Annotated in this window: 71 protein-coding genes, 2 tRNA genes and 3 rRNA genes (2 of these 76 running past the window's edge); 66 read left to right on the forward strand and 10 right to left on the reverse strand. The window is 41.0% G+C overall.

The features are described 5' to 3' along the window. From rplD to ABC361_RS00770, 35 genes are all read left to right on the forward strand, one after another. Positions 1-251: the 3' portion of a 50S ribosomal protein L4 gene (rplD, locus tag ABC361_RS00600; RefSeq protein ID WP_413072213.1), read on the forward strand. The gene continues 373 nt to the left of window position 1, outside the view; 251 of the gene's 624 nt are visible here — the last part of the coding sequence; the start codon falls outside the window, past its left edge; the stop codon is at positions 249-251. Beyond that, positions 251-538: a 50S ribosomal protein L23 gene (gene rplW, locus ABC361_RS00605; protein WP_413072214.1), complete on the forward strand. Its 288-nt coding sequence runs from the start codon at positions 251-253 to the stop codon at positions 536-538. The genes rplD and rplW overlap by 1 nt, the downstream gene beginning before the upstream one ends. Positions 539-564: 26 nt before the next feature. Then, positions 565-1395: a 50S ribosomal protein L2 gene (gene rplB, locus ABC361_RS00610; RefSeq protein ID WP_099305459.1), complete on the forward strand. Its 831-nt coding sequence runs from the start codon at positions 565-567 to the stop codon at positions 1393-1395. A 60-nt stretch (positions 1396-1455) separates the two neighbouring features. After that, positions 1456-1731, forward strand: a complete 276-nt coding sequence (gene rpsS, locus ABC361_RS00615; protein WP_099305457.1) for a 30S ribosomal protein S19 — start codon at positions 1456-1458, stop codon at positions 1729-1731. A gap of 22 nt (positions 1732-1753) precedes the next feature. Further along, positions 1754-2098, forward strand: coding sequence for a 50S ribosomal protein L22 (gene rplV / locus ABC361_RS00620; RefSeq protein ID WP_035395652.1), 345 nt, complete (start codon positions 1754-1756; stop codon positions 2096-2098). 3 nt (positions 2099-2101) lie between these two features. Then, on the forward strand, positions 2102-2764 hold the full coding sequence (rpsC, locus tag ABC361_RS00625; RefSeq protein WP_099305455.1) for a 30S ribosomal protein S3: 663 nt from the start codon (positions 2102-2104) through the stop codon (positions 2762-2764). 2 nt (positions 2765-2766) lie between these two features. Then, positions 2767-3204, forward strand: coding sequence for a 50S ribosomal protein L16 (gene rplP, locus ABC361_RS00630; protein WP_099305453.1), 438 nt, complete (start codon positions 2767-2769; stop codon positions 3202-3204). Further along, positions 3191-3394, forward strand: a complete 204-nt coding sequence (gene rpmC, locus ABC361_RS00635; RefSeq protein WP_035395658.1) for a 50S ribosomal protein L29 — start codon at positions 3191-3193, stop codon at positions 3392-3394. The genes rplP and rpmC overlap by 14 nt, the downstream gene beginning before the upstream one ends. A gap of 17 nt (positions 3395-3411) precedes the next feature. Then, a complete protein-coding gene (rpsQ, locus tag ABC361_RS00640; RefSeq protein ID WP_099305451.1) occupies positions 3412-3672 on the forward strand; it encodes a 30S ribosomal protein S17 in 261 nt (86 codons plus the stop codon). 30 nt (positions 3673-3702) lie between these two features. Continuing rightward, positions 3703-4071 carry a 50S ribosomal protein L14 gene (gene rplN, locus ABC361_RS00645; RefSeq protein ID WP_099305449.1) on the forward strand — a complete coding sequence of 123 codons (369 nt, stop codon included), beginning with the start codon at positions 3703-3705 and terminating at the stop codon, positions 4069-4071. Positions 4072-4126: 55 nt separating this feature from the next. Next, positions 4127-4435 carry a 50S ribosomal protein L24 gene (rplX, locus tag ABC361_RS00650; protein WP_413075692.1) on the forward strand — a complete coding sequence of 103 codons (309 nt, stop codon included), beginning with the start codon at positions 4127-4129 and terminating at the stop codon, positions 4433-4435. A 29-nt stretch (positions 4436-4464) separates the two neighbouring features. Continuing rightward, on the forward strand, positions 4465-5004 hold the full coding sequence (rplE, locus tag ABC361_RS00655; protein ID WP_413072215.1) for a 50S ribosomal protein L5: 540 nt from the start codon (positions 4465-4467) through the stop codon (positions 5002-5004). A gap of 26 nt (positions 5005-5030) precedes the next feature. Further along, on the forward strand, positions 5031-5216 hold the full coding sequence (locus ABC361_RS00660) for a type Z 30S ribosomal protein S14 (protein WP_011245027.1): 186 nt from the start codon (positions 5031-5033) through the stop codon (positions 5214-5216). Between the two features lie 26 nt (positions 5217-5242). After that, the gene (gene rpsH / locus ABC361_RS00665; protein WP_035395667.1) at positions 5243-5641 is read left to right on the forward strand and encodes a 30S ribosomal protein S8; all 399 of its coding nucleotides are present in this window, start codon (positions 5243-5245) and stop codon (positions 5639-5641) included. Between the two features lie 32 nt (positions 5642-5673). Next, positions 5674-6210 carry a 50S ribosomal protein L6 gene (gene rplF, locus ABC361_RS00670; RefSeq protein WP_413072216.1) on the forward strand — a complete coding sequence of 179 codons (537 nt, stop codon included), beginning with the start codon at positions 5674-5676 and terminating at the stop codon, positions 6208-6210. Between the two features lie 31 nt (positions 6211-6241). Next, positions 6242-6604, forward strand: coding sequence for a 50S ribosomal protein L18 (gene rplR / locus ABC361_RS00675; protein ID WP_413072217.1), 363 nt, complete (start codon positions 6242-6244; stop codon positions 6602-6604). A 23-nt stretch (positions 6605-6627) separates the two neighbouring features. Then, the gene (gene rpsE / locus ABC361_RS00680) at positions 6628-7128 is read left to right on the forward strand and encodes a 30S ribosomal protein S5 (protein WP_099305441.1); all 501 of its coding nucleotides are present in this window, start codon (positions 6628-6630) and stop codon (positions 7126-7128) included. A 13-nt stretch (positions 7129-7141) separates the two neighbouring features. Further along, positions 7142-7330 carry a 50S ribosomal protein L30 gene (gene rpmD / locus ABC361_RS00685; protein ID WP_099305439.1) on the forward strand — a complete coding sequence of 63 codons (189 nt, stop codon included), beginning with the start codon at positions 7142-7144 and terminating at the stop codon, positions 7328-7330. 36 nt (positions 7331-7366) lie between these two features. Beyond that, entirely contained in the window at positions 7367-7807 is a 441-nt protein-coding gene (gene rplO / locus ABC361_RS00690) for a 50S ribosomal protein L15 (protein ID WP_413072218.1), read from the forward strand. Next, positions 7807-9117: a preprotein translocase subunit SecY gene (gene secY / locus ABC361_RS00695; protein WP_413072219.1), complete on the forward strand. Its 1311-nt coding sequence runs from the start codon at positions 7807-7809 to the stop codon at positions 9115-9117. The genes rplO and secY overlap by 1 nt, the downstream gene beginning before the upstream one ends. Positions 9118-9185: 68 nt before the next feature. Then, a complete protein-coding gene (locus tag ABC361_RS00700; protein ID WP_413072220.1) occupies positions 9186-9839 on the forward strand; it encodes an adenylate kinase in 654 nt (217 codons plus the stop codon). Beyond that, positions 9836-10582: a type I methionyl aminopeptidase gene (map, locus tag ABC361_RS00705; protein WP_413072221.1), complete on the forward strand. Its 747-nt coding sequence runs from the start codon at positions 9836-9838 to the stop codon at positions 10580-10582. The genes ABC361_RS00700 and map overlap by 4 nt, the downstream gene beginning before the upstream one ends. Positions 10583-10655: 73 nt before the next feature. Continuing rightward, the gene (gene infA / locus ABC361_RS00710; RefSeq protein WP_035395681.1) at positions 10656-10874 is read left to right on the forward strand and encodes a translation initiation factor IF-1; all 219 of its coding nucleotides are present in this window, start codon (positions 10656-10658) and stop codon (positions 10872-10874) included. Positions 10875-10907: 33 nt separating this feature from the next. After that, complete coding sequence (rpmJ, locus tag ABC361_RS00715) at positions 10908-11021, forward strand: 50S ribosomal protein L36 (protein WP_003333770.1); 114 nt, start codon at positions 10908-10910, stop codon at positions 11019-11021. 22 nt (positions 11022-11043) lie between these two features. After that, positions 11044-11409, forward strand: coding sequence for a 30S ribosomal protein S13 (gene rpsM / locus ABC361_RS00720; RefSeq protein ID WP_413072222.1), 366 nt, complete (start codon positions 11044-11046; stop codon positions 11407-11409). A 19-nt stretch (positions 11410-11428) separates the two neighbouring features. Continuing rightward, positions 11429-11821 carry a 30S ribosomal protein S11 gene (gene rpsK / locus ABC361_RS00725; protein ID WP_099305427.1) on the forward strand — a complete coding sequence of 131 codons (393 nt, stop codon included), beginning with the start codon at positions 11429-11431 and terminating at the stop codon, positions 11819-11821. 172 nt (positions 11822-11993) lie between these two features. Beyond that, entirely contained in the window at positions 11994-12938 is a 945-nt protein-coding gene (locus ABC361_RS00730; RefSeq protein WP_099305425.1) for a DNA-directed RNA polymerase subunit alpha, read from the forward strand. Positions 12939-12970: 32 nt separating this feature from the next. After that, complete coding sequence (gene rplQ / locus ABC361_RS00735; protein WP_099305423.1) at positions 12971-13333, forward strand: 50S ribosomal protein L17; 363 nt, start codon at positions 12971-12973, stop codon at positions 13331-13333. A gap of 97 nt (positions 13334-13430) precedes the next feature. Further along, positions 13431-14231 carry an ATP-binding cassette domain-containing protein gene (locus ABC361_RS00740; protein ID WP_413072223.1) on the forward strand — a complete coding sequence of 267 codons (801 nt, stop codon included), beginning with the start codon at positions 13431-13433 and terminating at the stop codon, positions 14229-14231. Then, positions 14207-15055: an ATP-binding cassette domain-containing protein gene (locus tag ABC361_RS00745; RefSeq protein WP_413072224.1), complete on the forward strand. Its 849-nt coding sequence runs from the start codon at positions 14207-14209 to the stop codon at positions 15053-15055. Before ABC361_RS00740 ends, ABC361_RS00745 begins: the two co-directional genes overlap by 25 nt. After that, a complete protein-coding gene (locus tag ABC361_RS00750; protein ID WP_413072225.1) occupies positions 15045-15842 on the forward strand; it encodes an energy-coupling factor transporter transmembrane component T family protein in 798 nt (265 codons plus the stop codon). Before ABC361_RS00745 ends, ABC361_RS00750 begins: the two co-directional genes overlap by 11 nt. Before the next feature lie 17 nt (positions 15843-15859). Further along, a complete protein-coding gene (gene truA / locus ABC361_RS00755; RefSeq protein WP_413072226.1) occupies positions 15860-16633 on the forward strand; it encodes a tRNA pseudouridine(38-40) synthase TruA in 774 nt (257 codons plus the stop codon). Positions 16634-16825: 192 nt separating this feature from the next. Continuing rightward, positions 16826-17263 (forward strand): 50S ribosomal protein L13, encoded by a 438-nt coding sequence (gene rplM / locus ABC361_RS00760; protein ID WP_413072227.1) that lies wholly within the window; start codon positions 16826-16828, stop codon positions 17261-17263. A 20-nt stretch (positions 17264-17283) separates the two neighbouring features. After that, complete coding sequence (gene rpsI, locus ABC361_RS00765; protein WP_413072228.1) at positions 17284-17676, forward strand: 30S ribosomal protein S9; 393 nt, start codon at positions 17284-17286, stop codon at positions 17674-17676. 420 nt (positions 17677-18096) lie between these two features. Continuing rightward, the gene (locus ABC361_RS00770; protein WP_413072229.1) at positions 18097-19389 is read left to right on the forward strand and encodes a PQQ-dependent sugar dehydrogenase; all 1293 of its coding nucleotides are present in this window, start codon (positions 18097-18099) and stop codon (positions 19387-19389) included. Between the two features lie 177 nt (positions 19390-19566). On the opposite strand, the gene ABC361_RS00775 is transcribed toward ABC361_RS00770, so the two are convergent. After that, positions 19567-20547: a hypothetical protein gene (locus tag ABC361_RS00775; protein ID WP_413072230.1), complete on the reverse strand. Its 981-nt coding sequence runs from the start codon at positions 20545-20547 to the stop codon at positions 19567-19569. Between the two features lie 165 nt (positions 20548-20712). Between ABC361_RS00775 and ABC361_RS00780 the strand changes: the two genes are divergently transcribed. The 5 genes from ABC361_RS00780 to ABC361_RS00800 all read left to right on the forward strand — a co-directional run bounded on the left by ABC361_RS00780 (position 20713) and on the right by ABC361_RS00800 (position 26175). Continuing rightward, a complete protein-coding gene (locus ABC361_RS00780; RefSeq protein WP_413072231.1) occupies positions 20713-21144 on the forward strand; it encodes a DUF2521 family protein in 432 nt (143 codons plus the stop codon). A 56-nt stretch (positions 21145-21200) separates the two neighbouring features. After that, positions 21201-21929 (forward strand): N-acetylmuramoyl-L-alanine amidase CwlD, encoded by a 729-nt coding sequence (cwlD, locus tag ABC361_RS00785; RefSeq protein ID WP_413072232.1) that lies wholly within the window; start codon positions 21201-21203, stop codon positions 21927-21929. A 66-nt stretch (positions 21930-21995) separates the two neighbouring features. Beyond that, positions 21996-22835 (forward strand): glucose PTS transporter transcription antiterminator GlcT, encoded by an 840-nt coding sequence (gene glcT / locus ABC361_RS00790; RefSeq protein ID WP_413072233.1) that lies wholly within the window; start codon positions 21996-21998, stop codon positions 22833-22835. A gap of 135 nt (positions 22836-22970) precedes the next feature. Next, the gene (ptsG, locus tag ABC361_RS00795) at positions 22971-25019 is read left to right on the forward strand and encodes a glucose-specific PTS transporter subunit IIBC (protein ID WP_413072234.1); all 2049 of its coding nucleotides are present in this window, start codon (positions 22971-22973) and stop codon (positions 25017-25019) included. Between the two features lie 100 nt (positions 25020-25119). After that, positions 25120-26175 (forward strand): Mrp/NBP35 family ATP-binding protein, encoded by a 1056-nt coding sequence (locus tag ABC361_RS00800; RefSeq protein ID WP_413075693.1) that lies wholly within the window; start codon positions 25120-25122, stop codon positions 26173-26175. Between the two features lie 36 nt (positions 26176-26211). Here ABC361_RS00800 and gerD read toward each other — a convergent pair whose 3' ends face one another. Further along, positions 26212-26799, reverse strand: a complete 588-nt coding sequence (gerD, locus tag ABC361_RS00805; protein WP_099305897.1) for a spore germination lipoprotein GerD — start codon at positions 26797-26799, stop codon at positions 26212-26214. A gap of 133 nt (positions 26800-26932) precedes the next feature. Here gerD and ABC361_RS00810 point away from each other — a divergent pair, with 133 nt between their 5' ends. Next, positions 26933-27517, forward strand: a complete 585-nt coding sequence (locus tag ABC361_RS00810) for a KinB-signaling pathway activation protein (RefSeq protein ID WP_099305896.1) — start codon at positions 26933-26935, stop codon at positions 27515-27517. Between the two features lie 23 nt (positions 27518-27540). On the opposite strand, the gene pdaB is transcribed toward ABC361_RS00810, so the two are convergent. Continuing rightward, positions 27541-28302 (reverse strand): polysaccharide deacetylase family sporulation protein PdaB, encoded by a 762-nt coding sequence (gene pdaB / locus ABC361_RS00815; protein ID WP_413072235.1) that lies wholly within the window; start codon positions 28300-28302, stop codon positions 27541-27543. Positions 28303-28427: 125 nt separating this feature from the next. Between pdaB and ABC361_RS00820 the strand changes: the two genes are divergently transcribed. The 8 genes from ABC361_RS00820 to ABC361_RS00855 all read left to right on the forward strand — a co-directional run bounded on the left by ABC361_RS00820 (position 28428) and on the right by ABC361_RS00855 (position 36585). After that, positions 28428-28667 carry a hypothetical protein gene (locus ABC361_RS00820; RefSeq protein ID WP_413072236.1) on the forward strand — a complete coding sequence of 80 codons (240 nt, stop codon included), beginning with the start codon at positions 28428-28430 and terminating at the stop codon, positions 28665-28667. A 254-nt stretch (positions 28668-28921) separates the two neighbouring features. After that, positions 28922-30469 (forward strand): 16S ribosomal RNA (locus ABC361_RS00825). A gap of 281 nt (positions 30470-30750) precedes the next feature. Next, a 23S ribosomal RNA gene (locus tag ABC361_RS00830) occupies positions 30751-33686 on the forward strand. Positions 33687-33896: 210 nt separating this feature from the next. Beyond that, positions 33897-34012: ribosomal RNA gene (gene rrf / locus ABC361_RS00835) — 5S ribosomal RNA — on the forward strand. Together the 16S, 23S and 5S rRNA genes with 2 tRNA genes alongside form the textbook arrangement of a ribosomal RNA operon. A 19-nt stretch (positions 34013-34031) precedes the next feature. Further along, a tRNA-Asn gene (locus ABC361_RS00840) sits at positions 34032-34106 on the forward strand. 9 nt (positions 34107-34115) lie between these two features. Beyond that, positions 34116-34188: transfer RNA gene (locus tag ABC361_RS00845), tRNA-Thr, on the forward strand. 262 nt (positions 34189-34450) lie between these two features. After that, a complete protein-coding gene (locus tag ABC361_RS00850) occupies positions 34451-35377 on the forward strand; it encodes a serine/threonine protein kinase (protein ID WP_413072237.1) in 927 nt (308 codons plus the stop codon). Beyond that, positions 35377-36585 (forward strand): hypothetical protein, encoded by a 1209-nt coding sequence (locus ABC361_RS00855; protein WP_413072238.1) that lies wholly within the window; start codon positions 35377-35379, stop codon positions 36583-36585. Before ABC361_RS00850 ends, ABC361_RS00855 begins: the two co-directional genes overlap by 1 nt. Here ABC361_RS00855 and ABC361_RS00860 read toward each other — a convergent pair. From ABC361_RS00860 to ABC361_RS00880, 5 genes are all read right to left on the reverse strand, one after another. Next, on the reverse strand, positions 36571-37269 hold the full coding sequence (locus ABC361_RS00860; RefSeq protein WP_413072239.1) for a hypothetical protein: 699 nt from the start codon (positions 37267-37269) through the stop codon (positions 36571-36573). The genes ABC361_RS00855 and ABC361_RS00860 overlap by 15 nt on opposite strands. 197 nt (positions 37270-37466) lie before the next feature. Further along, positions 37467-38582 (reverse strand): tyrosine-type recombinase/integrase, encoded by a 1116-nt coding sequence (locus ABC361_RS00865; RefSeq protein WP_413072240.1) that lies wholly within the window; start codon positions 38580-38582, stop codon positions 37467-37469. A gap of 24 nt (positions 38583-38606) precedes the next feature. After that, a complete protein-coding gene (locus ABC361_RS00870) occupies positions 38607-38951 on the reverse strand; it encodes a hypothetical protein (protein ID WP_055736553.1) in 345 nt (114 codons plus the stop codon). Beyond that, positions 38948-39715 carry an ImmA/IrrE family metallo-endopeptidase gene (locus tag ABC361_RS00875; RefSeq protein WP_413072241.1) on the reverse strand — a complete coding sequence of 256 codons (768 nt, stop codon included), beginning with the start codon at positions 39713-39715 and terminating at the stop codon, positions 38948-38950. Before ABC361_RS00875 ends, ABC361_RS00870 begins: the two co-directional genes overlap by 4 nt. After that, positions 39651-40007, reverse strand: coding sequence for a helix-turn-helix domain-containing protein (locus tag ABC361_RS00880; protein WP_413072242.1), 357 nt, complete (start codon positions 40005-40007; stop codon positions 39651-39653). The genes ABC361_RS00875 and ABC361_RS00880 overlap by 65 nt, the downstream gene beginning before the upstream one ends. A gap of 157 nt (positions 40008-40164) precedes the next feature. Between ABC361_RS00880 and ABC361_RS00885 the strand changes: the two genes are divergently transcribed. From ABC361_RS00885 to ABC361_RS00915, 7 genes are all read left to right on the forward strand, one after another. Next, complete coding sequence (locus ABC361_RS00885) at positions 40165-40398, forward strand: helix-turn-helix transcriptional regulator (RefSeq protein ID WP_413072243.1); 234 nt, start codon at positions 40165-40167, stop codon at positions 40396-40398. Between the two features lie 17 nt (positions 40399-40415). Further along, on the forward strand, positions 40416-40700 hold the full coding sequence (locus tag ABC361_RS00890; RefSeq protein WP_413072244.1) for a helix-turn-helix domain-containing protein: 285 nt from the start codon (positions 40416-40418) through the stop codon (positions 40698-40700). A 13-nt stretch (positions 40701-40713) separates the two neighbouring features. Continuing rightward, positions 40714-40956, forward strand: a complete 243-nt coding sequence (locus ABC361_RS00895; RefSeq protein WP_413072245.1) for a hypothetical protein — start codon at positions 40714-40716, stop codon at positions 40954-40956. A gap of 419 nt (positions 40957-41375) precedes the next feature. Then, positions 41376-41777 carry a DUF961 family protein gene (locus tag ABC361_RS00900; protein WP_413072246.1) on the forward strand — a complete coding sequence of 134 codons (402 nt, stop codon included), beginning with the start codon at positions 41376-41378 and terminating at the stop codon, positions 41775-41777. A gap of 75 nt (positions 41778-41852) precedes the next feature. Then, a complete protein-coding gene (locus tag ABC361_RS00905) occupies positions 41853-43301 on the forward strand; it encodes an FtsK/SpoIIIE domain-containing protein (protein WP_413072247.1) in 1449 nt (482 codons plus the stop codon). Beyond that, on the forward strand, positions 43298-44359 hold the full coding sequence (locus tag ABC361_RS00910; RefSeq protein WP_413072248.1) for a replication initiation factor domain-containing protein: 1062 nt from the start codon (positions 43298-43300) through the stop codon (positions 44357-44359). Before ABC361_RS00905 ends, ABC361_RS00910 begins: the two co-directional genes overlap by 4 nt. Positions 44360-44373: 14 nt before the next feature. After that, positions 44374-44661, forward strand: a complete 288-nt coding sequence (locus tag ABC361_RS00915) for a hypothetical protein (protein WP_413072249.1) — start codon at positions 44374-44376, stop codon at positions 44659-44661. On the opposite strand, the gene ABC361_RS00920 is transcribed toward ABC361_RS00915, so the two are convergent. Then, on the reverse strand, positions 44630-45544 hold the full coding sequence (locus ABC361_RS00920) for a hypothetical protein (RefSeq protein WP_413072250.1): 915 nt from the start codon (positions 45542-45544) through the stop codon (positions 44630-44632). The genes ABC361_RS00915 and ABC361_RS00920 overlap by 32 nt on opposite strands. Before the next feature lie 311 nt (positions 45545-45855). After that, positions 45856-46062, reverse strand: coding sequence for a hypothetical protein (locus ABC361_RS00925; RefSeq protein ID WP_413072251.1), 207 nt, complete (start codon positions 46060-46062; stop codon positions 45856-45858). 129 nt (positions 46063-46191) lie between these two features. Here ABC361_RS00925 and ABC361_RS00930 point away from each other — a divergent pair, with 129 nt between their 5' ends. The 10 genes in view from ABC361_RS00930 to ABC361_RS00975 are tightly spaced (at most 31 nt apart) and all read left to right on the forward strand, a layout consistent with a single transcriptional unit that may run on beyond the window. Then, positions 46192-46449 (forward strand): hypothetical protein, encoded by a 258-nt coding sequence (locus ABC361_RS00930; protein WP_413072252.1) that lies wholly within the window; start codon positions 46192-46194, stop codon positions 46447-46449. Beyond that, on the forward strand, positions 46446-46739 hold the full coding sequence (locus tag ABC361_RS00935) for a hypothetical protein (protein WP_413072253.1): 294 nt from the start codon (positions 46446-46448) through the stop codon (positions 46737-46739). Before ABC361_RS00930 ends, ABC361_RS00935 begins: the two co-directional genes overlap by 4 nt. A 9-nt stretch (positions 46740-46748) precedes the next feature. Further along, positions 46749-47051 carry a hypothetical protein gene (locus ABC361_RS00940; RefSeq protein ID WP_413072254.1) on the forward strand — a complete coding sequence of 101 codons (303 nt, stop codon included), beginning with the start codon at positions 46749-46751 and terminating at the stop codon, positions 47049-47051. Further along, positions 47044-48090 carry a conjugal transfer protein gene (locus tag ABC361_RS00945; protein WP_413072255.1) on the forward strand — a complete coding sequence of 349 codons (1047 nt, stop codon included), beginning with the start codon at positions 47044-47046 and terminating at the stop codon, positions 48088-48090. Before ABC361_RS00940 ends, ABC361_RS00945 begins: the two co-directional genes overlap by 8 nt. Positions 48091-48105: 15 nt before the next feature. Continuing rightward, positions 48106-48363 (forward strand): hypothetical protein, encoded by a 258-nt coding sequence (locus tag ABC361_RS00950; protein ID WP_055736567.1) that lies wholly within the window; start codon positions 48106-48108, stop codon positions 48361-48363. A 13-nt stretch (positions 48364-48376) separates the two neighbouring features. Further along, entirely contained in the window at positions 48377-48901 is a 525-nt protein-coding gene (locus ABC361_RS00955) for a conjugal transfer protein (RefSeq protein ID WP_413072256.1), read from the forward strand. Beyond that, positions 48786-51284, forward strand: coding sequence for an ATP-binding protein (locus tag ABC361_RS00960; RefSeq protein ID WP_459565480.1), 2499 nt, complete (start codon positions 48786-48788; stop codon positions 51282-51284). The genes ABC361_RS00955 and ABC361_RS00960 overlap by 116 nt, the downstream gene beginning before the upstream one ends. Before the next feature lie 14 nt (positions 51285-51298). Next, positions 51299-51625: an STIV orfB116 family protein gene (locus ABC361_RS00965; RefSeq protein WP_413072257.1), complete on the forward strand. Its 327-nt coding sequence runs from the start codon at positions 51299-51301 to the stop codon at positions 51623-51625. 14 nt (positions 51626-51639) lie between these two features. Further along, positions 51640-53784: a CD3337/EF1877 family mobilome membrane protein gene (locus ABC361_RS00970; RefSeq protein ID WP_413072258.1), complete on the forward strand. Its 2145-nt coding sequence runs from the start codon at positions 51640-51642 to the stop codon at positions 53782-53784. A 31-nt stretch (positions 53785-53815) separates the two neighbouring features. Then, on the forward strand, positions 53816-54777 hold the 5' portion of the coding sequence (locus ABC361_RS00975; RefSeq protein ID WP_413072259.1) for a lysozyme family protein. Its footprint extends 73 nt past the window's final position; only the first 962 of its 1035 coding nucleotides appear in the window; its start codon is at positions 53816-53818; its stop codon lies off the right edge, out of view.

Below are 54777 nucleotides of genomic sequence, written 5' to 3' on the forward strand. Positions count from 1 at the left end.
TTCTTGATAATCTTTCATTTGAAGCGATCAAAACAAAATCTATGAAGGAAGTACTTGCGAGTTTATCAGTAGATTCAAAAGCATTGATTGTAACAGCTGATTACAATGAAAATGTAGCTCTATCTGCTCGTAACTTACCAGGTGTTACTTTCCTTACAGCTGACAGCGTCAACGTTTTAGACTTGCTTAAGCATGATAAAGTTGTCATCACTAAAGACGCAGTCGAAAAGGTAGAGGAGGTGCTTGCGTAATGTCGAACGCACGTGATATCATTAAGCGCCCTATTATTACTGAGAAGTCTGCTGACTTAATGGAAAATAAACAGTACACGTTTGACGTAGATGTTCGCGCGAACAAATCTCAAATCAAAGATGCGATTGAAGAAATCTTTGAAGTGAAGGTTAACAGCGTCAATACAGTCAACTATAAAGGAAAGTCTAAGCGATTCGGTCGTTTCACAGGCTTTACGCCAAAACGCAAGAAAGCAGTCGTTCAACTATCAGCAGATAGTAAAGAACTAGACTTCTTTGAAGCGTAAGAATTTAGAGGAGGAGGGAACTGAACATGGCTATTAAAAAGTATAAACCGACCAGTGCCGGACGTCGTCACATGAGTGGATCAGATTTTGCTGAGATTACTACAGACAAACCGGAAAAGTCGTTACTTGCGCCTCTACACAATAAAGGTGGACGTAACAACCAAGGTCGTTTAACTGTTCGTCACCAAGGTGGCGGTCATAAGCGTCAATACCGCGTTATTGACTTTAAGCGTAATAAAGATGGAATTCCAGGTCGCGTTGCTACGATCGAATACGATCCAAACCGTTCTGCGAATATCGCATTAATTAACTATGTTGATGGTGAAAAGCGTTATATCTTGGCACCAAAAGGTTTAAAAGTAGGAGCAATGATTGAGTCTGGTTCTGAAGCGGATATTAAAGTAGGTAACACGTTACCACTTATCAATATTCCTGTAGGTACTGTGATTCATAACATTGAACTTCGCCCTGGAAAAGGCGGTCAGTTAGTTCGTTCTGCTGGTACGGAAGCTCAACTTCTTGGTAAAGAAGGTCAGTACGTATTAGTACGTTTGAACTCTGGTGAAACTCGTTACATCCTTTCAACTTGTCGTGCAACAATTGGTCAAGTTGGAAATGTAGAACACGAGCTTATCAACATTGGTAAAGCTGGACGTTCTCGTTGGAAAGGTATTCGTCCAACAGTTCGTGGTTCTGTAATGAACCCTAACGATCACCCACACGGTGGTGGTGAAGGTAAAGCGCCAATTGGTCGTCCGTCACCAATGTCTCCATGGGGTAAACCAACTCTTGGATACAAAACGCGTCAGAAAAACAAACACTCCGACAAGTACATCGTACGTCGTCGTAAAAAATAACGTGGTTTGTCTACGGTTCTCATTTAGAACCGTGGTCGAATCTCGAAGGGAGGCACTCACATGGGCCGTAGTTTGAAAAAAGGACCTTTCGTTGATGATCACTTGATGAAAAAGGTTGAAGCACTAAACGAAACAAGCGAGAAAAGAGTTGTAAAAACCTGGTCTCGTCGTTCTACTATCTTCCCTGACTTTATTGGACACACTTTCGCTGTCTATGATGGACGTAAGCACGTACCGGTATATGTTTCAGAAGATATGGTTGGACACAAACTTGGTGAATTTGCTCCTACACGTACGTATAAAGGGCATGCCGCAGATAAGAAAACAAGACGTTAAGTAAGAAAGGAGGACCACTCTCATGGAACAAGCTAAAGCTGTTGCTAAACAGGTTCGCATTGCGCCTCGTAAAGTTCGTCTTGTGATCGATCTTATTCGTGGAAAACAAGTCGGCGAAGCGATTGCAATCTTAAAGCATACACCTAAATCTGCTTCTCCAGTAGTTGAAAAGCTTCTTAACTCCGCGATTGCGAATGCAGAGCACAACTACGAAATGGAGCCGAATAATCTCGTTATTTCAGAAGCTTTCGTTGATGAAGGCGTCACGCTTAAACGTTTCCGTCCGCGTGCACAAGGTCGTGCAAGCCGGATTAACAAACGTACGAGCCACATTACATTGGTTGTATCAGAAAAGAAGGAGGGATAACACATGGGTCAAAAAGTAAATCCTATCGGACTTCGCGTTGGCGTTATTCGTGATTGGGACTCAAAGTGGTACGCTAGCAAAAAAGACTATGCTGATCTACTTCATGAAGACATTTCAATCCGTGAGCACGTTGAAGGCCGTTTAAAAGATGCATCAGTATCTAAAGTAGAAATCGAACGCGCTGCGAACCGTGTGAATATCACAATTTCTACTGCCAAGCCAGGAATGGTGATCGGAAAAGGCGGTTCAGAAGTTGAAGCTTTACGTAAATCTTTAAACCAACTTACAGGTAAAAGAGTACACATTAACATTTCAGAAATTAAGCAAGCTGATCTTGATGCGAAATTAGTTGCTGAAAATATTGCTCGTCAATTAGAGAATCGTATTTCTTTCCGTCGTGCAATGAAACAAGCGATCCAACGCACAATGCGTTCAGGCGCTAAAGGAATCAAAACACAAGTATCTGGTCGTCTTGGTGGCGCAGATATCGCTCGTGCTGAGCATTATAGCGAAGGAACAGTTCCACTTCACACACTTCGTGCTGATATTGACTATGGTACAGCTGAAGCTGATACAACATACGGAAAAATCGGTGTGAAAATTTGGGTTTACCGTGGTGAAGTCCTTCCAGCGAAAGGAACGAACAAAGAGGAAGGAGGCAACTAAACATGTTAATGCCTAAACGCGTTAAATATCGTCGTGAACACCGCGGAAAAATGCGTGGTCGTGCGAAAGGCGGTACAGAAGTACATTTCGGTGAATATGGTTTACAAGCGCTTGAAGCGTCTTGGATCACAAACCGTCAAATTGAGTCAGCTCGTATTGCAATGACTCGTTATATGAAACGTGGCGGTAAAGTTTGGATTAAGATTTTCCCATCTAAGCCTTACACTGCTAAGCCACTAGAAGTTCGAATGGGTTCAGGTAAAGGTGCTCCAGAAGGTTGGGTTGCCGTTGTAAAACCTGGTAAGATCATGTTTGAAATCTCAGGCGTACCTGAAGAAGTAGCTCGTGAAGCTTTACGTCTTGCTTCTCATAAGTTGCCTATTAAATGTAAATTCGTAAAACGTGAAGAAGTGGGTGGTGACTCAAATGAAAGCAACTGATATCCGTAACTTAACCACTGCTGAAATCGAACAAAAAACGCAAACTCTAAAAGAAGAGCTTTTCAACCTACGCTTTCAACTAGCAACTGGGCAACTTGAAAACCCAGTTCGCATTCGTGAAGTCCGCAAAGGTATTGCTCGTGCAAAAACTGTTTTGCGTGAACGTGAGCTCGGAATTAACAACGGCTAAAAAAGGAGGTTTGCTGCATGGACCGCAATCAGCGTAAAGTTTACCAAGGTCGTGTCGTTTCTGACAAAATGGAAAAAACGATTAGTGTTCTTGTTGAAACATACAAGGTCGATCGCCTTTATGGTAAACGTGTAAAGTACTCAAAGAAGTTCAAAGCACATGATGAAGAAAATACTGCAAAAGTAGGCGACATCGTACGTATCATGGAAACTCGCCCACTTTCAAAAGATAAACGTTTTCGTTTAGTAGAAATTGTAGAAGAAGCTATTATTATTTAATAGGCTACGGTTGAAGGGAGGTAAAACAGTATGATTCAACAAGAAAGCCGTTTAAAAGTTGCTGATAACTCTGGAGCGCGTGAAGTTCTTTGTATTAAAGTTCTTGGTGGTTCTGGACGTAAGACAGCTAACGTTGGTGATGTAATTGTTTGTTCGGTAAAACAAGCAACACCAGGTGGCGTTGTTAAGAAAGGCGAAGTTGTTCGCGCTGTAATCGTTCGCTCTAAAAGCGGTGTTCGCCGTAACGACGGTTCGTATATTAAGTTTGATGAGAACGCAGCTGTAATCGTACGTGACGATAAGGGTCCTCGTGGTACTCGTATCTTCGGTCCGGTAGCACGTGAACTTCGAGACAAACAGTTTATGAAAATTGTTTCTCTTGCTCCTGAGGTACTATAAGTTTCGTTCGGAATAAAGAGATCAATCGATGTTTACTCAGGGAGGTGCAAAAGTGATGCATGTCAAAAAAGGCGATACAGTAATCGTTATTGCTGGTAAAGACAAAGGGAAGCAAGGGACGATCCTTGAAGCTTACCCGAAAAAAAGCCGTGTGCTTGTTGAAGGAATTAACATGGTGAAGAAACACGCAAAACCTTCACAAGATAATCCACAAGGTGGAATTCTTGATCAAGAAGCACCAATTCATTCTTCTAACGTTATGCTTATTGATCCTAAAACAGGAGAGCGTACGCGTGTAGGTTTTAAAGATGAAGATGGTAAAAAAGTGCGTGTAGCAAAAAAATCTGGCGAAATCATCAAGTAGTCAGTAAGGTGAAAGGAGGACCAACCTAAATGAATCGTTTGAAAGAAAAATATCAAGGCGAGATTGTTTCATCTCTAACAGAGAAGTTTAACTATTCTTCTGTGATGGCTGTGCCAAAGATTGAAAAAATTGTTGTGAACATGGGTGTTGGTGAAGCTGTTCAAAACGCTAAAGTCTTAGACAAAGCGGTTGAAGAACTTCAACAGATCACTGGTCAAAAGCCTGTTATCACGAAAGCGAAAAAATCAATCGCTGGTTTTAAGTTACGTGAAGGTATGCCAATCGGAGCAAAAGTTACACTGCGCGGAGAGCGTATGTATGACTTCTTGGATAAATTGGTTTCCGTTTCACTTCCACGTGTACGTGACTTCCGTGGGATTTCTAAAAAAGCATTCGACGGTCGTGGAAACTACACGCTTGGCGTGAAAGAACAACTAATTTTCCCGGAGATCGACTACGATAAAGTTGATAAAATCCGTGGTATGGATATTGTTATTGTAACAACTGCTCAAACAGATGAAGAAGCGCGTGAATTACTTACACAAGTAGGCATGCCGTTCCAAAAATAATCTCTTAAAGAAGAGGAGGGAACACGTTGGCAAAAAAATCTATGATTGCAAAGCAAAAGCGCACACCTAAGTATAACGTTCAAGCTTATACTCGTTGTGAGCGTTGCGGACGTCCTCATTCAGTGTTGCGTAAATTTAAACTTTGCCGTATTTGCTTCAGAGAACTTGCTTATAAAGGGCAAATTCCTGGTGTGAAAAAAGCAAGCTGGTAAATCGATTGGGAAGGAGGTAATTAACTATGGTCATGACGGATCCAATTGCAGATATGCTAACTCGTATTCGTAACGCGAATCTTGTACGTCACGAGAAACTTGAGCTTCCTGCTTCTATGGTGAAGAAGGAAATCGCTGAAATTCTTAAGCGTGAAGGTTTTGTTCGCGATTATGAGTACATTGAAGATAATAAACAAGGTGTTATTCGTATCTTTTTGAAATACGGAACATCAAACGAACGTGTTATTACTGGTCTAAAACGTATTTCTAAACCAGGACTACGTGTTTATGCAAAATCAACGGAACTACCTCGCGTATTAGGTGGTCTTGGGATTGCAATCGTGTCGACTTCTAAAGGTTTACTAACTGATAAAGAAGCGCGTCAACAACAAATCGGCGGCGAAGTTCTCGCTTACGTTTGGTAATAAAGCTTAATTGAAATGGAGGTGTACTACAAATGTCTCGAGTTGGACTGAAACCTATTACAATTCCTGAGGGAGTTACAGTTTCTTTAGATGGTAACCTTTGTACTGTTAAAGGACCAAAAGGTGAATTAAGCCGTGAGCTTCACCAAGATATTAAAGTAAACTTAGAAAACAATGAAATGACTTTCGAACGTCCATCTGATCATAAGGAGCACCGCGCTCTTCATGGTACGATGCGTGCGAATGTAAACAACATGGTTGAAGGAGTAACAAAAGGATTTGAGCGCGCACTTGAACTGAACGGTGTCGGTTACCGTGCTTCAAAATCTGGCAATAAGCTTGTGCTTAACGTTGGTTATTCTCACCCAGTTGAAATTACACCTGAAGAAGGTCTAGAAATTGAAGTGCCATCTAACACAAAAGTAATTGTTAGAGGAATTAACAAGGAACGTGTTGGTGCACTTGCTTCTAACATCCGCGCTGTACGTCAGCCTGAGCCTTATAAAGGTAAAGGTATTCGTTACGAAGGCGAGTATGTGCGTCGTAAAGAAGGTAAAACTGGTAAATAATTAGTATCGACAAAGAAAGGAATGACGTCTCATGATTACGAAGCCTAACTCAAATACAGGCCGTAAGAAAAGACACGCTCACGTACGCCGCACTTTAAGCGGTACGCCGCAGCGTCCACGTTTAAACGTATTCCGTTCTTCTAAGCACATTTACGCTCAACTAATTGACGACGTGAATGGTGTGACTCTTGCTCAAGCTTCATCACTTGATAAAGAATTGAAGATCGAAAAGGGTTCAAATAAAGAAGCAGCTCGCCAAGTTGGTGGAGCCGTTGCAAAACGTGCGATCGAAGCGGGACACGAAACAATCGTGTTTGACCGTGGAGGGTATTTATATCACGGACGCGTTGCAGAGCTTGCAGATGCAGCTCGCGAAGCAGGTCTGAAATTCTAAAAACGAAGGAGGGAAACCTTTTTATGCGTTCAATCGATCCAAATACTTTGGAACTTGAAGAAAAAGTCGTCACGATCAACCGTGTCGCTAAGGTTGTTAAAGGTGGTCGTCGTTTCCGCTTTGCTGCACTTGTTGTAGTTGGAGACAAAAACGGTCACGTCGGCTTTGGAATGGGGAAAGCTCAGGAGGTACCTGAAGCAATCCGCAAAGCTGTTGAAGATGCAAAGAAAAACTTAATTGAAGTACCGCTTGTTAATACAACAATCCCACACCAAATTGTTGGACGTTTTGGTGCTGGACGCGTATTGCTTAAGCCAGCTTCAGAAGGTACTGGAGTTATCGCCGGTGGTCCTGTACGTGCTGTACTTGATCTTGCTGGTGTTGGTGACATTCTTTCTAAGTCTCTAGGTTCAAGCAACCCAATTAACATGGTTCGTGCTACACTTACAGGTTTAACTAGCCTTAAACGCGCTGAAGAAGTAGCGAAACTACGTGGCAAATCCGTAGAAGAACTGTTAGGTTAAGGGAGGGATTACGATGGCAAAGAAATTAGAAATCACCCTTACACGTAGCTTGATCGGCCGTCCTAGCGATCAACGCGTGACAGTAAACACACTTGGTTTACGTAAAATGCACCAAACTGTAGTACAAGAAGATAACGTAGCAATTCGCGGAATGGTTAACAAAGTAAAACACTTAGTAACTGTAAGCGAAATTGACGCGTAAATAGATGATTTTTAGCAACGAGGAGGTGTAGGAAGCATGAAACTTCATGAGTTACAACCAGCAGAAGGTTCACGCAAAGTCCGTAATCGTGTAGGTCGCGGAATTGGTTCTGGTAACGGAAAAACTTCTGGTAAAGGACACAAAGGTCAAAAAGCACGTTCAGGTGGTGGCGTAAGACTTGGTTTTGAAGGTGGTCAAAATCCACTTTATCGTCGTTTACCAAAACGTGGTTTTACGAACATTCACCGTAAAGAATACACGGTTGTTAGCCTTGATGTACTAAACCGTTTTGAAGCAGGAACAGAAGTTACTCCTGAACTCTTAATTGAATCAAAAGCAGTTAAGAATGTAAAACACGGTATTAAAGTGTTAGGAAATGGCAGCTTAGATAAAAACTTGACTGTTAAAGCAAACAAGTTCTCTGCATCTGCAGTAAAAGCAATTGAAGCTGCTGGCGGAACAACCGAGGTGGTTTAATGTTTAAGGCGATCTCCAACATCTTCCGTGTGAGAGATTTACGTCGCAAAATCATCTTTACGCTTTTGATGCTTATCGTATTTCGAGTTGGTACATTTATTCCAGTACCAGGTACAAATAGTGATGCACTTGACATGCTATTTGGAGAAGCGAATGCGTTCGGTTTTCTTGATACCTTCGGTGGTGGAGCATTAAGTAACTTCTCGATTTTTGCGATGGGGATTATGCCTTACATTACAGCATCCATCGTCGTTCAGCTTTTACAGCTAGACGTGGTACCGAAGTTTGCTGAGTGGGCGAAGCAAGGTGAGGCTGGTCGAAAAAAGCTAACACAGGTTACTCGTTATGGAACGATCGTTTTAGGTTTTGTTCAAGCTATTGCCATGTCCATCGGTTTTAACTCTATGGCCGCAACAGGCTCAGTTGATTTAATTGTGAATCCTGGTCCAATGACGTACATTTACATTGCCATGGTGCTGACTGCTGGTACGGCATTTCTAATGTGGGTGGGTGAACAAATTACAGCACATGGTGTTGGAAATGGAATCTCTATCATTATCTTTGCCGGTATCGCAGCAGGTGTACCAAATATGTTAAATACGTTGTATGTTTCGGAAATTGAAGGAGCAGGCGATCAGCTATTCTTAGCAATCGTTACTGTGGCACTGTTGGCGATTATTGTTTTACTTATTATTATCGGTGTGATCTATGTGCAACAAGCACTACGTAAAATTCCTGTGCAATATGCAAAACGCGTTGTTAATCGTAGTCCTGTTGGCGGACAATCTACGCATTTACCAATTAAGGTAAACGCGGCAGGTGTTATCCCAGTCATTTTTGCTTCTGCACTCTTTTACTTCCCATCCACAATCGCAACGTTTGTTGGAGCGGAAGACAGTGCTTGGGCAAATTGGATTGTCCAAAACTTTGTTCCTGGAACTTTAATTGGCGGATCGATTTTTGTACTTCTGATTGTTGCATTCACGTATTTCTATACGTTTGTGCAAGTAAATCCAGAAAAAATGGCCGACAATTTAAAGAGACAAGGTGGATATATTCCGGGCATTCGTCCTGGTCAAGCGACACAAACGTTTATTACACGGATTTTATACCGGTTAACGTTCGTTGGTGCATTATTCTTAGCTACCATTGCAACAATCCCGGTTGTCTTTATTGCTCTTTTAGATCTCCCACCTCAAGTTCAGATTGGTGGAACTGGGCTTCTGATCATCGTTGGGGTTGCCCTTGATACGATGAAGCAAATTGAAGGTCAGTTAATAAAACGATCTTATAAAGGATTTATCAACTAAAGAGAGCGGAATTGGGTCTTGCCCTCCTCCGTTCATCTTTTCTAGAACTTGCAGGAAGGGGATTTAAAATGAACTTAATTTTAATGGGATTGCCTGGTGCCGGAAAAGGTACACAAGCAGAAAAAATCGTTGATCAATTCGGCTTACCGCATATCTCAACTGGTGATATGTTTCGCGCTGCGATGAAAAATGAAACAGAGCTTGGATTAAAAGCAAAATCATATATGGATGCTGGTGGTCTTGTTCCGGATGAAGTAACAATCGGAATCGTAAAAGAACGTCTTTCACAAAAAGATTGTGAAAAAGGTTTTTTACTAGATGGCTTCCCGAGAACCATTGCACAAGCAGAAGGTCTTGAAGAGATTCTTTCATCTCTGGATAAAGAACTCGATTATGTGTTAAATATCCATGTTCCTGAAGAATTACTCATTGAGCGATTAACGGGACGTCGCGTTTCGCCAACTTCTGGTAAAACGTATCATCTTCTTTACAACCCACCAAAGGTTGAAGGAAAATGTGATGTAGATGGTAGTGAGTTGATTCAACGTGATGATGATAAACCGGAGACGGTTAAGAAACGTCTAGAAGTGAATCAACAACAAGCACAGCCATTAATTGACTTTTACGAGTCAAAAGGTTATCTAAAGCATATTGACGGTAATAGAGATATTAATGTTGTCTATAAAGATATCGAAGCATTACTAGCGGAGACGCATGCATGATTGTAATAAAAACAGAACGTGAACTTGAAATTATGAGACAGGCTGGGCGTATTGTGGCACTGACACATGCTCACTTGAAACCATATATCAAACCAGGTATTACGACTGGTGAACTCGATTCAATTGCTGAAACGTTTATTCGTTCACATGATGCAACACCTTCTTTCCTAGGTTATGGGGGGTTTAAAGGTAGCGTTTGTGCTTCCGTAAACGAAGAGTTGGTGCACGGCATTCCTGGTAATCGAGTGCTTGAAGATGGTGACATTATTAGCTTAGATATAGGCGCATATTATAATGGCTACCATGGCGATTCCGCATGGACGTATGGGGTCGGTTCGATTGAAGAGGGAGATCAACAGTTGCTTGATGAGACGGAAGAGTCGCTCTATAAAGGCTTAGAGCAAGCTCGACCAGGCAATCGCTTGTCGGATATTTCACATGCGATTCAATCTCATGTTGAACCTCTTGGATATTCTGTTGTTCGTGAGTATGTTGGCCACGGTGTTGGTCAAAACTTACATGAGGATCCACAAATTCCTCATTACGGACCTCCAGGAAAAGGACCGCGCTTAAAGCCCGGTATGGTACTTGCGATTGAGCCAATGATTAATGCAGGTAGTCGATATGTAAAAACACTTTCTGATAATTGGACTGTCGTAACTGTAGATAAGAAAAATTGTGCCCATTTTGAGCATACGATTGCAATTACAGAAACCGGGTATGAAATCTTGACGAAAGCATAAGTTTTCAGGTAAGATAGAATGTCTGTGTAGTTCTGGATTTGTTAGCATCTAACTCGAAGGGAGGAAACTACCCATGGCGAAAGAAGACGTTATTGAAGTTGAAGGTACGGTTATCGAGCCACTTCCAAACGCAATGTTTCGTGTTGAACTTGAGAACGGTCATAAAATTCTTGCGCATGTATCTGGGAAAATTCGTATGCACTTTATCCGCATTTTGCCTGGTGATAAAGTGACAATTGAGCTTTCTCCTTATGATCTAACGCGTGGAAGAATTACGTACCGCTATAAATAAAAAACACTCTCCGTACACAAGGAGGTTTATACAATGAAGGTAAGACCGTCGGTAAAACCGATCTGTGAAAAATGTAAAGTTATTCGCCGTAAAGGCAATGTCATGGTAATTTGCGAAAATCCAAAGCATAAACAAAAACAAGGCTAAACGATAAGGAGGTGCCGAGCCTATGGCACGTGTTGCAGGTGTTGACATTCCACGCGATAAGCGCGTTGTAATTTCACTTACGTACGTATTCGGTATTGGTAAATCAACAGCAGCGAGAGTTCTTGAAACTGCTGGTATTGATCAGAATACACGTGTTCGCGATTTGACTGAGGAAGAACTTGGTCGTATCCGTGAAGCTGTTGAAAGTTTTCAAGTTGAAGGGGATCTTCGTCGTGAAGTATCTCTAAACATTAAGCGTCTAATTGAAATTGGAAGCTACCGTGGAATCCGTCATCGTCGTGGATTGCCCGTTCGTGGACAAAATTCAAAAAACAACGCTCGTACGCGCAAAGGTCCAGCTCGTACAGTAGCGAACAAGAAAAAATAGATAGGAGGGAACAAATCATATGGCTAAGAAAACGAATACTCGTCCAAAGCGTCGTCAAAAGAAAAATATTGATACAGGAATGGCTCACATTCGCTCAACGTTCAATAACACAATTGTGACGATCACTGATACGCATGGTAATGCAATCTCTTGGGCAAGTGCTGGTGCTTTAGGATTTAAAGGTTCTCGTAAGTCTACTCCTTTCGCTGCACAAATGGCGGCTGAAACTGCTGCGAAAACAGCAATGGAGCACGGCATGAAGGTAATCGAGGTGTCTGTTAAAGGTCCTGGAGCTGGTCGTGAAGCGGCTATCCGTTCATTACAAGCAGTTGGTTTAGAGGTTAACATGATCAAAGACGTAACACCTGTTCCTCATAACGGCTGTCGCCCGCCGAAACGTCGCAGAGTATAATAAAATCAATCATTGTATAGATTTCTTAGTAGTGTCTATAATGGATAAGACGAGATCTATTAGACAATGAAGGTTAGACTAATAGGCATTGCTCATGGGAAGGCTTAATGATTGTCCTTTGGGCAATCCTTGTGTTTACCAGAGTTCGACGTTTTGAAGGAGGGTTTGTTTAATGATTGAAATTGAAAAGCCGAATATTGAGACGGTTGAAGTTAGTGAAGATGCAACATACGGCAAGTTTGTTGTTGAGCCCCTTGAACGTGGTTATGGAACAACACTAGGAAACTCCTTACGTCGCATTCTACTATCATCGCTTCCTGGTGCAGCTGTATCTTCAGTTCAAATTGACGGTGTCCTACACGAATTCTCAACAATTGAGGGTGTCGTGGAAGACGTTACAACGATCATTTTGAACCTAAAGAAACTAGCTTTAAAGATTTACTCGGATGATGAGAAAACACTTGAAATTGATGTTCAAGGTGAAGGCGATGTTACAGCTGGAGACTTGACTCATGATAGTGATGTAGAAATTTTAAATCCTGAGCTTCATATCGCTACGCTTACAAAAGGAGCATCGTTCCGCATGCGCCTTCAGGCAAAACGCGGTCGAGGATATATCCTTGCTGATGGAAATAAAAGCGACGACCAGCCAATTGGCGTTCTTCCAATTGACTCGATCTATACACCAGTGGCGCGTGTAAACTATCAAGTTGAAAATACACGTGTTGGGCAAGTCACAAACTATGATAAACTAACCCTTGATGTATGGACCGATGGAAGCACTCGCCCTGAAGAAGCAGTATCTCTTGGAGCGAAAATCCTAACAGAGCATTTAAATATTTTCGTAGGCTTAACGGATCAAGCACAAAATGCGGAAATCATGGTTGAGAAGGAAGAAGACCAAAAAGAAAAAGTCTTGGAGATGACGATTGAAGAGCTTGATCTTTCTGTTCGTTCTTATAACTGTCTAAAGCGTGCTGGTATCAATACGGTACAAGAGCTTACGCATAAAACAGAAGAAGACATGATGAAAGTTCGTAACCTTGGACGTAAGTCTCTAGAAGAAGTACAAGAGAAGCTAGGCGAGTTAGGTCTCGGGCTTCGTAACGAAGAATAATTGTTTTTTTGGGTTAAAGGAGGGAATATAGCATGGCATACGCAAAACTTGGTCGTACAAGTTCACAACGTAAGGCGTTGCTACGTGATTTAGTAACAGATTTAATTATTAATGAGCGTATTGAAACGACTGAAGCTAAAGCAAAAGAATTGCGTCCACTCGTTGAAAAAATGGTGACATTAGGTAAACGTGGAGACCTTCATTCTCGTCGTCAAGCAGCATCTTTCGTACGTAAAGAAGTTGCAAACGAAGAAAATGGTCAAGACGCAATCCAAAAGCTATTCGCTGAGATTGCGCCTCGCTTTGAAGAGCGTCAAGGTGGATATACACGCATTCTTAAAGTTGGTCCTCGTCGCGGAGACGGTGCACCAATGGCAATTATTGAGTTTGTATAAAGAACTCATGTAAGCGGCGATTAAGGGCAGGAGATTATGGAAGCAAGAAGCTTTCTTCACTCTATGCCCTTTTTTGTTTTAGAAAGGAATCTGCTAGATGCTCGACATAAAAGACGTTTCTTTCTCGTACAAAAATGAAAAATCGATCATTAAGCAAATCTCGCTCACCCTTTATGAAGGCGAACGGGTTGCAATTATTGGCAAAAGTGGCTCTGGTAAATCAACACTTGGAAAGCTAATAAAAGGCTTACTCACACCAACAACAGGCTCGATAAACTTTAGCAACAATATCCGTGGAGCTGACATCGGTTTCTTATTTCAAAATCCAGATAATCAAATGGTGCGTCCAATTGTGGAAGATGATTTAGCCTTTGGTTTAGAAAACCAAGCTGTTCAAGCAAGTGAAATTAGCGAGCGAATTGACACATATGGAAAAATGCTAGGTATTCATCATTTACGAAGCCGGTCAATAAATGAATTATCTGGTGGACAAAAGCAGCGTGTAGCATTGGCTGGGATTCTTGTTCTTGAACCAAAGTGGTTAATCTTAGATGAAGCCACTGCCATGATTGACCCAGAAGGACGAAAAGACATTTTGCGGTATATGGATCAACTGCAGCAAGAGGGAACATCGATTTTAACGATAACCCACGACGCGGAAGAAGTGGCAGAATGTACACGTATCATTGGATTAGTGGATGGGGAAATTCGTTTTGATGGTTCGCTCTTACCGTTACTACACGATTCAGAGACCATGGAGAATTTAGGTCTTGAAGGTCCATTCCTTTATACGTTAATGGAGCATCTCAACGCTAAAGGGATACATGTAAATCAGAACGCCATAACATCGGATGAGGAGCTATGTGATGCATTATGGAGGTTTGCTTTAAAAACGTAAGTTACCAGTACACAACAAGACAAACAACACAACGATATGCTCTGCAAACAATTAATCTTCATATCCCCAAGCTCAGTTTTACAGCGGTAGTTGGTAAGACTGGGTCAGGCAAATCTACACTTGCTCAATTATTAAGTGGTTTACTAGAGCCAACGAATGGTACTGTGTTTGTTAACGGTGAAAATATTCATGACCATCAACACGTACGATTGTTAGACGAAATTGGGTATGTGTTTCAATATCCAGAGCAGCAGTTATTTGCTGATACCGTCTACGAAGAGTTAGCTTTTGGTTTACAGCTTAAAGGTGAGCGGAAAGAGTGTATTCAAAAAAAAGTGGCTGACATCATCGATATGGTCGAATTAGATCCATCTATTTTAAAGCGCTCGCCCTTTCATTTATCAGGTGGACAAATGCGACGAGTGGCTATCGCTGCCATATTAATTATGAGACCTAAGCTGTTGATATTGGATGAACCAACATCAGGACTTGATCCTAAATTAAAGCATGGGATGATGGATGTGTTTCGACGTTACCAGCAACAAGAGCGTGCAACCATATGGATGGTGACTCACTCCATGGAAGATGTCGCTTTATATTGCGACTACTGTATTGCGTTAAGCGAAGGAAAGCTTGTTGGCGTTGGCAAAACAGCTGATGTACTCGTAAGCGGAAATGTACCATATCCTCGTACAATGGCATTTGCCCACAAAATGATTCATGAGAAGGCATCGGTCCCTTTCTTAAGTACACCTGAAGAAGTGGCAGAGTGGATTGCGACCTCATGGCTAAAAAATGCGAGGAATCAAGCAGATGGCAAGTAGAGGTTCCTTGGTTGTTGGCGATTATATCGAAAAAGATTCGATCATTCATGCTCTTGATTCAAGAGTAAAACTTATTAGCACCTTTTTATTTGCACTTGTGTTATTCTTTGTTACGTCAATAGAGTCCATTCTTGTAGTGTCACTTTTAGTTGGCCTCTTAATCGGTTCTAGTCGACTTCCGGTAAAAGTAATCGGCCGATCATTAATGCCAGTAGTTATTTTTCTACTCGTGTTTTCACTTTTTCAAGTTGTTGTTATTCAAGAGGGACAAGTTCTGTTTTCAATCGGGCCTCTTTCTATTACCGATGAAGGTGTAATGATGGCTAGTCTATTTATGTGGCGAACGCTCATGCTGTTTCTCATTGCAATTGTCATGACAGCAACTACAAGTTCTTATCAATTAACACAAGGGATCGAGTCACTATTAAACCCATTAAAAAATCTTCGCGTTCCGGTAAGAGATCTAGCAACGATGGTGTCTATTTCCTTACGCTTTATTCCAATTTTGCGTGATGAACTACACTTCGTTCAACAAGCGCAAAGGACAAGAGGGTATATTTGTTATAAAACATCTATAAAAAATCGAATCAAGTTGTTTATTCCTTTGCTTGTCCCGCTCCTTGTTCGTGCATTGAAACGAGCAGAAGAATTAGGAGAAGCAATGGAGGCCAGAGGCTACAGTAGTCGAGGCGCCTATACAATATGGAAACAGAAAAAATGGCAAGGAAAAGATTCCTTCGCACTATCCGTTAGTATTGTATTGGCATGTCTTGTTCTATGGCTTTAGGAAAAAGGAGAGAAATCATGGCAAGGTATGCATGCAAGCTTGCTTACGATGGCACTGAATTCAGTGGATATCAAGTGCAGCCTGAAAAAAGAACGGTTCAAGCTGTTGTCGAGCAAGCTTTGGGAAAAATTCATAAAGGGCAGCCTGTCCCTGTCACAGCATCTGGAAGAACCGATGCGGGTGTTCATGCAAAGGCACAAGTCATTCATTTTGACTCTAATCTGCAAATGGAACAACAAAACTGGCTTCAGGCGTTAAACGTACATTTACCATCTGATGTTGTTGTAGAACAAGTGAGCAAAGTGGACGATGATTTTCACGCGCGCTTCCAACCAATTGGAAAAGAATATCGCTACTATATTCATCACGGTGATGTGCCGAATGTATTTCGGCGGAATCACGCGTTGCACAGCAAACAACCATTGGATGTTCCTGCAATGCAAACAGCTGCGCAATACCTACTAGGAACACACGATTTTTCGGCTTTTTGTGCAGCAAACACTGCGGTCGTGGACAAAGTACGAACAATTACAAATGTATCGATACAACCGAATGATGGAGAACTGGAATTTTCTATTAGAGGAAATGGATTTCTTTACAACATGGTACGGATCATTGTTGGGACCTTGATTGAGGTAGGGACAGGGAAACGAACGGCGAAAGAAATGGAGACGATTTTAGCTAGTCAAGATCGTACTCAAGCAGGTAAAACAGCAGCTGCCCAAGGCTTATTTTTGTGGCATGTTGATTATGAAACAGACCCTTTTAAAAAAGAGGAAACACCCGGATAAGTTTTTATAAAATAAATTGACATTGTCCCTTATATATTGTATGATGTTAGATGGTAATTCTAAAGACCCACTGCCCCGGGTTGCGGAATGAAATCACAATAACGCCTTGTGTTTCTTGAACAGCCAGCTTAAAAAACACAAGCACTGAATAGAGAATAAACAACACTTGTTTTATTATTAGGAGGTTTAATGATGCGTACAACATATATGGCAAAGCCAAACGAAGTTGAGCGTAAGTGGTACGTTGTCGACGCTGAAGGTCAAACGCTTGGTCGTCTATCTTCAGAAGTTGCTTCAATCCTACGCGGAAAACACAAACCAACATTTACACCACATGTAGACACTGGGGATCACGTAATCATCTTGAATGCAAGCAAAATCCAGTTAACTGGTAACAAACTTCAAGATAAGATCTACTACCGTCACACAAACCACCCAGGTGGACTTAAACAAACAGCTGCACACGAAATGCGTGCAAACAAGCCTGAGCGTATGCTTGAGCTAGCGATCAAAGGAATGCTTCCAAAGAACACTTTAGGTCGTAAGCAAGGTATGAAGCTTCATGTATATGCAGGTTCTGAACACAATCAACAAGCACAAAAACCAGAAGCGTACGAGCTTCGCGGTTAATCTTTAGGAGGTAATGGATTATGGCTCAAGTACAATACTACGGCACAGGTCGTCGTAAGCATTCTGTAGCACGTGTTCGTCTCGTTCCTGGTGACGGTACAATCGTTGTAAACGGTCGTTCTCTTGACGAATATTTCGGTCTTGACACATTAAAGCTTATCGTGAAACAACCACTTGTTGAAACAGGTGTTACTGGTCAATACAATGTACACGTTAATGTAAACGGAGGCGGCTTCACAGGTCAAGCTGGTGCAATCCGTCATGGTGTAGCGCGTGCGCTACTTCAAGTAGACCCTGACAACCGTCCAACGTTAAAGTCTGCTGGCTTCTTAACGCGTGATGCTCGTATGAAAGAACGTAAAAAATACGGTCTTAAAGCAGCACGTCGTGCGCCTCAGTTCTCAAAACGTTAATCAATTTCTTATTGTATCAACGTTTACAAAGGTTTTTTGGTTCAAGTTGGTAGCAAATAAGCTTGAACCTTATAAAGAACTTAACAGATTTAAAGCATCGGCATCTTGCTGGTGCTTTTTTTGTATTCATACCACAATCTAAATACAGGATTGATATTGATTTTGCAATTCAAAAGTACCGCCACTTCTACTTTATACGATCAAAATTCAGACCTAAATAATAACCAAAAAAAGAAAAATATATTCGTGTTAAGGTACATTCGTTTGATTATTTCTCATTTGGGTATACTATTAATAGTATTATTTTCAAAGGAGTTTCCTTTTAATAAGCTTCAGTCACTTGAAATTCAGTATCAAAAATTGGTTAAGACTTTTATATCATATATCCAATTTAATATTTTGAAACGTGGAGGAAAAAGAATGACGAAAGTTTCGTGGTCAAGATTAATGTTCTTTACAATGCTGATGTTTGTATTAACTTTGGCAGCATGTGGCAATGGTGATACTTCAGACGAAGAATCAACGGATAACTCAGATACTGATACAGAAGAAAGTGTTGACGAGGGCGCTGATGAAAGTGCAGAGTCTGAACCAAAAGTTACTGAGTTTGAACCAGCATTTCCAGAACAAACAAGAGCACCTGAAGTAGAGACTGAAACAGAACTTGATGTGGAAGTTGTTGTAGAGGGTCTTGATGTGTCTTGGGGTATGGAAGAGTTTGATACAAACCGATTACTTGTTACACAAAGAGATTCAGCTGAACTTCTTATTGTAGACCTTGAAGATGGCTCTGTTTCAGATCCAATCGAAGGTACACCAGAAGTAAATAACGAAGGTCAAGGTGGTTTGCTTGATGTGACCATTGCGCCTGATTTTGACGAATCAAGATTAGTATTTATGACGTTTGCTCAAGATCTTGAAGATGGTACTGTAACGGCTGTCGGTAAAGGTGTTTTATCAGAAGATGAAGCCTCACTTGAAGATTTTGAAGTAATTTTCCAAGCAGAACCAGCATATGATGGTGACTTACACTATGGTGGACGTATTATCTTTGACGATGAAGATAACCTGTTCTTAACAACTGGTGAGCGTTCAGATGATCCAATTCGCGAACGTGCACAAGACTTAGATGCTTACCTAGGTAAAGTCATTCACATTACACAAGATGGTGAAGCAGTAGATACGAATCCATTTATTGAAGATGAAGACGCGCTAGATGGTATTTACAGCTACGGTCACCGTAATATTCAAGGTGTGGACTTCCACCCTGAAACAGGAGACTTATGGATTGTTGAATTCGGTCCACAAGCTGGGGATGAACTGAATATTATTGAACCAGGTAATAACTATGGATGGCCAATTGTTTCTTATGGTATTGAGTATACTGGTGAATTAGTTAATGATGGTATTTCAGAACACGAAGCGCAAGGCTTTGTTGAACCAAGATATTATTGGGATCCAACAAGTGCACCAAGTGGTATGTCATTCTATGATAACGACGCCATTCCTGAATGGGAGAACAACTTGTTCATTGGTGGTTTAGCGCCAAGCTATATTGTACGTGTCGTTGTTGAAGATGACCTCATCGTTGGAGAAGAACGCCTACTAACTGACGAAGGCGAACGTTTCCGAGATATTCTTGTAACGGAGGATGGCGCGCTTATTGCAAGCACTGATGGCGGTTCAATTTATAAGGTTGCTGCAGCAAATTAAAGGTGACACATTTGAAGGCACAGAAGCAGATGTCCATGGAAATCCATGAATGTCTGCTTCTTTTTTGAAAGGTAAGAAAGTATATATTAAGCATGATTGAGTGTATATATTTTTTACACAAGACTCTCGAACTTCAGTTATGTAGAACTCCCCGTTGAAAAAGGGAGTTTTTTTGAATTAAAGTGTCTCAGGTGATGGCAGTCTAGTCACACTAAAGAAGCTTACATCTGGGGTTGGTTCAATCAATACTTCCTGATCACTTTGTACAGCAATGGCCACCGTTTCACCTGGATTTAAAAATACAGTTGTTGATACTTGGAAGGTATTTTGAGCAGTATTGGTAACAGTATTATTTTCTGCCACAGTAGCACCATTTACTTGAATATATAAGAAGTTCTCGGGACTTGTTTGGTTAATCGGATCAAGTAGTACAGCTCTCAGGCCTGCTTCAATTTGATAAATTCCACCTATTTGTGCAGTGAAGTTAATCCCATCAAAGCCTGCATTAAATAGATATTGTGTGGCGTCATAATCAACTGTGAAAATACCTGGTGCTGGGATAGTGGTTCCTATATTTCTAACAGCTCGTAGTGCAGCAAAAATTTCTCCACCGCCACCACCAGTTGGTCCTGTGACACCAGTAACCCCAGTAACCCCAGTAACGCCTGTCGCCCCTGTTGCACCAGTCGGTCCAGTTGGTCCGCCACCACCGTCGCCAGTTGGCCCGGTAATTCCAGTTGCCCCTGTAGCGCCGGTCGCTCCAGTAATGCCACCGCCATCACCAGTTGGTCCAGTAATCCCTGTCGCCCCAGTAACGCCTGTCGCTCCTGTAGCGCCAGTGATCCCAATTCCAGTTGCCCCCGTAATGCCGGTGGCACCGGTGGCACCAGTAACACCAGTTGCCCCAGTAACTCCAATGCCTGTCGCACCAGTCGGGCCCGTAATGCCGGCACCTGTACCAGGAGCGCCTGTAGGACCAGTTGGACCTGTAATACCGCCGCCGATGCCAGTTGGCCCAGTCGGTCCGGTGGCACCAAAACCTCCAACACGACATGGATCTGTTGGGCAGCCATTATTTATTGTTCGCTGAAATCGTTGGATGGAAGATGGTTGAAATTCGCATGAACAAATTTGCTTCTTACATTTCTTGCAACTCATATTTCTATTCTCTCCTTTCTCCATTTATGTATGATATGAAAAACGAATTGCTTGGGTGATTTTAAAGAGCAGAAATCATTGACAATTGATACAGGAATTACTGATGGATCTGACGTATTTGTGTAAACTCCCCGCTCATACTAGTTAAAAAAGGGGAAATGTAAGATGAATCAAGTTGTTTCAATTTCAGATAAACGCCGGGAGAAAAAATGGGATTTTGAACGAAAAATGCTTCGGAAAATCGACATTCGAAAGATGGAAACCAATATTCAAGACTGGATAAAGCCAATTATGCCTTTTCATTTACAGGCGTATCCTTTTTTAATTGATCAATGTATGGATGTCGTCATTGATGCCTTCTTGCTTGGGACGGAATTTGGTAAATTTGGGGTTCGAGGCGAGTCAGTAAATCATTCAAAGGGACGTTGCCATGAACCTTTAGGACAGCTATCCCACGATTTAGCAACCACGTTGTCGACATGGGGGAACAAAGGTGTAGAGGAATCCATGGTGATGGCGACGGACATGCTTGTTGGCTCTTGGTGGGAAAAGGGATTTGACGAATCCTTTAAAGCCCATAAAATGCGTTTAGTTTAATAATCATATCTTCTTCTTGTCCACGTATATATAAAGTGAGACAAGGGGGAGAGGAAATGAAACGATATCGATCCATTTTAATTACAACAGGATTATTAATGGCCATTATCCTTTTATGGGTACGATTTGATGCAAATACAGAAGATTCTACAACCTGGCATTTACCGTTGTCAGGAAAAGTCATCATTCTTGACCCCGGTCATGGCGGCATGGATGGGGGCGCAAGTTCAAAAACAGGTTTATTAGAAAAACAAGTAACCCTTGATGTGTCACTAAAATTAAGGGATTACTTGCAAGAAGCCGGTGCGCTTGTCTTAATGACCCGCGAAGAAGATCGGGATCTCGCGAGTGAGGAGACAAAGAAAATCAAACATCGCAAATCAGAAGACTTGAGAAAGCGGGTTGAAATGGTCAATGAAAGTGATGCTGATTTTTTTGTCTCTGTACATATGAACGCCATTCCCTCACCGAAATGGCGCGGGGCACAAACCTTTTATCATTTAAAAGATAAACAAAATGAGGATTTGGCTGTTTTTATACAAGAAGAGATTAAACGGAATTTGGAGAATACCAATCGCTATGCTAAGCCGATTCACCATGTCTATTTACTAAAACAAGCAGAGATTCCAGGGGCATTAGTGGAAGCTGGCTTTTTATCCAATCCAGAAGAGGCGGCTTTGTTAGAAGGAGATGACTATCAAGAGAAGATGGCAGCATCAATTTATGAAGGAATTTTGCGCTTTGTCTCAGGTGAAGTTGCGCCTGATGCAAACCCTTATGAATAAGCGCAAAAGCTTTAATTGACGGCTCCGACCTCCTCAAGTAGGATAGAGGTGGAGTGATGATAACGAATGGAATCTTATCAAGTAAAAAAGGTGTTAAATAACAATGTTCTTATCGCGGTAATTGATCAAGAAGAAGTCGTCTTAATTGGTAAAGGCATAGGGTTTAATCGAAAAAAAGATAGCGAAGTAACAAGTGCAGAGGCTGAAAAAGTGTTTGTGTTAACAAATGCAAAAGAACAAACAAGCTATCTCAAATTGCTTCCTAACGTAGAAAAACCTTTACTTGATGTAACCATAGAAGCAATTGAACTGATCTCAAAGCGGATTGGTGTACCATTAAATGAACATATTCATGTTGGCTTAATGGATCATCTATCGTTTGCGCAAACGAGAACGGCTGCTGGAATGCACATTAGTAATCCATTTTTGACGGAGACCAAGTTGCTTTATCCAAATGAATTTGCCATTTCATTAGAAGTGCTCACGCTTATTCAAGAACGTCTTAATTTGACTATGCCTCGTGAGGAAGCAGGCTTTATCGCTTTGCACATTCATAGTGCCGCAAAAAACAAAGACCTTGGTACGGTAAATGCACACTCGCAGCTTGTTGCGAAATTGCTCGCGATTATTGAGGAGCAGTTAGAGATTACGTTAGATAAAGAAAGTATTGACTATATGCGTCTCGTTCGACATTTGCGTTTTACAATTGAACGAGTTGAAAACAATGAAGAGGTGGAAGAAGCAAAAGCGATTGATAGCCTCTTGAAACAAGAATATCCGCTGTGCTATAATTTATCCTGGAAGCTCATCAAAATTATGCAGCATTCCTTAGGGAAGCCTGTTTTTGATGCGGAAGCGGTTTATCTAACCATGCATTTACAACGAGTTCAGAATAAATATAAATAGTCGTGTGACTGATTCGATCAGGCATGAGGTAATGTGAACTGTCCTTAGGGGTAGTCTATTTTCCTCATGCCTTTTTTGTTTGCACGAAATAAACCGTTTTCTTTTTGCTTCACATACTTAGAAAGTTGGGGAGACATGTTTAAAAAACTTTTTGGCAACCTGCAAAAAATCGGTAAAGCCTTAATGCTACCAGTAGCCATGTTGCCAGTAGCTGGTTTATTACTCGGTATCGGTGTAGCGTTACAAATGGAAGATGCCATATCTTACTTGCCTTTCTTGGATGCAGGATGGATTCAGCATACTGCAGGGGTAATGGAAGCGGCAGGTGGAATCATCTTTGACAACCTCGCCTTAATCTTTGCTGTAGGTGTCGCAATCGGCTTAGCGGGAGATGGTGCAGCGGCTCTTGCAGCGCTCGTTGGGTACCTTGTTATGAATACGGTAATGGGTGAGTGGCTCGGCGTTACCTCAGAAATGGTAGCGGAAGATCCTGGACTCGCTCATGTACTCGGTATACCGACACTGCAAACCGGTGTCTTTGGTGGTATTTTAGTCGGGATTCTTGCTGCCTTTTGTTACAACCGTTTTCATAATATCGAAATGCCTGCATTCCTTGGTTTCTTTGCAGGGAAGCGCTTTGTACCGATTGTGACAGGAGCGCTTACGTTTGTCGTAGCGTTACTCCTCTTAATTATTTGGCCGCCTATTCAAACAGGACTGAACGAAGTATCGATCTTTTTATTAGATACAGGTCAATATTTTGCCGTGTTTTTCTTTGGATTTATTAAACGATTACTCATTCCATTTGGCCTTCATCACATTTTCCATGCGCCATTCTGGTTTGAATTCGGTCAATATACGAATGCAGCAGGAGAAATTGTTCGAGGCGATCAGCTCATTTTCTTTGCGCAGCTTCGTGATGGCGTAGAAATAACAGCGGGGAACTTCATGGCTGGGGAATTTCCAATTATGATGTTCGGTCTACCTGCAGCGGCGTTAGCCATGTACCATGTGGCAAAACCTGAGAAGAAAAAAGTTGTTGCCGGGCTAATGATTTCAGCTGCATTGACATCATTTTTAACTGGAATTACCGAGCCGCTTGAATTTATGTTCTTATTTGTAGCACCAGTGCTATTTGTCATTCATGCGTTTCTTGACGGTATTTCATTTGTGTTAATGACATACTTTAGTGTCAACGTCGGGTATACGTTTTCCGGTGGAGCGATTGATTTCTTCTTATTCGGGATCTTACCTAACCAAGATGGTTGGTGGATCACGATTATTCTAGGTCTATTCTTTGCCGTTATTTACTACACCATTTTCCGCTTTGCGATTGTGAAATTTAATTTAAAAACACCTGGTCGTGAAGTAGAAGAGGACGATCGTGATCATGAAAAAGGCCAAGATAAAGGTGCTCTAGCAAATAATATTTTAACGGCGATGGGCGGAAAAGAAAATATTGCCCATTTAGACGCATGTATTACGCGACTGCGCGTGTCTGTTAATGACATTAAAGCTGTCGATAAGAAAGAACTGAAACATTTAGGTGCTGCAGGCGTTCTTGAAGTGGGGAACAACATTCAAGCAATTTATGGTCCACGTTCTGAGACGATAAAAGGGCAAATGCAAGACATCCTTGCAGGGAAAACGCCTCGTCCTGTTGAGACGAAGCAAGAAGACGAAGTGAAAAAGGAAATCGAAAACATTCAACCAGAAGTACTTCAGCAAGAAACGGATACGAAGCTCGTGTCTCCAATGACTGGAACCCTGCATCCGATTTCTGACGTGCCGGACCAAGTGTTTGCTGAGAGAATGATGGGCGATGGGTTTGCGATCGACCCAACCGATGGAACCGTTGTTTCACCAGTAGAAGGGAAAATTACAACTGTCTTCCCAACGAAGCATGCAATTGGGCTAACGTCTGCATCAGGGAGAGAAATCCTCATCCACATCGGCATTGATACGGTTAAATTAGGCGGAGAAGGCTTTACCGTTTATGTGGAAGAAGGGCAGCATGTTCAAGTTGGAGATAAGCTTGTGGAGTTTGATCTTGAGTATATTCAACAACAAGCAACATCAGCGATCACACCAGTTGTGTTTACAAATTTAGCTGATGGCGAGTCGGTTAAAACAGCTAGTAAGAGCGTAAAAGCTGGAGACGAGAACATTATCGAAATGAATTGATCAACGAAGGACTAGAGTGCGATGCGCTCTAGTTCTTTCTTTAAATTATGTATGCTATACTAAAGATAATTACGTGTTTGTTTCAAAGGATGGTGCATAAATCATGACAGATCAAGAAATAATGGAAGCGCTAAAACGGGTTAAAGACCGCGATTTAGATAAAAGTATTGTCGATACAGGTGGCGTCCGTGAAATAAAAAACAAAAACGGCAACCTAAGCTTAAAAATTGCCCTTGCGCGAACGGGCACATCGGAACAAATGCAAGTACAGCAAGAAATTGTGAACGTGTTAAAAAGTGAAGGAGCAAGCTCGGTTGGGCTTCGCTTTGATACATTAACAGATGAAGAAATTGATTCATTAGGCGGTTCAAAAGAAGAGCCGTTTAAAGGGCCAGCGTTATTAGCGCCAGACAGCAAGACAACATTCATCACCGTTGCAAGTGGAAAAGGCGGCGTTGGTAAATCAACGGTTACAGTAAATACAGCTGTCTCTCTAGCTAGGCTAGGGAAGAAAGTCGGCATTATTGATGCGGACATTTACGGCTTCAGTGTACCGGACATGATGGGGATTGAAGAGCGTCCTAAAGTAATAGACAAGCGTATTTACCCAGTAGAACGATTTGGCGTAAAAGTGATTTCAATGGGCTTCTTTGTAGAAGACAATGCGCCAGTCATATGGAGAGGTCCGATGCTAGGGAAAATGATTAATCAGTTTTTCTCTGAGTGTGAGTGGGGCGAATTAGACTACCTCATTTTAGACTTACCTCCAGGTACAGGTGATGTAGCCCTTGATTTACACTCCATGTTACCAGATTCTAAAGAATTACTTGTCACAACACCACATGCGACAGCCGCATTTGTTGCTGCCCGTGCAGGTGCGATGGCGATTAAAACAAACCATGAAATGCTCGGTATAGTCGAAAACATGGCTTACTTTGAAAGCAAGAAAACAGGCGAGAAAGAGTATGTGTTTGGACAAGGCGGGGGTCCGCGGTTAGCAGAAGAGTTAAAAACGGATCTTCTCGCTCAAATTCCACTTGGACAACCTGTTGTGACGGAAGAAGACTTTGCGCCTTCTATTTATGGAGAAGAGCATCCAATCGGGGAGATCTACAAAGAATTAGCCGAAGCGATTGCGTTCAAAGTAGAAAGATAAGAAAAAAAGGACTGACCCAGATCTGGGTTCAGTCCTTTATTCATCTTCCCCTTCGTTGTCTTCACTATTGCTTTGGTCTTCAATTGCTTTACTCATCAATCCTGACATCTTTGCAGCAAAATAAGGACTTTCTAACGCTTCACTCATAATCCCCATTACTTGTTCGCGGTACTCTTTGGATTTCATTAGCTCCATTGCTTGCTCACCCATTTGAGGGTCTTTTAAAATATCCATCATCATTTGCTGGTAGGAAGGGTCCTTCATGAGCGATTTTAGGATTTTCTCATTTTCCCCTTGCATACTTTCTGCAAAAGACTTTGCAAACTCAGGGTCTTTCATGACCTCTTGCCAGTACGCTTTGCCTTCGTCGGAAGTCAACGTATCTTGAATGGTTTGTTTAACAAACGCGCTATCCATAACAATTTCTTCGCGCATGTCTTCTTCTGCAATTAAATCATGCAATGCTTTTTTACCTTCATCGGTTTTAAGCAAGTCAATGACCATTTTCTTTGTACCTTCATAGTCGGTATTTTGTTGCGCTTCTGTTTGTGCGCAGCCAGTTAAAACAACGAACAATAAAGAACATACAATGATAGCGAGATAGGAATGTTTTTTTATCGGCATCCTTAGAATCCTTTCTGTCTTAGATGTGTCCTTAGTGTTTGTTTTCGTTGATAAAATATGCATAAACAAGCTGGTGTTTCTGAACTAAGGTTGCTACAATTAAAAATGGATTCTAAAACTGGGGGATTTGCTTGTGAACAGCAGAAAAGTTGTTTTTATATTTTGGTCCACATTGCTTTTAGGAAGTCTAAGTGGTGGGCTTGTCGGTGTTTTGATGAACCTAGATCAATATGTAGGCGATGGAATGGAGAACTTTCTGATTGGAATTGTGTGGATGCTCGGTATTAGTGCCGCATTTACACTCGTATCTCAAATGGGATTTTTCGCTTATTTGTTTATTCATCGATTTGGTCTCGGATTATCACGGTCACATAAATTATGGAACCGCATCCAGTGGGTGCTAATTGTATTTGTCTTTTTTGACCTTGTTTATTTTCGATATATTGCTTTTGGAGAAAATGATTCATTTTGGGGTTATTTAATCATTCCAACAGTATTATTCATTTATGCGCTAATAATTGCAACCATTAAAGCAAAACAAACGAACAAAGGCGCATTTGTTCCTGCCCTATTCTTTATGTTTGTTATTACAACCGTTGAATGGGTACCTGCGCTTGTAGCAAATGACTCGAATTGGCTCGTTTTGTATTTAACACCTTTATTAGTAGGAAATACATATCAACTTCTTTTATTACATCGACTTCATAACAAAACCTGACCGTATAACGATCAGGTTTTTTCTTATTCAACTTCTTCATTTGCTGCATCAGTATGCGACATCAATTCCTCAATTGTCGCAAAATCGTAGCCATCTTGCTTCAAGCCTTTTAAAATTTTTGGTAAAGCCGTAGCGGTTTGCTTAACAGAATCAGATGCATGAAAGAGTAAGACGTCTCCAGCCCCAGTTTGCTCTAAACTATTTTTAACAATGGTTTCGGTTCCAGGATTCTCATAATCATAAGAGTTAATACTCCAATGAATAATATCCATACTTTGCTGATCCGCCAGTTCAAGGGTTTTTGGCGAAAATGCCCCATTTGGAGGTCTTAGTAAAGTAGGTGTTTCACCTGTTAACTCCTCTAAAACTTGCTTGCTCCGGCGCATATCTTGAACAACTTGTGCTTCATCAAGAGACGTATAATTCTTGTATTGGTATCCGTGACTTCCAATGGTGTAACCAGCATCAGCAATTTCTTCTACAAGGTCCGGGTATGTTTCAGCCCATGAAGCTAAAAGAAAAAATGTGGCATGTTCCACATCATGCTGCTGCAACACCTCAACAATAGGAGATACATTGTGCTCGCCCCAACTAATATTAAAGGTCAGGGCAACCTTTTGTTCGCTATCCTCCGCTTTATAAAAAGCCTGTGGGCCATCTGGTGTAGAAAAGACTGGCACATAATCCCGCTGTATAACGAGCCAACTTGCAACAAATAAAGCTGCAACGCAAATAAACAAAACTGGTTTCCACTTTGATAAATTAATGACCCATATCCCTTTCACAGCATTCGCTCCTTTAAACTCGTCCTCTTATAGAAAAGATATGATTGTCCGAAAAAAATATGAATAAAACCTATGCAGTTTGAAAAGACTGTTTTATTAGGCACGAGCATATTAGGAGGAACAACATGCGAGGGATACTCATTTCAGATAAAGAGACGAAAGAGCTTGAATACATATTAAAGAGAGAATTAGAAGAACTATTGCTTGATTTAACGGATGAGCGAATCGATCAAGTCGTAAAAAATCTCATGATAGAAAAATACGAAATCGTCTTTAACCTATATAAACGTGTATCTTTACCATCTGATCACAAAGAGTATGCATTTCAGCTGAATCAAGTAATGAAAAAAAATAAACAAATATAGTTGATTTTGTAGATTAATGATGATATATTAATAAAACCGCGTTGAGGGAAGCCAATTTCTTCTAAAAAACTTTTTTTAAAAAAGATTTGACATTTTAATCGCGGTCATGTAAAGTATTAAGAGTCGCTAAGAGAGATAGCGCAAACGAGTTCTTTGAAAACTGAACAAAAGCCAAGCGTAAAAGAGATACAAGGTATCTCGTCAATGAAGTTAGACACAGCTTTAAATTGTGCAAATGAGCAAGTCAAACACTTTTAACGGAGAGTTTGATCCTGGCTCAGGACGAACGCTGGCGGCGTGCCTAATACATGCAAGTCGAGCGGACAGAAGGGAGCTTGCTCCCGGAAGTTAGCGGCGGACGGGTGAGTAACACGTAGGTAACCTGCCCCTTAGACTGGGATAACTCCGGGAAACCGGAGCTAATACGGGATAATAAAGAGAATCGCCTGATTTTCTTTTGAAAGACGGTTTCGGCTGTCACTAAGGGATGGACCTGCGGCGCATTAGCTAGTTGGTAAGGTAACGGCTTACCAAGGCGACGATGCGTAGCCGACCTGAGAGGGTGATCGGCCACACTGGGACTGAGACACGGCCCAGACTCCTACGGGAGGCAGCAGTAGGGAATCTTCCGCAATGGACGAAAGTCTGACGGAGCAACGCCGCGTGAGTGAGGAAGGCCTTCGGGTCGTAAAGCTCTGTTGTGAGGGAAGAACAAGTGCCGGCGTAACTACCGGCACCTTGACGGTACCTCACCAGAAAGCCACGGCTAACTACGTGCCAGCAGCCGCGGTAATACGTAGGTGGCAAGCGTTGTCCGGAATTATTGGGCGTAAAGCGCGCGCAGGCGGCTTCTTAAGTCTGATGTGAAATCTCGGGGCTCAACCCCGAGCGGCCATTGGAAACTGGGGAGCTTGAGTGCAGAAGAGGAGAGTGGAATTCCACGTGTAGCGGTGAAATGCGTAGATATGTGGAGGAACACCAGTGGCGAAGGCGACTCTCTGGTCTGTAACTGACGCTGAGGCGCGAAAGCGTGGGGAGCAAACAGGATTAGATACCCTGGTAGTCCACGCCGTAAACGATGAGTGCTAGGTGTTAGGGGTTTCGATGCCCGTAGTGCCGAAGTAAACACATTAAGCACTCCGCCTGGGGAGTACGGCCGCAAGGCTGAAACTCAAAGGAATTGACGGGGACCCGCACAAGCAGTGGAGCATGTGGTTTAATTCGAAGCAACGCGAAGAACCTTACCAGGTCTTGACATCCTTTGACCACTCTGGAGACAGAGCTTCCCCTTCGGGGGCAAAGTGACAGGTGGTGCATGGTTGTCGTCAGCTCGTGTCGTGAGATGTTGGGTTAAGTCCCGCAACGAGCGCAACCCTTGATCTTAGTTGCCAGCATTTAGTTGGGCACTCTAAGGTGACTGCCGGTGACAAACCGGAGGAAGGTGGGGACGACGTCAAATCATCATGCCCCTTATGACCTGGGCTACACACGTGCTACAATGGATGGTACAAAGGGCAGCGAAGCCGTGAGGTGGAGCCAATCCCATAAAGCCATTCTCAGTTCGGATTGCAGGCTGCAACTCGCCTGCATGAAGCCGGAATTGCTAGTAATCGCGGATCAGCATGCCGCGGTGAATACGTTCCCGGGTCTTGTACACACCGCCCGTCACACCACGAGAGTTTGTAACACCCGAAGTCGGTGAGGTAACCTTTTGGAGCCAGCCGCCTAAGGTGGGACAAATGATTGGGGTGAAGTCGTAACAAGGTAGCCGTATCGGAAGGTGCGGCTGGATCACCTCCTTTCTATGGAGTATTTACTCTAGTCGATATATGACCGTTGGTCATATAACGCTTCGGATCTTTTGTTCAGTTTTGAATGAACTCAAATTCATTCATCTATAGCCTAATAGGGTATGGAACCAAGCTAGATGCCTGGTACTCACATCCTGTAGGCAGGTTCTTTGAAAACTAAATCTAAAATCAACTCAAATTAAGTTTTGTTCATCGGTTTTAAACTGTTTGAACGAGACGTCAAGAATTCATAAACCTTTTAGGTTAACCAATTACTTTTTAAAAGTAATCATGGATAAGTTAGAAAGGGCGCACGGTGAATGCCTTGGCACTAGGAGCCGATGAAGGACGCGACGAACAGCGATATGCTTCGGGGAGCTGTAAGTAAGCTTTGATCCGGAGATTTCCGAATGGGGGAACCCACCATCCGTAATGGGATGGTACTCCTACCTGAACACATAGGGTAGGTAGAGGCAGACCCGGGGAACTGAAACATCTAAGTACCCGGAGGAAGAGAAAGCAAATGCGATTTCCTGAGTAGCGGCGAGCGAAACGGAATCAGCCCAAACCAAGAGGCTTGCCTCTTGGGGTTGTAGGACACTCTATACGGAGTTACAAAGAAACGGAGTAGGTGAACTGTCTGGAAAGATAGGCCGAAGAAGGTAACAGCCCTGTAGCTGAAACTTCGTTTCCTCCAGAGTGGATCCTGAGTACGGCGGGACACGTGAAACCCCGTCGGAATCCGGGAGGACCATCTCCCAAGGCTAAATACTCCCTAGTGACCGATAGTGAACCAGTACCGTGAGGGAAAGGTGAAAAGCACCCCGGAAGGGGAGTGAAAGAGATCCTGAAACCGTGTGCCTACAACTAGTCAGAGCCCGTTAATGGGTGATGGCGTGCCTTTTGTAGAATGAACCGGCGAGTTACGATAACGTGCAAGGTTAAGCTGATGAGGCGGAGCCGCAGCGAAAGCGAGTCTGAATAGGGCGAGTGAGTACGTTGTCGTAGACCCGAAACCGGGTGATCTACCCATGTCCAGGGTGAAGGTCGGGTAACACCGACTGGAGGCCCGAACCCACGCATGTTGAAAAATGCGGGGATGAGGTGTGGGTAGGGGTGAAATGCCAATCGAACTCGGAAATAGCTGGTTCTCCCCGAAATAGCTTTAGGGCTAGCCTCGAGTGATGAGTTTTGGAGGTAGAGCACTGATTGGACGAGGGGTCCCCACAGGATTACCGAATTCAGTCAAACTCCGAATGCCAAAAACTTTAACTCGGGAGTCAGACTGCGAGTGCTAAGATCCGTAGTCAAGAGGGAAACAGCCCAGACCATCAGCTAAGGTCCCCAAGTATACGTTAAGTGGAAAAGGATGTGGAGTTGCTTAGACAACCAGGATGTTGGCTTAGAAGCAGCCATCATTGAAAGAGTGCGTAATAGCTCACTGGTCGAGTGACTCTGCGCCGAAAATGTACCGGGGCTAAACGTATCACCGAAGCTATGGCAATCCCAATAGGGATTGGGTAGGGGAGCGTTCCAAGGACTGTGAAGCTAGATCGTGAGGACTAGTGGAGTGCTTGGAAGTGAGAATGCCGGTATGAGTAGCGAAAAGAGGGGTGAGAATCCCCTCCGTCGAAAGCCCAAGGTTTCCTGAGGAAGGCTCGTCCGCTCAGGGTTAGTCGGGACCTAAGCCGAGGCTGAAAAGCGTAGGCGATGGACAACAGGTTGATATTCCTGTACCACCTCGTATTTGTTTGAACGATGGGGGGACGCAGAAAGGTAGGGTGAGCGCGCCGCTGGCTGTGCGCGTCGAAGCATGCAAGGCTGGAGCATAGGCAAATCCGTGTTCCGTGAAGGCTGAGCTGTGACCGTGAAGGACCCAAGGGTCCGAAATCCCTGATCCTCCGCTGCCGAGAAAAGCCTCTAGTTAGAATACAGGTGCCCGTACCGCAAACCGACACAGGTAGGCGAGAAGAGAATTCTAAGACGCTCGGGAGAACTCTCGTTAAGGAACTCGGCAAAATGACCCCGTAACTTCGGGAGAAGGGGTGCTCTATTAAGGTGAATAGCCTGAGAGAGCCGCAGTGAATAGATCCAAGCGACTGTTTAGCAAAAACACAGGTCTCTGCCAAGCCGCAAGGCGAAGTATAGGGGCTGACACCTGCCCGGTGCTGGAAGGTTAAGAGGAGGGGTTATCCCGAAAGGGAGAAGCTCTGAATTGAAGCCCCAGTAAACGGCGGCCGTAACTATAACGGTCCTAAGGTAGCGAAATTCCTTGTCGGGTAAGTTCCGACCCGCACGAATGGTGCAACGACTTGGATACTGTCTCAACGAGAGACCCGGTGAAATTATAGTACCTGTGAAGATGCAGGTTACCCGCGACAGGACGGAAAGACCCCATGGAGCTTTACTGTAGCTTGATAGTGAGTGTTGGTACCATTTGTACAGGATAGGTAGGAGCCTAGGAAACCGGAGCGCTAGCTTCGGTGGAGGCGTCGGTGGGATACTACCCTGATGGTGCTGACATTCTAACCTCGACCCGTGATCCGGGTCAGGGACATTGTCAGGTGGGCAGTTTGACTGGGGCGGTCGCCTCCTAAACAGTAACGGAGGCGCCCAAAGGTTCCCTCAGAATGGTTGGAAATCATTCGTAGAGTGCAAAGGCATAAGGGAGCTTGACTGCGAGACCTACAAGTCGAGCAGGGACGAAAGTCGGGCTTAGTGATCCGGCGGTGCCGTATGGAAGGGCCGTCGCTCAACGGATAAAAGCTACCCTGGGGATAACAGGCTTATCTCCCCCAAGAGTCCACATCGACGGGGAGGTTTGGCACCTCGATGTCGGCTCGTCGCATCCTGGGGCTGAAGTAGGTCCCAAGGGTTGGGCTGTTCGCCCATTAAAGCGGCACGCGAGCTGGGTTCAGAACGTCGTGAGACAGTTCGGTCCCTATCCGTCGCGGGCGTAGGAAATTTGAGAGGAGCTGTCCTTAGTACGAGAGGACCGGGATGGACATACCGCTGGTGTACCAGTTGTTCCGCCAGGAGCATCGCTGGGTAGCTACGTATGGACGGGATAAGTGCTGAAAGCATCTAAGCATGAAGCCCCCCTCAAGATGAGATTTCCCATGGCGTAAGCCAGTAAGACCCCTTAGAGATGATGAGGTTGATAGGTCAGAAGTGGAAGTGTGGCGACACATGGAGCGGACTGATACTAATCGGTCGAGGGCTTATCCTAATTTTTTTCTTGACTTGAGTTTGATTTCTAGATTTAGTTTTGAAAGAATCAACGATTCTTTTATCCATAAGGGTTCAATCCCTATGACAACGAGAAACAAGAAGATCGAGGATGGAAACTATTCGATAGATGGAGCGTACGTCGGTACGTGACAGAAGGAGAAATAGGAACCAGACGAAGAGATTCGCCGTTGATCGGACGTCAACATAGTCTGGTGGCAATAGCAAAGAGGTCACACCCGTTCCCATGCCGAACACGGTCGTTAAGCTCTTTTGCGCCGATGGTAGTTGGGGGCTTCCCCCTGTGAGAGTAGGACGTTGCCAGGCTTACATATTTTTTTGTCGTTCCACAGTAGCTCAGTGGTAGAGCTATCGGCTGTTAACCGATCGGTCGCAGGTTCGAATCCTGCCTGTGGAGCCATTTTTTTATGCTTCCATAGCTCAGCCGGTAGAGCACCACCATGGTAAGGTGGGGGTCAGCGGTTCAAGTCCGCTTGGAAGCTTTCATATAAGTACTGGTACGTTAAGGTTTCTCCGATGATGGAGAGGCTTATTTTTTTGCGTAAAAAGAGGTTTGCAAACAAATTGCAAACCTTTAGTCCATGAAAGTAAAACTTAATTAAAATTGTTCCCGCCTTTTTGTTTAAAAAAGGAACGAATAACCATTTTTAAATGAGAAAAATAACGGGTATTATGATATTCTTACAATAAGACTTTATTTTAAATTTATTGAAAAGTCCAACGAAATTATTTGGAGGGAATTTGATGAGAGCGCCAGAATTAACAGTTGATGATATTTATGAAATATTAGGAACTAACAAAAGTATTATTTCAGAACTAGAATATGAAGATCGAGGAGGGCAAAAAACCGTTTATACTTGCAAGATTGACGATGAAAAGTATGCTTTAAAGTTTTGTGATGTGACAGAGGTCGAATCAAAAGAAAGCTTTTATGAACCAGAACAATTAGAATCAGATCAATCTGATAATGAAGTTTTATCTAGAGCAAAAAGAGAAATTGATATTATGCAAAGAGTAGATTCACCTACATTAGTTAAAATTGGACCAATCGGACTTAACTTAGCTGAAGTACGTGACAGGAAAATACTCTATTTCTCTGAGGAATATATAAATGGAGCAGATTTGCATAAGGTGTTAACACAAGGAAGAATGAGCTTTAATCAAATTATAGACTTAGCAATTGATATCACGATCGCAATTCAAAAGTTATGGGATATAAAGATGGTGCATAGGGATATAAAACCAAAAAATATCATGAGAAAAGATGATGGGAGTTATGTTTTGCTTGATACTGGAATTGCTTTTGATGTACAAGGGGAGACACTAACGGCAGCTTTTCATTTAGTAGGTTCTCAAATATATATGTCACCGGAGCAATTAAGTGGTTACAGGAGAGAGTTAGATTTTAGGTCAGACTTATTTTTATTAGGGATTGTATTATATGAGGCATTAACTGGTAGGCATCCGTTTTTTGAGCGCGGATTAAATACTTACCAAATTGTTGCTAATATTTCATCAAGCAAGTTAGTTATCCCTTCAGAAATAATTACAGATACTCCTCAAAAATTAGAAAGAGTTATCTTAAGACTTCTAGCAAAAGAACCTCACTTAAGATATAAGACATGCGATCAATTATTAAAACAACTGTATATTTTGAAGGAGGTCTTGTAATGAATTTATATGCACAACAAGGTTATGGAAAAGGTGATAAGCTTCACAAAGGAATAGCTGGCAACTTTTTAGATGGTGTTTTACTCTCGCCTAGAGATGAAAAAACCGTAAGGATGAAGGAGTTTATACAAGATATCCAAACTAACTTTCCTGATACTCAATTACTATTTGATCCACAGTTTTACTACTCTCTTTATATCGATGCAACAAGCAAAAATTTAAACGAATGTGATTATTATCCTGGGAACATAAAGTTGTCATCATTAAGATCTCTTCGTAAATTGCATGAAATTGCGTTGAAAAGTTTAGAGTATCAAGAGCAGTTAGGATTAAATAGTTTAGTTTCACCTAATATTTTGGTTCCTAATTTTAGTGATAGACAAGCACAAATAGCTTTAAGTTTATCTGAAGAAGCAGCACAAATTGCTAATGATAAAGGAAAAGAATTATATGTTTCCCTTATATTCAGTGAAAATGCATTGAATGAATCAAGGAATGTAAACGATTTTTTAAATGAACTGACCACTTTAGACGTAAAAGGTTACTACATTACTATAGATCGTAAAACAACTAATTACGATCAGGGTTTTGAATCAGAAACGGCTTTAGTAAATTTGTTGACATTGATTTACTCCTTGTCAGAGATAAATGAATACGAGGTCATAATGGGGTATTCTGATATTATTGGATTATTGTATTCTGCTGTAGGAGCATCTGGTTTCGGCACCGGCTGGTTTAACAGTTCAAGGAAATTTACTGTTCAGCAAAGGATATTACCTAGTTCAGGAGGGAGACTCCCACGTGAAAGGTATACATCAACTCCCTTGTTGAACACCTTGTTAGTTTCGGAATTAGACTCAATTCAAACTCAATTCACAAGAAATGGATATAACTTAGATGATATTTTGAGCACATCTAGTTATGAGCACATAATTAAAGCAGGACAAAGTCCCTCGGATACTTGGTCTCGAGGCATAAGTCATCTGCAACACTGGTCATCATTAAAAAATGCCACCGAAACCATTTTTAATGATCCAGATGATATTTCAGCTCGCTTAGATGACTTAGAAGACCACATAACTACTGCCGCCGCTAAATATAAGTTGTTGTCTAATTTACCTATTCAACTAGAGAAGACTTCTCAAGGACTACACTTGAATACATGGTTGAATGCGTTAAAAAGTTTCCGTGATTTACACCGTGTTTAGAAAATTTTTTAGAGCTTTACCTACTCCAACCAAGTAGAATGCCTTTCTTCTTGGTTGGTTTTTGCTTGCCTTTATATAGACAGTCTTTTTTCCGTTATTATCTAGGCCAATAAGGCCCACACCGTTTTCTTTAAAGAAAATGCTATTGTTAATCGCTGGATTTATATACTTGTCTGGCATGATCACCCAAGCGTAATGACTGAAACCAAAGTATTGTGTAGCTTGATAAAAAGCTCTTCGCCAATTATGAAGTTTTGCTTCATAAGCGTTAAACTGAACATCAGGCAAGATAAATGTGCTAGATAGTATATATTTATTGGTGGCAGTTGCTTCAATAATATTTGCTTTCTTCAAAGTTCTAATTGATCTATTAATTGTAGTGTGTGTTAAAGCAAGTCTCTTTATAAGATAATTGGTCGATCTAGGAGCTTTATAGTGAAGTAAGGAAATTATTTGAGCATTGGTTAAGTTTGATAAAAGTTCAGCTTGTTCAATATTGACACTATATTCCCCGCTAATTTTAGCAGATACCAAATCAGCTCGACCTTGCCAACAGTCCATTTCTCTCAGAACAATAGTTCTTTTAGAAGAGCTAATTAAATTTTCTTCGTAGTATGAAACCAAACTATTTTCAATAGTGTCAAGGGTATCAAGGTGGTTTTTATTAGTTTCAGCTGTAATCATATATACCCTCCTCAATGTGTTATCTTATCATATAAACAGGTCGATGAAGTAATAATTATTATTAATTCCATATCAATGATTTAAATCCTTTTATTGCTATTATATTTATGATGTGAATTTTTTTAAAAAAAGAGCATAGAAACATTCAGGTGAATTATTTTATGCTCTAGGATGATAAAATAAACATAAGGGTCTCTTTATAATTCTTTTTTATATAAATTCTTACTAAACATCGCAATCGCTTCCCTTTGAATAGATGGCAACAAATGATTGTAAGTATCTAATGTTGTCGTTATACTCGAATGTCCTAATCTTTCCGCTACTACCTTTACTGGAATACCTTGCAATAACATCAACGTAGCATGAGTATGTCGCAAGTCATGAAAACGTATAGAGGGTACATTAGCATCCTCTTTAAGCTGATACCATTTTCGGTTTAGATTTCGAGGAGTTACATGTGTACCTAAACTAGTACATACAACCAAATCATTATCCTTATATGTTCTTCCAGCCCGTTCTCTCTCATACTCTACTCGTTCTTTTCGCTTCTGCAATTCAGTAATGGTTACTTCGTCTAAATCAATCGTGCGATTAAAACTAGCTTTTGTTTTTCCATCTGAAGCTCCATAAGGTGTATGAGTGACAACAGTGCGCAATAAATTATTCTCAAAGTCCACGTCTTTCCAGCGAAGACCCAGCACCTCACTACGCCGCATCCCTGTCATGGCTGCCAAATGAAAAGCAATATAAAGAGGATCTAGCTTACTGGATTCGAGAAACTGTAGCAGTTGCTTTTCATCCCATACATGAATTTCTTTGCGTTCAATTCGTGCAGTTTTTAAACCAGCTGCTACGTTCTTCCCAACAATCCCATCTTCTACAGCCTCTGACAAAGCTGAACTAATAACGGTATGAACTTTTTTTATAGTAGCAGGGGCTAATCCAAGATCATTTTCTAAATAAGAAAAGAATGTTTTTAGGTGGAGTCTATTAAGCTTTTCTAGCTTGTAATTTCCAAGCTTAGGTATGATATGGATACGAAGATGGGTTTTATACACTTGGAAGGTAGAAGCCTTCAATCTACTTCGTTTGTTTAAAATCCACTTATCTAAATAAGCAGCAAAAGACTCTTTGGAAGGTTCAATAAAATTTCCGGTGTTAATCTCATTAAGGATACGAGGCATGTCTTTTTGTGCTGCTTTCTTTGTATCATAGCCTGAAAACCACTTTTGACGTCTTTCGTTGTTATGATCTCTTTCCAAATCCACAATGATTACATATTTATTTCCTCGTTTACGTATATGTCCTTTCATTTTAAGCCTCCGTTATCTGTTATTTTACAGAGTAAATTGCAGCATATCTTCTAAATCTGCAACTTGAATGACGAAATTATCAACCTCTGTTCGATCAACGCCGTGTAAATTCAAGCGATGTTCAACGTTAGTTAAGTTAATTCCAAACACATTCTCAGAGGTTGTTAAGAGTAAATCATCGATTAGAATAGTTACATTCATGGCGTCTTGATCAAACTCTTCTGCTGGATGCATATCAAAAGGAGCTTGTACAGCTATTGTAAGTGTTTTATGATCCCAGTCGATTATTTGATTACGTACATTTAAAACAATCCATATAGGCGCTTTAGTGCCCTCGTGATAGTCATAATATACTTTGTAAGAAATCATTGTCCAGTCATCTCCTTTTTCTGTTTTTGAAGAAGTGCTTTTTCTACTAGAGACTGTGCGTGAATCGGAATATCTTTTTTGGGAACAGATTTATAAGAATTAGGTGTCGGCTGTTCTCTTATAACATCATTAAATCTTTGTAATGACTCAGCACTACGTATTCTTGCTTCAATTTGTTGTAATCGACATTCAGCTAATTCCTTAGAGACATGAAATTCACTAGCTAAAGTAGACGATAGGTGGTCGCAGTAATTACAGCATTTCTCGACCATAAAGAATGGCATTGAAGCATATAGCTGAAATTGGTCTGCTTGTACTTCCTGCATCATGGTGAATTCTTTACTATACATATTTTCTTGAGAGCCACAGTGACGAAGAGGGTGACAAAGCTCATGAAAGAAAATTTCTCTTTTTTCAATAGCTGAATGATCTTTATGTAAAAAAATAATGGCAACGTTATGTTCATCATCCCATATAGCTCTGTCAGGTCCCGGACTTTCCTTAATACAAATATTAAGGGTGTCGGCTATCTTATTAATATTAAGATCCTCTGGAGAAAGAATATGATGTTCTTTATAAAATAGTTCTAACCATTGTTCTATAGGAGTTCTTGAATATAAGCGTAGCAAAGAATCACCTCTATAAGAATATATGTTCGGTATTGTGGTAAATAAAAACGTCCAGCAAAAATGTTGGACGTTATTTTTTGTTTTCTCTATTAATCTTATTCTGCCGTATTCTTCTAAATACTTCAAGTTGTTCATTTAAAAATTCTACTTCTTCATTATCAAGGTCTTTGTAATTATAGAATGCAGAGTTTGTATCTGTGTTAGAGGATGTGTTGCTATTTTTATCATTCGTTTCTCCTGTAAGGTAGCTCATGGAGACGTTGTATTTTTTTGCTAACAATTTAAGTCTTTGAACAGATGGTTCATTTCTACCTTGTTCATAAAAACCATATGCACTTTCAGTAATATCGAGAAACTTGGCAACTTCTTGTTGGGTAAAATTGTTCTCTTTTCTTAGTTCGCGCAAACGATCCTTAAGTTCTGCCATATCAAGATCCTTTCAGTACTCTATATTTATTAATTGTACAACTTTTAGTTGGGTAAATAAAGTTTTCAATAAAAAACCCATCAAAAAATCTGGTAAAAGTGTTGACACCCAATTAAATGTTGGGTAAGATAACACTACAAAACGTTGGGTGGTGAAAATGATTCGAAAAAGAGATGAACTTATTCTTTTACGTAATAACAAAAATTGGTCTCAAAGGGATGTGATTGAGCTTTTAAATATTAGATACAGTGTTAGTATCAGTGAAAGTTATTATGGAATGATTGAACAGGGTTCGAGATTTCCGAGCTTGAACGTGGCAATAGCAATAGCTAAGTTGTTTAAGGTTAGTCCAGAGTCATTATTTAAAAAGAGAACTGAAATGAAAATCTAAGTAAGGAGTGACTAAGAATGTCCTTTGAAGAGACTATAAGGCAAATTGTTCGAGAAGAAAACGAAGAATTCCTGCAAAAGGTTAAAGACGCATTAAATTATTCTCAGTCTGATTCAATGCCAGATGTTTTAACAGTGAAAGAAGCAGCTGAATATTTACGAATGGGTAAATCTAAAATGTACGAATTATCTCAGCATTATGATTTTCCATCCTGGCGAGAAGGGCGCAGAGTTCTTATATCTAAAAAAGGCTTAGATCAATACCAACGTGAGAAGCTTAGTGAAAAAGAAGTGGTCATGTAATGGGGAATCAATCATGACTTTTCAAGTAATGAGCGATTTGATGAAAGAAGCTGTACCACTAGCTAAGAAGATGGAAGGCGATTGGCAAGCAAGAATGAAACTGGCAATGAGGTCTGTGAAAATCACCTACTTTATGAGCCAACCGATTTCAAAAGGAATTATTAATGAATTGCTTAAACACGGAGTATCATATCGTCGCATTTCGCGAAATTATAAGGTTGGACGAAGTGATATTACTGAAATAGAGAAGAAATAAATAGTGTGAGTATAGACCACTATTAACGTTCATATAAGCGAATGAAAAGAGTGAGTACATTGATAACTACATATAGAAAGAAAGCGCACCTGATAGAAGTCAGATACGCCGATAAAACCTAGGAAATTTTATTGTAGCGTACTTTCTTCCTATTGTCACTAGCGTGAGTATTAAGTGGACACAGCCAACACTTGTTTAAATGCTGTAGCAGGTAAGAAGATACGTGCGCCATAGCTGTATACAGCTTGATGGTTATACAATAACCTACTAACGTTGCCAAGACAGACAAAAAGTTCTGGAGCGACTGACAAGCGCCATGATGGATACAGAACCTGAGCGGTTTCTATAAATTGTTACGATGAAAATTGATGAGAAGTCTTTGGAAAATAAAACTACTAAAACGAAAAGAGGAATTTATAATGAATTTAAAAAATGGAATTAAGCCAGAACCACAAGAGACATTTGGAAACATGATTTTTATGGGATTAAACAGAGAGAAAATGTACTTTGACCGTGAAAAGGGAGAGCGTACAGATAAGTTGGAAGCACGTATTTATAACGTAGCATCAAGTGTTCAGCAAGGACAAATAGAAGTAACATTGCCTGATTATGTCGATTTAAAAGAAATTGATTTCAATAAACCAGTTGAGCTAGTGAATCCAAGAATTACAGCAAGAGCCCAAGCGAATGGGAACTTTGCCAATATCATTTATACGTTACTTGCAGAAGATATTGTGGAAACTGGACATAAATCTAACTCTAACTTTGAACCGAAAGCCAAGGATAAGGAACTTGTAACAGCTGGGTCAGATAAAAAATAAGAATTCTAATGCGTGCTAGTTCAAGACTGGTGCGCTCTAGTTTTTCTTTAAGGAGGGTTAAAGATTATAGAAGCGATGAGACGTCGGCTTTGGAAATACCGTGGCCATAGAATTACCCCTCATATGAAACATGCACTTTGGACAGCAGGATTGGGTATAGGTATACCCGTTTTCCTAGCTGTTCTTTTTTATAGCTTTAAAGACTCGTTTCCAATCTCTCAATGGAATGATTGGGGGCAGTATAAAGTATATATTGCGTTTGATAGCTGGAATTGGTCATTCTTGTTATCAAGGTTTTCTGTAGCGCTCTTAATTGCATCAGCCGTTGTAGGCATCGTCTACCTTGTTGCATTTGATAAATTTAAACAGTTGCTGCACAAACAGAAAATTGCACGTATGTTCTTTTCAAATCGCTTTTACGAACAAGAAAACATCCAAACAGAGTCGGGATGGACAAATAAGACCGTTACAAAAAGAAAGATTACCTATTTTCCTCGTGCTTATTATCAAGTGAAGAATGGTCATATCTATGTCCGTGTTGCACTAGATTTAAGCCGATTTCAAGCGCGTTATTTAGAACTAGGTACAGACTTAGAGAATGGCTTATTTTGTGATTTAGTTGATCGTGAAGTCGAAGAAGGATTTGTGGTTTTTAAACTTTTATATGATGTAAGTAAAAATCGTATTCCAATTCAAGAAGTACAAGTAAAAAACGGTTCGATGAGTTTAATGAAAAACGTTTACTGGGAATTTGATAAGCTGCCACATATGTTAATTGCTGGTGGCACAGGTGGAGGGAAAACTTACTTCATCTTAACGATTATCCAAGCAGTGCTTAAATCAAATGCCAATATACGAATACTCGACCCAAAAAACGCTGATTTGGCAGACTTAGAAGCAGTTCTTCCGAAAGGTGTTGTGTATTCAAAGAAAAATGGCATTATGATGTGTTTGCGTAAATCGGTGGAGAACATGATGAAGCGGTCTGAGGAAATGAAACAGATGCCGAATTACAAGACAGGAGAGAATTACGCCTACCTTGGTTTGCCTCCCATGTTTATCTTCTTTGATGAATATGTAGCGTTTATGGATTTGTTGGAACCACAAGAACGAATGGAAGCGTTAGGTTATATGAAACAGCTCGTCATGCTAGGGAGGCAGATGGGTTATTTTTTAGTTCTTGGAGCACAACGACCAGATGCCAAGTATTTAGCTGACGGTATTCGAGATCAATTTAATTTCCGTGTGACATTAGGGAAGATGTCTGAATCTGGTTATGGCATGATGTTTGGTGATGTAGACAAAACCTTTGTAAATAAAAGCGTTAAAGGTCGTGGCTATGCCGACACAGGCACATCAACCATATCAGAATTCTATAGCCCACTTGTCACCAAAGACTATGACTTCATGGAAGAAATCAAGCAAGCACAAGTGGGAGTGTATGGAGCGTCGGCGACGGCAGTCGCCAGCGGCAGCGTAGCGACAGAAACGGGAACGAGTGGGAGGAGTGAGCGAAGCGAATGACGACCTCAAAACACCAACCCCCCCTAGCTAACAGGGGGGTAGTAATCGTAGAAAAAAAACCGGAAGAAGTCCAAAACCCTTTAACAGCAATGGTTGACTACTTGCGAGTATCTTTTAAAACACATGATGTTGATTTCATTCTGGAACACATCGTCCATTTAAAGAAAGCATACATGCAGGAAAAGGAGTCAGGTTTTTATGGCTACATTGGCACGTACCAGCTTGATCATATTAAAGTCTTTTATTCGAAAGAAGGTGACAATCGAGGCGTATTGGTAGAGATGTCTGGTCAAGGATGCCGACAGTTCGAAAGCTTCTTAGATGCGCGTAAAAAAACGTGGTTTGATTTCTTTAAAGACTGCATTAACCATGGTGGCAAGTTCAGTCGCTTTGACTTAGCGATTGATGATCGAGAAACGTACTTTGAAATCCCCATGCTGCTAGAGAAAGTGAAGAAGGGCGAAGCCATTTCACGGTTTCGTAAGTCCGATTTTAACGGCTCACTTGATATTGCAGATGGATCTAACGGAGGAACGACATTATACTTTGGCTCGAAAAAATCAGAAGCATACCTTTGCTTTTATGAGAAGAACCATGAACAAGCTGATAAGTATAACATTCCTCTTGAAGATCTAGGAGACTGGAACCGCTATGAACTAAGACTAAAAAATGATCGGGCGCAAGGCGCTGTTCAATCATTAATCCAGTCAAAAGACTTACTTGATATCGCCATGCAAATTATTAACAACTACATTCGATTTGTGGATGCCGATGAGGATGCTGCGAGAGAAAAATGGAAAACAAGCGACTTTTGGAAAGTGTTCATTGGTGATGTCGGCAAGCTAAGTCTGTTTATGCAGCCAGAAGATGATTTTTACGAGAAATCTAGGATGTGGTTGCAAAACTCATGTGCACCAACAATGAAAATGGTACTTGAAGCGGATCAGGTCTTAGGCAGACAAGATTTATCAGACATGGTCGTCAATGCCGAGCTGTCAGCTAAGCAAGAAAAGATGCTTGATGTGCTTTTAGCAAAACCAAAAGATATGGTTTATTGAAAGGGTGGGATTATATGAATCAAAGGTTAGATTATAGTGTGAGTATTATAAGGGAAGAGACAGTTGCAGATAAGAATTATCTTGTCATATTTTTAGATAAAGCTTTTCAATTAACAGCTTCTTCATTTCATGATGCTATTACTTATCTGCAAGAGAACTTCCACAATAAATTGACAGAGGGCTTTTCGATTACTGATATAACTAAACAAGGTTTATTAATGGCATTGAATGTAAAAGACACAAACATGCTAATTGAAAAAATACAAAATACTATTTCTGGAATAAATAATTTTCAGGAGTAACTTTTTCGAAATTAATGAATGTCTTCTTTTTACCTTTGTTAGTTGTCGGAAACCAAGACACGAAGCATGTGAAAGTATCTGTAGAGTTAATATACTGCTTTGACCAAGGATAATTTTTGTGTATCTGATACTTTGAGACAGCAAAAGAAGGATAATCTTCTATATCTCCATTTTCTGTTGGATTAGAATAATTATGGGCTTTAGTAAACTCTACGATGTAATAGGGCTTATCTGGATCTTTCTCAAAAATTTTTGCTTGTCCAAAATAAACCCGAAATTGATAAGACAATGTCGAGGGGGTATCTAGTGAATGAAAAAGCTCGTTAAGAGAGAGGGAATCAAGTGTCTCAAGTTTTGTGTTGTCTAAATCGTATTCACCAGACTGAAAAACTTCAACGAGAGTTCGTAAAGTTTTAACATGTGATTTTGAGTACTTTCTTTCCTTATCTCCATTGCTATTAACAGAATACGTTGCAGTTAATGAACTATTACTTTGAGGTGAAAGTGTATTGTGAGTTTGTTTTCTTGGTTGTGGTTTTTTAAAACCATCTTTCCCTAAAATTAGTTTTAGTTTCTTCGATTGTTTAACTTGAGATGAAGTCTCTTTGTTTGTGTTACTAGAATTTGATTTTTTTACAAGATAGCTACAACTTTCAGAGTGATTATTAGCTTTTCTAGCTCCCTCAGTAAAATAGGGGTTATTCTTTCTTTCATTTTTTGTAGTTTTAAAGTTTGCACAAGTGAGGGGGGCGTTACAATCATCATCACCATCACAGATAAATGCTCTTGAATCTTTTAGTTCACCAGTAAATGATAGTCTGTTAGCGAGACTGGCTGTGATAGTTTCTCCTAATTCGATACTGAATGCAGTTGGATATGTCAAAAATCTCACCTCGTAAAATAAAGAATATTATCAACAGTATAACAATCAAAGCTGCGGAAATAAAAGTATAGGACAAAAATGATAGGTATCCAACCATGGCATCTGTCAACGGTAAATGGCTGACTGGAATGGAATGAAAGGAATTTAAGGAGTTGATAGATTCTCAGAACCAAGACCCTCTTGGCATTGAAGAAAAACCCATTTTTCTTCTTGCCTACCGGCGAGGGAGCCCCCGAATGAAACCGGGGGTTGGGGGATTAAATGAACACGGTCAAGCTAGTTTAGCTTGCAGGTTTGGACAGCGTCCAAGGTTACTCGATTGAACAAGAGAAGGAATAAGTGAGACTTAAAAAGGATTTCTCAACTTGAACGAGTCCATCGTTATCAACACACTGTTGACTTGCTGTTTGAATTTCTTTGCTATTAAAGTAGATTTTTGAAATGAGCAGGAAAGCTATAGCAATAATTAACGTTGCGGCCACAAGCCCCATTACTAGAAGATTTCTTGTTTTGTTCATTGAATTCACCACTTTCAGACCAAGGTTAAACTCCTTTCATTCTACAGGAAGGAGGAGGTGAGTGTATACATGACATCATAACTCCGACAAGACAGCTAAGGAAGAAAAACAATGAAAGGAGGTGATTGTTTGGAGTTTGTGCCAGAGGGTGTCCGGTCTTGTTTATACACTGGTATTGGCAAAAATATTGATTTTTTAATTGCACAAGCAACAGCGGTGATTCATTCAGAACAACGTTTTATGAAAAGTTACGACTTGAAGAAGTATGAAGAAGTGAAGGAAGCTCTGAGCTGGTATACAGAGCACTGCCTTGAATCAAGTTTAGAAGAGGATTTACAGGAGTTTGAACGGTTATACCTAAAAATAAAGGAGGAAGAATCAATATGAGACATGTTGAACTTTTGAACCGAGGGCAAATGGAGAAAGAACTGGAAGAGCAAGGGATCTTGGACATTGCAGAACAATTGATCGAACGTATGAAGGAACATGTGCGCTATACGAGCAAACAAGTATTTGAGCAAGTTATTATTGATGCAAAGATGGTCGTGGATAATGCAGTTAAAACGATTGTAGCTCGCTTTGCCGTATACGAATTTGAAGATCCATTAGAAGATGGAGAGGTTGATCCAATTAAATATGTTGAATATGAATCACTAAGCCCAGCAAAAGAGGTTTAGTGATTTTTTATGTTAGCTCAATACAAGACGTTGGATGAACAGTTTAAGTTGTTAGGGTTTACGGTTGGCATTGGTTCGCAAGTATACGTAATGGATTTAAGTAGACGTTCCATGCTTGTTGTTGAAGGCGTTAGAAAAACGGGCTATTCCACCTATCGATATACGTTCTATAAAATGACGTGCTTGCCCGGAGGTGGTCAAAGGCATTTAAAAGTATATGAGAAAGATGTTTCAGCGAAAAAGGTGTTACGACGAGTAGCATCTTTTTTAGCTTATATAGAACAAGATCAAGGAGGGTTAAAGAATGGCTAAATCCGATGGGGGCTCGATGATCGAGCGCCTTAAACACCGCTTTAAGCGAATCAAGAAACCAGCCAAGCAAAGAAGCATGATTCGTAAAGATCATTCAAAGAGAACAGCAACGGCTGTGTGGTCATTATTGGGAAGCATTGTTTTCCTCTCACTATTAACTATTTTGCTTTCAGTTAATACAAGGTCTGCTTTAAATGAAACCAATGCGCATCTCTCGAGTGAAGCAAACGAGGAAGAGTCGCCCTCTATTTCATTACCTGCTGCTGAACAGTATCTTTCAGGATTTATTGATGTGTTCATCAATGTTGAAAACACCCATGAAGCACTAGAAGAAAGAAAACAAACGCTGAAAAATTACATGGCTCAATCAGCTACTTTACAGGATGACAAACATCCGCTTTATCAACTGTCAGATTTACAAGGTAATAGGATTTTAGAAAACCATTCCTTGTTTAACATGAGAGAGAAAGAAGAAGAAACCTTATTTCAATATAAAGTCACGTTCACAAATCAAGTTCCAAAAGAAAAAGAGGTAGAGATCGAGCCGGAAGATGATGACGATGAACCAGAGACTGAAATTGTCATTGAAAATGATGAGACGAAACAAACATTACTATTAAACATTCCAGTGATTGAAGAAGAAAGTACTTTCGCCATTGCAGGTACGCCATATTTTTCAGAAGTGTATTCCTTAAATGGAATGATAGAAATAGAGGAAGAGAAATTACACATTGATCCTTATGTCGGGGAGGAACAATCAGTGGTTCAGGAGTTTTTACATTCTTTCTATGAACGATATGCTGCTGAGCCGAAAGAAGAATTAGCTTACATGATGAAGGAGCCGAAAAGCCTAAACGGTGCTTTTTCATTTGAAGAAATTCAAGATGTCAAACTCATTGAAGTGGACAATGGATTTAAAGCAGAGGTAGCTGTGATGTTTAGAGGAAAAGGAACGAACATTCCACAGCCTGCTTTTATGGAATTAGAGATTAATCGACTTGAAGGAAATTACTACATTGAATCAATGGACTATAAGTAGAAGGAGGAAATGAATATGAATCTATTAAATAAATTAACGGTAGGGTCAGTCCCTAGTGGATTACCGACCCTAGATGGCGTAGAGAACTGGGGGCTTGTTGTTGTAGCTCAAGTAATAGGGTTGTTTGTTTTCTTCTTGATTGCAAAACACTTAGCTCGATTTAAGATAGGCGGTATTATTATGACGTGCATTGTCGGTGGGATTGCCACATTTGTTGTGCAAAATTGGTCTCAAGTGAGCGGATGGATTGAAGCATTCATTGATACGTTCTGAGGAGGTGTAGAGGTTGCGAACCATTTTTAACTACCGAAAAGCATTAAGAGAACCTAAAAAAGTACAGCAGCTAACGGCTTCATATAGTCTGCCAATCCCATTTGAGTTGATCCCAGTTATCAACTTTTTTATTTTTATGGCGATGACATTTCTGATAGGGCAGATCATTCGTATGGGGTTTCCTCATGCGTTTGAACGAACCTTTGTGATGTGGTTAATTGGGTTACCCCTAGCGTTAACCATACTCGTAACGAAAATTAAACCTGAAGGTAAGAACATTTATTTATATTTTTTGGATGTAGCCAAATACTACGTTCAAATAAAACTTCCAAAAAAGCGTTTCTGTAATGATCGAGAGGTCGAATGGATGAGTGATTCAACAATCCAGTTTAAACGCTGTGTAAAGGTGGTGGCGAAAAAACGTGAGTACATTGAAAACACCAATGAAAACGATGAGGAACAATCTACTGTTAACGAGAACGGGCGACGTGTGGGCGTATTACCGCATCAAGAGTCAGTCCATTCCCATGCAAAATAAAAAAGTAGTAAACAGCTACAAACGGAACTGGAAAGCCTTCTTTGAAGAACTAACCACGCATAAGGATTTTCATTTAATGATGTACCCACAAGAATATCGGCTAGAAGAACGATTTGCTGACTTGGAACAAGATCTCGCAGAAGACGCAAAGCAAATGGCAGAGTACTATACAGAAGAAACGGTACGATTGCTTAATCAACGCTTAGGAAAAGTCACAAAGAATGATTTTATATTAGGAGTGAAATTAAAGCAGAACTTAGTTAATAGTGATGCTGAACTTAAGGAAAACATGATGTCGATGTTTTCAACGGCAACAGATACAATTGTAAATCTATTAGGGTGGGAACAAAGCGTTTCCACCTCTTTCTTTCAACAGTACGAAGAGGCAGAGGAAACAACCGCAATTCTATGTGCAATGGTGAATGGAATTCGTTTAAGAGAAGACGAATTAATCTATGTAAATCGCTATAACTTCTTACGAGGCTTAGACCATCAAGTAGGGGAAGAGATTGAAAATGCCTCTGTAGATGCGATCACAAATACATTGATTGATCCAACTTCTTCTGGTGTGTTGAAACTAACGAGCGATGAGTCAGAAGGTTACATGTCATTTGTCGTAATCGACGAGTTTCGACATAACATGGCGGAGAGTGAATTGTTTTATGAGGCGCAAACATTGCCTTTTCCAGTAGAGATTGAGATGAAAGTGCAAGTCGAAAGCAAATCAAAAACGAAGATGGATTTGAATTTAAAGAAGCAGCAGCTAAAAGAATCAACGCTGGAACAAAACCGTGTTGGCGATCAAGAAGATTCATCGGTAAGTGCGAGTGCTTATTTAGTGAGCCACTTACAAAACGAAATAAAAAAAGATGATGTAGACATGTTGAATTGGTTAGCGGTCATAGTCGTACAAGGCGATACGAAGAAAGAGTGCAAAAATCGGGCGAAACTTGTGACGCGCCATATGAAGTCAGCAGGAATAACGTGTCGTATACCAGTCGCGGATCAATTGCCTTTGTTTTATAAGTTTCTACCTGGTGAACGGTTAGACGTAACCAACCGAAATTGGCTGCAAAAAACAACCCAAGATGGTTTGGCAGAAGGATTATTTGGCGTATCAGCTGACGTAGGTTCAAAGATTGGCTTTTTTATTGGTTGGATTGATCCGTTTGTTAAACATGCTGATTTACAAGGAGCCATTTCAGCGAGTCGATTTCCTGTTTTGTACCATATGTTCTTAGCCAACCAACAGCTCAAAGGGTCAAAGACTCGCTCTCCCCATGTTCTAATAACAGGGGATACAGGCACAGGTAAATCTTTTTTAGCAAAGCTGTTGTTTATCTATGTCAGCATGCTAAATGTAAAATCCTTGTACATTGATCCTAAGAAAGAATTACGGAAATGGATTGATAAGGTAAAGAAAAACCCGAGAGTACAGCAAGAGTATCCACTGTTCACACAGCATCTTGAGAAGTTCCATTTTACAACGCTGGATGCAGCGGATGAAGGGAATTGGGGAGCACTTGATCCAGTTGTATTTCTTCCACCGATGCAAGCAAAGGAAATGGTGCAAGTCATCTTTGCTCAAGTGTACGACTTTAAAGGCAAAGACGATGTTCATACCGCTTTTCTACGAGCAATCACCAATGTATTGGAACAAAAGCAAAACGGGGAGCAAGTTGGCTCACTGACAATTATTGAACTGATGAGAAACCACGATGATTCCGCAGTCCAAAAGGCTGGGGATTTTTTATATGAAGTCGTAGCTGATTCCATTATGAAACTATGTGTTCATGATGGCTCAAATCAAGCACTTTCGTTAAACAAACGTATTAGTATCGTTGAAATCGAAAACCTTGATCTACCAGAAGCGACTGATCCAATTGAAAGCTATACAAACTCACAACTGAAATCAAGTGCCGTTATGTTTGCGCTTGGAAAGTTTTGCGAGCTATTTGGTATGAACAAAGAAGAACGGACAATGGAATTTATGGACGAAGCATGGGTTATCACGTCCAGCCAACAAGGAAGGAAAGTGGAAAAGCAAATGCGTCGTGTAGGACGAAGTTACAACAATGCCCTTGTCTTTATTTCACAAAGCACGAAAGACGCATTGCGTGAAGAAGAATCAGGAAACTTCGGTGTAGCATTTGCGTTTGATGAACCGACAGAACGAAAAGAAGTGCTTAAGTGGATGAATATGGAGCCGAGCGAAGAGAACGAAGACATGATGGAAAACATGTTTCAAGGGCAATGCCTTTTTAAAGACTATTATGGGCGAACAGCAAAAATGAGCATTGAGTGCTTATTCGACGAATGGTATGAAGCGCTAGAAACCGTTGAGACTTCTTCAGTGGCAACGGCGGAAGAAAAATATTTATAGAAGGGAGGCAGAGGATGAAGTTAGCGATATTAAATTCATTGGTTGTTACTAATCAAGGCTTGTATAAGGCAGAAAAAATCACCTTAATGGAAGCACGAAAAATGATGTTCGCACATGAAACGAACTATGAAAGCTATGTTGGGCACGAGTCCTCATCACTCGTTTTAGAAGAACTACTCGGTTTTCCTGTCCCAGTTAACCGTATCCGATTTAGGCAAGAGAAATACCAGAAAGCCCTTTGTTTCAAGTTGTATGACCGCTACATGGAATACAAGAAGCTGACAGAAAAAGAACTACAAAGCGTCAACTATGATTTCTTTCTTCTAACAAGAATGGACTAGAAAGGAGGGAGAGGATGAACTCGAAACAAAAAGCGATTTGGATAAGTATTAGAGCAGTGCTCATTGCCCTGCTCTTTTTTGGTTCTCATACACTCGTTTTTGCGAATGACCAAGAGAATATGACAGAACCAAAGATAGAAGAAAAAGGCGGCGTTGAGCTTTCCATTAAACGCTTTCCCATATCAAGATACGTAGCCAACAATGAAGATGCTGACGGTCGAATTAAAGGGGCGTTCGTAGGCTTTACGAATGTCATCTTTTCTTTAGCTGGGAACGTTGTTCTAGTCGTTGATACTGCAATGGATAAGTTGTATTCATTAGAGCCAATCGATGAATTTGCGGATACATTAACGATAATTTCAACTACCGTATATGATACGTTGAAAGAGCACTTCGGCGAGTTGCTGTTTATATTTGCTGTCGGGTACATCGTCTACCTATTTATTGCAAAAGGCAGTGTTCAAGAAGCTTTAAGAAGATCCGTTTTATTCTTCTTGGTGCTTGTTGTAGGTGGCTACTGGATGCTTAATGCTGGCTACTTTATGAAGTCATTAAATGCATTGTCTGTTGAAGCACAAGGTTACATGCTTGAAGCGGGGAATGGATTAATTAATGTGGCTGAAGGTGAAGGGGTTTATGCCGATACGAGTCAAATTGATCCTGAAAACAAAATGGATGGTACCATCTCAATCATGAGAAATGTCTACTTTGATTTGGCAATGAAAAAGCCTTATCTCATTGTAAATTACGGCACGACAAGTGAGAACGCAATTAATGAGAATGACCACGCTGATCCAGAAGATTTTCCGGGCGGAAGCAATTTTAACAGAGTAGATCGCATGTTGGCGTTTCAGTTAACGAGTGATGGCGAAAAAGACAGGCAAAGCTATGTAGATGGTGAAATAGACGAGTATAACAACGAAAACATGGGTGGAGGAAATGTCTTTCAACAAATGGGGCAATCCTTAATCGCTTTATTTGGTTCCACTCTGCTAGGTATACCGTTCTTGCTTCTAGCATTACTAAATTTCCTCTTGCAGCTGATCGCGTTGGCACTTGCTTTTTTTATCCCATTTGCATTCGTTATGTCGTACATCCCGCAGCTGGCATACTCAGGTTTTGTTAGTATTGGAAAGCTCTTAAGTGTATTTGTGTTAAAGGCGATGCTGGGAATCCTCATATTGTTTGTCTATGTGCTCTGCTTTATCGTCGATGCAGTGTTGCCTCCAGAAGGATTTGCGATGTATTTAGTTAATCTGACTGTGTTAATTGCCGTATTGCTTTTAATGATTTGGAAACGAGATGCACTAATTAAAATGGTGACAGCTGGGAAAGTCACATCGGTTGATAACAACATGCTTAATCAAGTACGGAATGAAATGGTCAATCCGGCTGTTCATGCAATAAAGCCACGTTTGGCAGGTTTACGGGAATCCCCTATTCAACAAACCGAGCATCAAGCACCACCAAAAAGTGAGCGTACGAGTGTGAAAGAAGGTCGAAACGCTGATCAATTAGCAGAAGCACGAACACCTCAAACAGATGGGAAACAAGAAAGTCCATCTTCGGCTGTCGCACACAACGATCAAATAAAGCGCGCTGAACGGACGCCCCAACAAAAACGTGAAGAAAAGAAAGCAGAGAAGCAGAAGAAAAAAGCGGAAAAACAAGAACTAAAAGAACAGAATCAATCAAGAGAAGATTTAAGCACAGTTGTTGCTCATCAAAAAGAAGAGCGCCATGCCCCAAGACAAGAAATCAATCAAAGAGATCACGAACGAACGAAACAACCACAACCACGTGAACATCAGGAACCATCGTACCGTCCGTCTATCAAACAAGGTGATGTGACGTACTTAGACGATCATCGAGCGTTGCGTTCGGTAGAGAAATTAGAGAGAGAGAATCAATTACGTCAAACAAAAGGTATAAATTCCGCTAATCATCGAACGGAACAAAAACCTTCACAAAATGAACCCCAATGGATTCAAGACAAAGAAAAACAAGGAGTTCAACCAAGTAAAAGGCTTAATGAACGCCTTGATCAACCAAAGACAGAATCTATCAGAACCGCACAGCGCAATGAAAAGAGAGATTTAGAAGCGATTGAAAAAGAAGAAGATCGACACACACGTAGAGCAAAGGGAGCGTCTAAATAGACGTTCCTTTTTGTCGTGAAGGGAGTACGACATGAAAAAGCTAGGATGTGGTTTAGTTCTAATGGCCATTCCATTTATGTTTGTGGCATTGATTCTCATGGGCGTTGTCATGGTTATAACAGGAGAAAGCAACACATCAGGGCGTGATGCCCATTCTGAAATCGAGAGTGATATCAATTCGGACTATACGTTTAATGGAGTAAGCCCAGAGATTGAGCGGTATCGCAGTTACTTTGAACGTTATGCGAAAGAAAACGGCATTGAAGACCATATTGAGATTTTAATGGCGATGACGATGCAAGAAAGTGGCGGACGACTTGCTGATGTCATGCAATCATCTGAATCACTTGGACTACCTGTGAACACAATAACCGATCCAGAACTATCCATTAAACAAGGTGTGAGCTATTTTGCTAACGTTTTAAAGAGCTCTGGTGGCAATACAGAATTAGCCTTACAAAGCTACAACATGGGACATGGATTTATTGATTATGCAAATGAACATAACAATGGCAACTACAGTAAAGAACTAGCACAACAATTCTCCAATCATATGAAAGAGCGCTTAGGATGGAGTGTCTATGGAGACCCCAACTACGTTGATAATGTCATGCGTTATCTAGATAAAACCGAATTTAAATACGCAGCAGGCGATGCAGATTGGGCACTGCCACTAAAAAATATACGCATTACCAGTGAATTCGGATGGCGAACACATCCTGTTACAGGAGAAAGAAATTCCTTTCATGGCGGGCTCGACTTTGGCTGTACACCAGCAGATTCTATCTTAAGCGTGGCAAATGGTAGAGTTGTTGAGGCAAAGCATAGCAACGTAGGCTATGGCAATTATGTCACTGTAAAGCACGGACAAAATGAGTTTTCTCGTTATGCGCACTTATCGTCTATAAGTGTTTCGAACGGTGAAGAAGTTGATCAAGGGGATTCTCTAGGTAAATGTGGCACAACAGGTTCTAGTACGGGCAATCATCTTCA

It is taken from the genome of Shouchella phoenicis, from assembly GCF_047238345.1.
In the GTDB taxonomy this organism is placed as follows: domain Bacteria; phylum Bacillota; class Bacilli; order Bacillales; family Bacillaceae_D; genus Shouchella.

Bases quoted from the DNA above. Each gene is read 5' to 3' on its own strand.
- rplW (WP_413072214.1), top strand. From the start codon at position 251: ATGTCGAACGCACGTGATATCATTAAGCGCCCTATTATTACTGAGAAG.
- rplB (WP_099305459.1), top strand. From the start codon at position 565: ATGGCTATTAAAAAGTATAAACCGACCAGTGCCGGACGTCGTCACATG.
- rpsS (WP_099305457.1), top strand. From the start codon at position 1,456: ATGGGCCGTAGTTTGAAAAAAGGACCTTTCGTTGATGATCACTTGATG.
- rplV (WP_035395652.1), top strand. From the start codon at position 1,754: ATGGAACAAGCTAAAGCTGTTGCTAAACAGGTTCGCATTGCGCCTCGT.
- rpsC (WP_099305455.1), top strand. From the start codon at position 2,102: ATGGGTCAAAAAGTAAATCCTATCGGACTTCGCGTTGGCGTTATTCGT.
- rplP (WP_099305453.1), top strand. From the start codon at position 2,767: ATGTTAATGCCTAAACGCGTTAAATATCGTCGTGAACACCGCGGAAAA.
- rpmC (WP_035395658.1), top strand. From the start codon at position 3,191: ATGAAAGCAACTGATATCCGTAACTTAACCACTGCTGAAATCGAACAA.
- rpsQ (WP_099305451.1), top strand. From the start codon at position 3,412: ATGGACCGCAATCAGCGTAAAGTTTACCAAGGTCGTGTCGTTTCTGAC.
- rplN (WP_099305449.1), top strand. From the start codon at position 3,703: ATGATTCAACAAGAAAGCCGTTTAAAAGTTGCTGATAACTCTGGAGCG.
- rplX (WP_413075692.1), top strand. From the start codon at position 4,127: ATGCATGTCAAAAAAGGCGATACAGTAATCGTTATTGCTGGTAAAGAC.
- rplE (WP_413072215.1), top strand. From the start codon at position 4,465: ATGAATCGTTTGAAAGAAAAATATCAAGGCGAGATTGTTTCATCTCTA.
- rpsH (WP_035395667.1), top strand. From the start codon at position 5,243: ATGGTCATGACGGATCCAATTGCAGATATGCTAACTCGTATTCGTAAC.
- rplF (WP_413072216.1), top strand. From the start codon at position 5,674: ATGTCTCGAGTTGGACTGAAACCTATTACAATTCCTGAGGGAGTTACA.
- rplR (WP_413072217.1), top strand. From the start codon at position 6,242: ATGATTACGAAGCCTAACTCAAATACAGGCCGTAAGAAAAGACACGCT.
- rpsE (WP_099305441.1), top strand. From the start codon at position 6,628: ATGCGTTCAATCGATCCAAATACTTTGGAACTTGAAGAAAAAGTCGTC.
- rpmD (WP_099305439.1), top strand. From the start codon at position 7,142: ATGGCAAAGAAATTAGAAATCACCCTTACACGTAGCTTGATCGGCCGT.
- rplO (WP_413072218.1), top strand. From the start codon at position 7,367: ATGAAACTTCATGAGTTACAACCAGCAGAAGGTTCACGCAAAGTCCGT.
- secY (WP_413072219.1), top strand. From the start codon at position 7,807: ATGTTTAAGGCGATCTCCAACATCTTCCGTGTGAGAGATTTACGTCGC.
- ABC361_RS00700 (WP_413072220.1), top strand. From the start codon at position 9,186: ATGAACTTAATTTTAATGGGATTGCCTGGTGCCGGAAAAGGTACACAA.
- map (WP_413072221.1), top strand. From the start codon at position 9,836: ATGATTGTAATAAAAACAGAACGTGAACTTGAAATTATGAGACAGGCT.
- infA (WP_035395681.1), top strand. From the start codon at position 10,656: ATGGCGAAAGAAGACGTTATTGAAGTTGAAGGTACGGTTATCGAGCCA.
- rpmJ (WP_003333770.1), top strand. From the start codon at position 10,908: ATGAAGGTAAGACCGTCGGTAAAACCGATCTGTGAAAAATGTAAAGTT.
- rpsM (WP_413072222.1), top strand. From the start codon at position 11,044: ATGGCACGTGTTGCAGGTGTTGACATTCCACGCGATAAGCGCGTTGTA.
- rpsK (WP_099305427.1), top strand. From the start codon at position 11,429: ATGGCTAAGAAAACGAATACTCGTCCAAAGCGTCGTCAAAAGAAAAAT.
- ABC361_RS00730 (WP_099305425.1), top strand. From the start codon at position 11,994: ATGATTGAAATTGAAAAGCCGAATATTGAGACGGTTGAAGTTAGTGAA.
- rplQ (WP_099305423.1), top strand. From the start codon at position 12,971: ATGGCATACGCAAAACTTGGTCGTACAAGTTCACAACGTAAGGCGTTG.
- ABC361_RS00740 (WP_413072223.1), top strand. From the start codon at position 13,431: ATGCTCGACATAAAAGACGTTTCTTTCTCGTACAAAAATGAAAAATCG.
- ABC361_RS00745 (WP_413072224.1), top strand. From the start codon at position 14,207: ATGGAGGTTTGCTTTAAAAACGTAAGTTACCAGTACACAACAAGACAA.
- ABC361_RS00750 (WP_413072225.1), top strand. From the start codon at position 15,045: ATGGCAAGTAGAGGTTCCTTGGTTGTTGGCGATTATATCGAAAAAGAT.
- truA (WP_413072226.1), top strand. From the start codon at position 15,860: ATGGCAAGGTATGCATGCAAGCTTGCTTACGATGGCACTGAATTCAGT.
- rplM (WP_413072227.1), top strand. From the start codon at position 16,826: ATGCGTACAACATATATGGCAAAGCCAAACGAAGTTGAGCGTAAGTGG.
- rpsI (WP_413072228.1), top strand. From the start codon at position 17,284: ATGGCTCAAGTACAATACTACGGCACAGGTCGTCGTAAGCATTCTGTA.
- ABC361_RS00770 (WP_413072229.1), top strand. From the start codon at position 18,097: ATGACGAAAGTTTCGTGGTCAAGATTAATGTTCTTTACAATGCTGATG.
- ABC361_RS00775 (WP_413072230.1), bottom strand. From the start codon at position 20,547: ATGAGTTGCAAGAAATGTAAGAAGCAAATTTGTTCATGCGAATTTCAA.
- ABC361_RS00780 (WP_413072231.1), top strand. From the start codon at position 20,713: ATGAATCAAGTTGTTTCAATTTCAGATAAACGCCGGGAGAAAAAATGG.
- cwlD (WP_413072232.1), top strand. From the start codon at position 21,201: ATGAAACGATATCGATCCATTTTAATTACAACAGGATTATTAATGGCC.
- glcT (WP_413072233.1), top strand. From the start codon at position 21,996: ATGGAATCTTATCAAGTAAAAAAGGTGTTAAATAACAATGTTCTTATC.
- ptsG (WP_413072234.1), top strand. From the start codon at position 22,971: ATGTTTAAAAAACTTTTTGGCAACCTGCAAAAAATCGGTAAAGCCTTA.
- gerD (WP_099305897.1), bottom strand. From the start codon at position 26,799: ATGCCGATAAAAAAACATTCCTATCTCGCTATCATTGTATGTTCTTTA.
- ABC361_RS00820 (WP_413072236.1), top strand. From the start codon at position 28,428: ATGCGAGGGATACTCATTTCAGATAAAGAGACGAAAGAGCTTGAATAC.
- ABC361_RS00850 (WP_413072237.1), top strand. From the start codon at position 34,451: ATGAGAGCGCCAGAATTAACAGTTGATGATATTTATGAAATATTAGGA.
- ABC361_RS00855 (WP_413072238.1), top strand. From the start codon at position 35,377: ATGAATTTATATGCACAACAAGGTTATGGAAAAGGTGATAAGCTTCAC.
- ABC361_RS00860 (WP_413072239.1), bottom strand. From the start codon at position 37,269: ATGATTACAGCTGAAACTAATAAAAACCACCTTGATACCCTTGACACT.
- ABC361_RS00865 (WP_413072240.1), bottom strand. From the start codon at position 38,582: ATGAAAGGACATATACGTAAACGAGGAAATAAATATGTAATCATTGTG.
- ABC361_RS00870 (WP_055736553.1), bottom strand. From the start codon at position 38,951: ATGATTTCTTACAAAGTATATTATGACTATCACGAGGGCACTAAAGCG.
- ABC361_RS00875 (WP_413072241.1), bottom strand. From the start codon at position 39,715: ATGAACAACTTGAAGTATTTAGAAGAATACGGCAGAATAAGATTAATA.
- ABC361_RS00880 (WP_413072242.1), bottom strand. From the start codon at position 40,007: ATGGCAGAACTTAAGGATCGTTTGCGCGAACTAAGAAAAGAGAACAAT.
- ABC361_RS00885 (WP_413072243.1), top strand. From the start codon at position 40,165: ATGATTCGAAAAAGAGATGAACTTATTCTTTTACGTAATAACAAAAAT.
- ABC361_RS00890 (WP_413072244.1), top strand. From the start codon at position 40,416: ATGTCCTTTGAAGAGACTATAAGGCAAATTGTTCGAGAAGAAAACGAA.
- ABC361_RS00895 (WP_413072245.1), top strand. From the start codon at position 40,714: ATGACTTTTCAAGTAATGAGCGATTTGATGAAAGAAGCTGTACCACTA.
- ABC361_RS00900 (WP_413072246.1), top strand. From the start codon at position 41,376: ATGAATTTAAAAAATGGAATTAAGCCAGAACCACAAGAGACATTTGGA.
- ABC361_RS00905 (WP_413072247.1), top strand. From the start codon at position 41,853: ATGAGACGTCGGCTTTGGAAATACCGTGGCCATAGAATTACCCCTCAT.
- ABC361_RS00910 (WP_413072248.1), top strand. From the start codon at position 43,298: ATGACGACCTCAAAACACCAACCCCCCCTAGCTAACAGGGGGGTAGTA.
- ABC361_RS00915 (WP_413072249.1), top strand. From the start codon at position 44,374: ATGAATCAAAGGTTAGATTATAGTGTGAGTATTATAAGGGAAGAGACA.
- ABC361_RS00925 (WP_413072251.1), bottom strand. From the start codon at position 46,062: ATGAACAAAACAAGAAATCTTCTAGTAATGGGGCTTGTGGCCGCAACG.
- ABC361_RS00935 (WP_413072253.1), top strand. From the start codon at position 46,446: ATGAGACATGTTGAACTTTTGAACCGAGGGCAAATGGAGAAAGAACTG.
- ABC361_RS00940 (WP_413072254.1), top strand. From the start codon at position 46,749: ATGTTAGCTCAATACAAGACGTTGGATGAACAGTTTAAGTTGTTAGGG.
- ABC361_RS00945 (WP_413072255.1), top strand. From the start codon at position 47,044: ATGGCTAAATCCGATGGGGGCTCGATGATCGAGCGCCTTAAACACCGC.
- ABC361_RS00950 (WP_055736567.1), top strand. From the start codon at position 48,106: ATGAATCTATTAAATAAATTAACGGTAGGGTCAGTCCCTAGTGGATTA.
- ABC361_RS00965 (WP_413072257.1), top strand. From the start codon at position 51,299: ATGAAGTTAGCGATATTAAATTCATTGGTTGTTACTAATCAAGGCTTG.
- ABC361_RS00970 (WP_413072258.1), top strand. From the start codon at position 51,640: ATGAACTCGAAACAAAAAGCGATTTGGATAAGTATTAGAGCAGTGCTC.